At 64.2% G+C, this 57671-nt stretch carries 49 protein-coding genes (1 of these 49 running past the window's edge); 23 read left to right on the top strand and 26 right to left on the bottom strand.

The genetic code is table 11. The features are described from left to right. From FXV83_RS19905 to FXV83_RS19870, 8 genes are all read left to right on the top strand, one after another. Positions 1 to 368, top strand: partial view of an ABC transporter permease gene (locus FXV83_RS19905; RefSeq protein ID WP_148741094.1) — the 3' portion only. The gene continues 2095 nt to the left of window position 1, outside the view; the window shows 368 of its 2463 coding nt (coding positions 2096–2463); its start codon lies off the left edge, out of view; the stop codon is at positions 366 to 368. Continuing rightward, positions 358 to 1440, top strand: a complete 1083-nt coding sequence (locus tag FXV83_RS19900) for a lipocalin-like domain-containing protein (protein WP_148741093.1) — start codon at positions 358 to 360, stop codon at positions 1438 to 1440. Before FXV83_RS19905 ends, FXV83_RS19900 begins: the two co-directional genes overlap by 11 nt. A 29-nt stretch (positions 1441 to 1469) precedes the next feature. Continuing rightward, positions 1470 to 1856 carry an MAPEG family protein gene (locus FXV83_RS19895; protein ID WP_148741092.1) on the top strand — a complete coding sequence of 129 codons (387 nt, stop codon included), beginning with the start codon at positions 1470 to 1472 and terminating at the stop codon, positions 1854 to 1856. Positions 1857 to 2036: 180 nt separating this feature from the next. Continuing rightward, positions 2037 to 3635, top strand: a complete 1599-nt coding sequence (locus FXV83_RS19890) for an ABC transporter substrate-binding protein (RefSeq protein ID WP_148741091.1) — start codon at positions 2037 to 2039, stop codon at positions 3633 to 3635. A 42-nt stretch (positions 3636 to 3677) separates the two neighbouring features. Further along, positions 3678 to 4625 carry an ABC transporter permease gene (locus tag FXV83_RS19885; protein ID WP_148741090.1) on the top strand — a complete coding sequence of 316 codons (948 nt, stop codon included), beginning with the start codon at positions 3678 to 3680 and terminating at the stop codon, positions 4623 to 4625. 9 nt (positions 4626 to 4634) lie between these two features. Beyond that, positions 4635 to 5528 carry an ABC transporter permease gene (locus tag FXV83_RS19880; protein WP_148741089.1) on the top strand — a complete coding sequence of 298 codons (894 nt, stop codon included), beginning with the start codon at positions 4635 to 4637 and terminating at the stop codon, positions 5526 to 5528. Next, entirely contained in the window at positions 5528 to 6535 is a 1008-nt protein-coding gene (locus FXV83_RS19875; RefSeq protein WP_148741088.1) for an ABC transporter ATP-binding protein, read from the top strand. The genes FXV83_RS19880 and FXV83_RS19875 overlap by 1 nt, the downstream gene beginning before the upstream one ends. After that, positions 6532 to 7527, top strand: coding sequence for an ABC transporter ATP-binding protein (locus tag FXV83_RS19870; protein ID WP_148741087.1), 996 nt, complete (start codon positions 6532 to 6534; stop codon positions 7525 to 7527). The genes FXV83_RS19875 and FXV83_RS19870 overlap by 4 nt, the downstream gene beginning before the upstream one ends. A 242-nt stretch (positions 7528 to 7769) precedes the next feature. On the opposite strand, the gene FXV83_RS19860 is transcribed toward FXV83_RS19870, so the two are convergent. The 7 genes from FXV83_RS19860 to FXV83_RS19830 form a co-directional block, all read right to left on the bottom strand. Beyond that, positions 7770 to 9746, bottom strand: coding sequence for an acetyl/propionyl/methylcrotonyl-CoA carboxylase subunit alpha (locus FXV83_RS19860; RefSeq protein ID WP_148741085.1), 1977 nt, complete (start codon positions 9744 to 9746; stop codon positions 7770 to 7772). Next, positions 9743 to 11359 (bottom strand): acyl-CoA carboxylase subunit beta, encoded by a 1617-nt coding sequence (locus FXV83_RS19855; protein WP_148741084.1) that lies wholly within the window; start codon positions 11357 to 11359, stop codon positions 9743 to 9745. Before FXV83_RS19855 ends, FXV83_RS19860 begins: the two co-directional genes overlap by 4 nt. Before the next feature lie 145 nt (positions 11360 to 11504). After that, on the bottom strand, positions 11505 to 12371 hold the full coding sequence (locus FXV83_RS19850; protein ID WP_148741083.1) for a beta-keto acid cleavage family enzyme: 867 nt from the start codon (positions 12369 to 12371) through the stop codon (positions 11505 to 11507). Positions 12372 to 12597: 226 nt separating this feature from the next. Continuing rightward, entirely contained in the window at positions 12598 to 13398 is an 801-nt protein-coding gene (locus FXV83_RS19845) for a helix-turn-helix domain-containing protein (protein ID WP_148741082.1), read from the bottom strand. Positions 13399 to 13702: 304 nt separating this feature from the next. Further along, the gene (locus FXV83_RS19840) at positions 13703 to 14359 is read right to left on the bottom strand and encodes a glutathione S-transferase family protein (RefSeq protein WP_148741081.1); all 657 of its coding nucleotides are present in this window, start codon (positions 14357 to 14359) and stop codon (positions 13703 to 13705) included. After that, positions 14359 to 15522, bottom strand: coding sequence for an acyl-CoA dehydrogenase family protein (locus FXV83_RS19835; protein ID WP_148741080.1), 1164 nt, complete (start codon positions 15520 to 15522; stop codon positions 14359 to 14361). Before FXV83_RS19835 ends, FXV83_RS19840 begins: the two co-directional genes overlap by 1 nt. Before the next feature lie 150 nt (positions 15523 to 15672). Continuing rightward, positions 15673 to 16809 carry an acyl-CoA dehydrogenase family protein gene (locus FXV83_RS19830; protein WP_148741079.1) on the bottom strand — a complete coding sequence of 379 codons (1137 nt, stop codon included), beginning with the start codon at positions 16807 to 16809 and terminating at the stop codon, positions 15673 to 15675. A 278-nt stretch (positions 16810 to 17087) separates the two neighbouring features. Here FXV83_RS19830 and FXV83_RS19825 point away from each other — a divergent pair, with 278 nt between their 5' ends. Further along, a complete protein-coding gene (locus FXV83_RS19825) occupies positions 17088 to 18641 on the top strand; it encodes an acyl-CoA synthetase (RefSeq protein WP_148741078.1) in 1554 nt (517 codons plus the stop codon). A gap of 74 nt (positions 18642 to 18715) precedes the next feature. Here the strand turns inward: FXV83_RS19825 and FXV83_RS19820 are convergent, their stop codons facing one another. Beyond that, positions 18716 to 19486 (bottom strand): helix-turn-helix domain-containing protein, encoded by a 771-nt coding sequence (locus FXV83_RS19820; RefSeq protein WP_148741077.1) that lies wholly within the window; start codon positions 19484 to 19486, stop codon positions 18716 to 18718. 186 nt (positions 19487 to 19672) lie between these two features. Between FXV83_RS19820 and FXV83_RS19815 the strand changes: the two genes are divergently transcribed. The 4 genes from FXV83_RS19815 (at position 19673) to FXV83_RS19800 (ending at position 26091) form a co-directional block, all read left to right on the top strand. Then, the gene (locus FXV83_RS19815; protein WP_148741076.1) at positions 19673 to 21934 is read left to right on the top strand and encodes a marine proteobacterial sortase target protein; all 2262 of its coding nucleotides are present in this window, start codon (positions 19673 to 19675) and stop codon (positions 21932 to 21934) included. A 171-nt stretch (positions 21935 to 22105) separates the two neighbouring features. After that, complete coding sequence (locus FXV83_RS19810) at positions 22106 to 22675, top strand: class GN sortase (RefSeq protein WP_148741075.1); 570 nt, start codon at positions 22106 to 22108, stop codon at positions 22673 to 22675. 174 nt (positions 22676 to 22849) lie between these two features. Then, positions 22850 to 25069, top strand: coding sequence for an acetate--CoA ligase family protein (locus FXV83_RS19805; protein ID WP_148741074.1), 2220 nt, complete (start codon positions 22850 to 22852; stop codon positions 25067 to 25069). Positions 25070 to 25260: 191 nt separating this feature from the next. Then, positions 25261 to 26091 (top strand): MlaD family protein, encoded by an 831-nt coding sequence (locus FXV83_RS19800; protein WP_148741073.1) that lies wholly within the window; start codon positions 25261 to 25263, stop codon positions 26089 to 26091. 35 nt (positions 26092 to 26126) lie between these two features. Here FXV83_RS19800 and FXV83_RS19795 read toward each other — a convergent pair whose 3' ends face one another. From FXV83_RS19795 to urtA, 8 genes are all read right to left on the bottom strand, one after another. After that, positions 26127 to 27167, bottom strand: coding sequence for an aliphatic amidase (locus tag FXV83_RS19795; protein WP_148741072.1), 1041 nt, complete (start codon positions 27165 to 27167; stop codon positions 26127 to 26129). 59 nt (positions 27168 to 27226) lie between these two features. Continuing rightward, a complete protein-coding gene (locus FXV83_RS19790; RefSeq protein WP_148741071.1) occupies positions 27227 to 27601 on the bottom strand; it encodes an FmdB family zinc ribbon protein in 375 nt (124 codons plus the stop codon). Positions 27602 to 27694: 93 nt separating this feature from the next. After that, the gene (gene fmdA / locus FXV83_RS19785; RefSeq protein ID WP_148741070.1) at positions 27695 to 28924 is read right to left on the bottom strand and encodes a formamidase; all 1230 of its coding nucleotides are present in this window, start codon (positions 28922 to 28924) and stop codon (positions 27695 to 27697) included. 27 nt (positions 28925 to 28951) lie between these two features. After that, the gene (urtE, locus tag FXV83_RS19780; RefSeq protein WP_148741069.1) at positions 28952 to 29641 is read right to left on the bottom strand and encodes an urea ABC transporter ATP-binding subunit UrtE; all 690 of its coding nucleotides are present in this window, start codon (positions 29639 to 29641) and stop codon (positions 28952 to 28954) included. 251 nt (positions 29642 to 29892) lie between these two features. After that, on the bottom strand, positions 29893 to 30648 hold the full coding sequence (urtD, locus tag FXV83_RS19775) for an urea ABC transporter ATP-binding protein UrtD (protein WP_148741068.1): 756 nt from the start codon (positions 30646 to 30648) through the stop codon (positions 29893 to 29895). Between the two features lie 10 nt (positions 30649 to 30658). After that, positions 30659 to 31804 (bottom strand): urea ABC transporter permease subunit UrtC, encoded by a 1146-nt coding sequence (gene urtC, locus FXV83_RS19770; protein ID WP_148741115.1) that lies wholly within the window; start codon positions 31802 to 31804, stop codon positions 30659 to 30661. Positions 31805 to 31821: 17 nt separating this feature from the next. Further along, a complete protein-coding gene (gene urtB, locus FXV83_RS19765) occupies positions 31822 to 32748 on the bottom strand; it encodes an urea ABC transporter permease subunit UrtB (RefSeq protein ID WP_148741067.1) in 927 nt (308 codons plus the stop codon). A gap of 138 nt (positions 32749 to 32886) precedes the next feature. Further along, positions 32887 to 34146, bottom strand: coding sequence for an urea ABC transporter substrate-binding protein (urtA, locus tag FXV83_RS19760; RefSeq protein WP_148741066.1), 1260 nt, complete (start codon positions 34144 to 34146; stop codon positions 32887 to 32889). Between the two features lie 167 nt (positions 34147 to 34313). Between urtA and FXV83_RS19755 the strand changes: the two genes are divergently transcribed. Next, the gene (locus tag FXV83_RS19755) at positions 34314 to 37685 is read left to right on the top strand and encodes a hybrid sensor histidine kinase/response regulator (protein ID WP_148741065.1); all 3372 of its coding nucleotides are present in this window, start codon (positions 34314 to 34316) and stop codon (positions 37683 to 37685) included. Continuing rightward, positions 37669 to 38592: a response regulator transcription factor gene (locus FXV83_RS19750; protein WP_187436019.1), complete on the top strand. Its 924-nt coding sequence runs from the start codon at positions 37669 to 37671 to the stop codon at positions 38590 to 38592. The genes FXV83_RS19755 and FXV83_RS19750 overlap by 17 nt, the downstream gene beginning before the upstream one ends. Positions 38593 to 38811: 219 nt before the next feature. Here the strand turns inward: FXV83_RS19750 and FXV83_RS19745 are convergent, their stop codons facing one another. Together FXV83_RS19745 and FXV83_RS19740 are read right to left on the bottom strand one after the other, a co-directional pair. Continuing rightward, positions 38812 to 40314, bottom strand: coding sequence for a flavin-containing monooxygenase (locus FXV83_RS19745; RefSeq protein WP_187436018.1), 1503 nt, complete (start codon positions 40312 to 40314; stop codon positions 38812 to 38814). 125 nt (positions 40315 to 40439) lie between these two features. Further along, a complete protein-coding gene (locus FXV83_RS19740) occupies positions 40440 to 41198 on the bottom strand; it encodes a S1 family peptidase (protein ID WP_187436017.1) in 759 nt (252 codons plus the stop codon). Positions 41199 to 41296: 98 nt separating this feature from the next. Here FXV83_RS19740 and FXV83_RS19735 point away from each other — a divergent pair, with 98 nt between their 5' ends. Beyond that, entirely contained in the window at positions 41297 to 41932 is a 636-nt protein-coding gene (locus FXV83_RS19735) for an HAD-IA family hydrolase (protein ID WP_187436016.1), read from the top strand. Between the two features lie 254 nt (positions 41933 to 42186). Here the strand turns inward: FXV83_RS19735 and mtnA are convergent, their stop codons facing one another. The 3 genes from mtnA to FXV83_RS19720 form a co-directional block, all read right to left on the bottom strand. After that, a complete protein-coding gene (gene mtnA, locus FXV83_RS19730; RefSeq protein WP_148741062.1) occupies positions 42187 to 43293 on the bottom strand; it encodes an S-methyl-5-thioribose-1-phosphate isomerase in 1107 nt (368 codons plus the stop codon). Positions 43294 to 43310: 17 nt separating this feature from the next. Continuing rightward, positions 43311 to 44186, bottom strand: coding sequence for an S-methyl-5'-thioadenosine phosphorylase (locus FXV83_RS19725; RefSeq protein ID WP_148741061.1), 876 nt, complete (start codon positions 44184 to 44186; stop codon positions 43311 to 43313). A gap of 277 nt (positions 44187 to 44463) precedes the next feature. Further along, on the bottom strand, positions 44464 to 44736 hold the full coding sequence (locus FXV83_RS19720; RefSeq protein WP_148741060.1) for a phosphopantetheine-binding protein: 273 nt from the start codon (positions 44734 to 44736) through the stop codon (positions 44464 to 44466). Positions 44737 to 45094: 358 nt separating this feature from the next. On the opposite strand from FXV83_RS19720, the gene FXV83_RS19715 reads away from it, so the two are divergent. The 4 genes from FXV83_RS19715 to FXV83_RS19700 all read left to right on the top strand — a co-directional run bounded on the left by FXV83_RS19715 (position 45095) and on the right by FXV83_RS19700 (position 51359). After that, complete coding sequence (locus tag FXV83_RS19715) at positions 45095 to 46312, top strand: acyl-CoA dehydrogenase family protein (protein ID WP_148741059.1); 1218 nt, start codon at positions 45095 to 45097, stop codon at positions 46310 to 46312. A 66-nt stretch (positions 46313 to 46378) separates the two neighbouring features. Next, positions 46379 to 47359 carry an amino acid--[acyl-carrier-protein] ligase gene (locus FXV83_RS19710; protein ID WP_148741058.1) on the top strand — a complete coding sequence of 327 codons (981 nt, stop codon included), beginning with the start codon at positions 46379 to 46381 and terminating at the stop codon, positions 47357 to 47359. 37 nt (positions 47360 to 47396) lie between these two features. Continuing rightward, complete coding sequence (locus tag FXV83_RS19705) at positions 47397 to 48272, top strand: acyl-CoA acyltransferase (RefSeq protein ID WP_148741057.1); 876 nt, start codon at positions 47397 to 47399, stop codon at positions 48270 to 48272. Positions 48273 to 48491: 219 nt separating this feature from the next. After that, a complete protein-coding gene (locus FXV83_RS19700) occupies positions 48492 to 51359 on the top strand; it encodes a PAS-domain containing protein (protein ID WP_148741056.1) in 2868 nt (955 codons plus the stop codon). Between the two features lie 268 nt (positions 51360 to 51627). Here FXV83_RS19700 and FXV83_RS19695 read toward each other — a convergent pair whose 3' ends face one another. Then, a complete protein-coding gene (locus FXV83_RS19695; RefSeq protein ID WP_148741055.1) occupies positions 51628 to 52092 on the bottom strand; it encodes a MarR family winged helix-turn-helix transcriptional regulator in 465 nt (154 codons plus the stop codon). 97 nt (positions 52093 to 52189) lie between these two features. On the opposite strand from FXV83_RS19695, the gene FXV83_RS19690 reads away from it, so the two are divergent. Further along, positions 52190 to 52558, top strand: a complete 369-nt coding sequence (locus tag FXV83_RS19690; protein ID WP_148741054.1) for an antibiotic biosynthesis monooxygenase family protein — start codon at positions 52190 to 52192, stop codon at positions 52556 to 52558. A gap of 18 nt (positions 52559 to 52576) precedes the next feature. Here FXV83_RS19690 and FXV83_RS19685 read toward each other — a convergent pair whose 3' ends face one another. Further along, positions 52577 to 54274: a putative bifunctional diguanylate cyclase/phosphodiesterase gene (locus FXV83_RS19685; RefSeq protein ID WP_187436015.1), complete on the bottom strand. Its 1698-nt coding sequence runs from the start codon at positions 54272 to 54274 to the stop codon at positions 52577 to 52579. 220 nt (positions 54275 to 54494) lie between these two features. Between FXV83_RS19685 and FXV83_RS19680 the strand changes: the two genes are divergently transcribed. Next, a complete protein-coding gene (locus tag FXV83_RS19680) occupies positions 54495 to 54755 on the top strand; it encodes a hypothetical protein (RefSeq protein ID WP_187436023.1) in 261 nt (86 codons plus the stop codon). A 6-nt stretch (positions 54756 to 54761) separates the two neighbouring features. Here FXV83_RS19680 and FXV83_RS19675 read toward each other — a convergent pair whose 3' ends face one another. The 3 genes from FXV83_RS19675 to mtgA all read right to left on the bottom strand — a co-directional run bounded on the left by FXV83_RS19675 (position 54762) and on the right by mtgA (position 56572). Continuing rightward, positions 54762 to 55403 carry a hypothetical protein gene (locus FXV83_RS19675; protein WP_187436014.1) on the bottom strand — a complete coding sequence of 214 codons (642 nt, stop codon included), beginning with the start codon at positions 55401 to 55403 and terminating at the stop codon, positions 54762 to 54764. A gap of 142 nt (positions 55404 to 55545) precedes the next feature. Then, on the bottom strand, positions 55546 to 55728 hold the full coding sequence (gene rpmF / locus FXV83_RS19670; protein ID WP_007598106.1) for a 50S ribosomal protein L32: 183 nt from the start codon (positions 55726 to 55728) through the stop codon (positions 55546 to 55548). A 169-nt stretch (positions 55729 to 55897) separates the two neighbouring features. Continuing rightward, the gene (gene mtgA / locus FXV83_RS19665; RefSeq protein WP_148741051.1) at positions 55898 to 56572 is read right to left on the bottom strand and encodes a monofunctional biosynthetic peptidoglycan transglycosylase; all 675 of its coding nucleotides are present in this window, start codon (positions 56570 to 56572) and stop codon (positions 55898 to 55900) included. 161 nt (positions 56573 to 56733) lie between these two features. On the opposite strand from mtgA, the gene FXV83_RS19660 reads away from it, so the two are divergent. Continuing rightward, a complete protein-coding gene (locus tag FXV83_RS19660) occupies positions 56734 to 57657 on the top strand; it encodes a polyprenyl synthetase family protein (protein ID WP_148741050.1) in 924 nt (307 codons plus the stop codon). The last annotated feature ends 14 nt before the right edge of the window (positions 57658 to 57671 follow it).

The raw sequence follows: 57671 nt of genomic DNA, 5'->3' as shown, positions 1-57671 counted from the left end.
GCATTGCGCTCCTGACCAGCCTGCTGACGCTGGCGAATTCCCGCCTGCCGCAGCTCGCGCCGCTGTGGGCGATCGGGATCACGCGGCCACGCCTCGCCGCGATCGAACTGACCAAGACGCTGTCGGTCGCGCTGTTCACGGCGCTGCTCGCCGTACCGCTCGGGCTGTTGGTGGCGTGGTGCCTGATTGCGATCGTCAACGTGAAGGCGTTCGGCTGGCGGCTGCCATTCCACGTGTTTCCGCTGCAACTGGTCGAACTGGTCGCCGTCGCGCTGTTCGCCTCGCTGCTTGCCGCAGCACTGCCGGTCTTGCGGCTGGCGCGGATGCAGCCGGCAAACCTCGTCAAGGTGTTTGCCAATGAGCGCTGACAGAATCTCGCGGCGCGTCTTTGCCGGCGGCATCGCCGCGCTCGCGCTCGCGCGCCGTGCTGCTGCGCAGGGCTATGCCGGGCTCGGCGAGACAGCCGACGGCTTTGCGCGGGTCGCGCCGGGAAAGCTGTTTACTTTTCCGGCCGATCACGGGCCGCATCCGGAGTTCCGCATCGAATGGTGGTATCTGACGGCGAACCTCGTCGATCGCAGCGGCGCGGCATGCGGGCTGCAATGGACGCTGTTCCGACAGGCGACGCAGCCGGGGCCGCAAGGCGAGGGCTGGGCCAATCAGCAGCTCTGGATGGGGCATGCCGCGGTGACGCGCGCCGATACCCATCGCTTCGGCGAGCTGTTTTCGCGCGGCGGCGTCGGACAGGCCGGCGTCACGGCTAGGCCGTTCGCGGCCTGGATCGACGATTGGGAAATCAAGGGATCCGAGCAGACCGACGATCGCACCTTGTCACCACTGACGCTGAAGGCTTCAGGCACCGACTTTAGCTACGCGCTCACGCTGGAAGCCGATCGGCCGGTGGTGCTGCAGGGCGATGGCGGCTTCAGCCGCAAGTCCGAGCGCGGGCAAGCGTCCTACTATTACAGCCAGCCGTTCTTTCGCGCGCGCGGCACCTTTACGATTGACGACAAGCCGGTCGATGTCACGGGCCAGGCCTGGATGGACCGCGAATGGAGCAGCCAGCCGCTCGACGCCGACCAGACCGGCTGGGACTGGCTATCGCTGCATCTCGCCTCCGGCGACAAGCTGATGCTGTACCGGCTGCGCCAGAAGGACGGCAGACATTATCCATTCGGCAACTGGATCAACGCAGACGGCCGCACGCAAATGATCGCGGGAAACGATATCCAGATGACCCCGAAGGCGACGGCAGAGGTCGCAGGACGCAAGCTCCCGTTGGAATGGCAGATCGCGATCCCGTCGCGATCGTTCTCGATTGTCTGCAAACCTCTCAATGCAAAAGCATGGATGGGGACCGGCTTCTCCTACTGGGAAGGACCGATCAGCTTTGTCGGTACGCATGATGGCGTTGGCTATCTCGAGCTGACCGGGTATTGAACCGCGACCTCCTTATCAAGGAACTAGCGATGTATCACCTTACCGCCCTCGTCACGCTGCTGGCGATCGTGTTTTATTTCTTCACCAGCATCAACGTGTCGCGGTCGCGCACCAGGACCGGCGTCAAGGTCCCGGCGATGTCGGGACACCCGGATTTCGAGCGCGCCTTCCGCATCCAGATGAATACGCTGGAATGGATGCCGATCTTCCTGCCGTCGCTCTGGCTGTTCGCGATCTATATCAGCGATGCGGCCGCAGCCGGAATCGGCGCGGTCTGGATTATCGGCCGCATCGTCTACTTCATCGGCTATTCGAAGGCTGCCGCCAAGCGCGGCCCAGGCTTTGCGATCCAGGGCATCGCCAGCATCGTGCTGTGGGCCGGCGCGCTGGGAGCGGTGGTGTTGCGACTGGTGTAATTCCGTAAGCTCTTCGCATCTGCACCCTGACATGATGAGAGCGTAGCCTTCGTCCTTGCGTCATCCGAATTGTCGAGGAGGCAGCCGGCCTTGCCGGTTGCCTCGCTGCGCCTGCGTCGCTATCGTTCGCCCTAACAGGCCGCAAAGGCCCAAAAAGGCAGAAGTCCAGGGAGGACGAGGATGCGGAGCGTGTGGGCGCTCGCCGCGACGGCGGCGCTATCTTTGCTGGCGTTTTCGACCATCACGTTGGCCGGCGAGCCCAAGCAGGGCGGGATTTTGCGGATGTACCACCGCGACAGCCCCGGCAATGCCTCGATCCACGAAGGCGCGACCTACTCGATCAACGTTCCCTTCATGCCTGTGTTCAACAACCTCGTCATCTACAAGCAGGAGGTGGCGCAGAACAGCATGGACACCATCGTGCCGGAACTCGCAGAGAGTTGGGCCTGGGCGGGCGACAACAAGACCTTGACCTTCAAGCTGCGCCAGGGGGTCAAATGGCATGACGGCAAGCCGTTCACATCTGCCGACGTCAAATGCACCTTCGACATGCTGATGGGCAAGTCGCAGCAAAAGTTCCGGCAGAACCCGCGCAAGACCTGGTACGAACAGGTCAACGACGTCACGACCAGCGGCGATTTCGAGGTCTCCTTCAACCTGAAGCGGCCGCAGCCTTCGCTGCTGGCGCTGCTCGCCTCGGGCTACACGCCGGTCTATCCCTGCCACGTCTCGCCCGGCGAGATGCGCACCCATCCGATCGGCACCGGCCCGTTCAGGTTCGTCGAGTTCAAGGCCAATGAATCGATCAAGCTGGTCCGCAATCCCGACTACTGGCGCAAGGGCCGGCCTTATCTTGATGGCATCGAGTTCACCATCATCCCGAACCGCTCGACCGCTATCCTCGCCTTCGTCGCCGGCAAGTTCGACATGACGTTCCCGACGCATATCACGATCCCGCTGCTGAAGGACGTGAAATCCCAGTCACCGAATGCAGTCTGCAGGGTCGAGCCCACCAACGTCTCGACCAACATCATCGTCAATTCGTCCGCGCCACCGTTCGATAACATCGATATCCGCCGCGCCATGGCGATGGCGCTCGACCGCAAGGCCTTCGTTTCCATCTTGTTCGAAGGGCAGGCCGATATCGGCGGCACCATGCTGCCGCCACCGCAGGGTCTCTGGGGCATGCCAAAGGACCCGCTGGAGAGCATTCCCGGTTACGGACCGGATGTGAACGCCAGCCGCGAGGAGGCGCGCAAACTGATGCAGAAGGCGGGCTACGGCCCGGACAAGCACCTTGCGGTCAAGGTCGCCACCCGCAACCTCGCGGAATATCGCGATCCGGCGGTGATCCTGATCGACCAGCTCAAGAGCATCTATATCGACGGCGAGCTCGACGTCGTCGAGACCGCGAACTGGTTTCCGAAAGTCGCCCGCAAGGACTACATGCTCGGCCTCAATCTGACCGGCAACGCCGTCGACGATCCCGACCAGTCGTTCTACGAGAACTATTCCTGCGGTTCGGAGCGCAACTACACCAATTACTGCAACAAGGAGATCGAAAAGCTGTTCGACGTGCAGTCGCAGGAGACCGACCTCAACAAGCGCAAAAAGCTGGTGTGGGATATCGACAAGAAGTTGCAGGAGGACGTCGCGCGCCCGATCATCTTCCATGCGCGCGCCGGCACTTGCTGGCACCCCTATGTCAAGGGTGTGACCGTGATGTCGAACAGCTCCTACAACGGCTATCGCTACGAGGACGTCTGGATGGACAAATAACGCAGGCGACGGGCAGCTTACGAGATCGGCAGGAGAGGAAAGATGTTTGCCTATCTGGTACGGCGGCTGTTCCTGATGCTGGTGACCCTGTTCGGGATCTCGGTCGTCATCTTCTTCCTGCTGCGCATCGTACCCGGCAACATCGTCGATATCCTGTTTGCCGCGGCCGGGTATGTCGATCCCGCCGACAAGGCCACTCTCGAAAAGGAGCTCGGCATCGACCAACCGCTGGTGGTGCAATATCTGCACTGGATCGGCGGCTTTCTGCGCGGCGATTTCGGCTACTCCTACGTTTCGGAGAAGCCGGCGCTTCAGGAGATCCTGCCGCGGATCCCGATCACGGCGCGGCTGGCCGGGCTGGCGCTGCTGTTTTCCGCGTCGATCGGCATTCCGCTCGGCGTCATCAGCGCGGTCAAGCAGGGAACGCGGCTCGACTATGCCTTGCGCGTGATCAGCCTCAGCGGCCTGTCGCTGCCCTCGTTCTGGCTCGGCCTTTTGATACTCACAGCGTCGGTGGCGATGTTCGGCCAGATGCCGATCTTCAATCCCAATCCGCAGACATATCTCGAAGCCTTCGCGACCTATGCCGTGCCCGCCGCCGCCGTCGGGTTCCGCAGCGCCGCGCTGACCATGCGCATCACCCGCTCCTCGATGCTGGAGGTGTTGCGCCAGGACTACATCCGCACCGCGCGGGCGAAAGGTGCGTCCGACGCGGCCGTGAACTATCAGCACGCGCTGAAGAACGCGATTTTGCCCGTGATCACCGTGATCGGCATCGAGGCTGCGTTCCTGATCGGCGGCCTGATCGTCACCGAAACCGTGTTCAATATTCCCGGCGTCGCACGCTTCCTGGTCGAGGCGATCCGCTGGCGCGATTATCCGATCGTGCAGAACCTCGTGATGCTGATCGCGGTCGTGGTGGTGAGCGCGAATTTCATCGTCGACATGCTGTACGCGGTGTTCGACCCGCGGATCAGGTACACGGATTAGGAGCTCTGCTTGGTCTCTATCGACTATGATCTCGAACTGAGGCGGGCCGGTGCATACGCGACTGGCGGCTGGCGGCGCGTGCTGTTCCTGGCGCAGCGCCATGTGCTGGGTGCGGCAGGACTCGTCATCATGACCCTGTTCGTGTTCACGGCGATCTTCGCCGACTTCATCGCACGCTACGATCCGCTGACGATCGATTCCGCCCGCGCGCTGGCGCGCCCCAGCCTGGTGCACTGGATGGGCACGGATTCCTTCGGCCGCGACGTGTTCAGCCGCATCATCCACGGCGCGCGGGTCTCGCTGGCGGTGGGGATCGGCTCGACCGCGCTCGGCGGCACGATTGGCGTCATCGTCGGGCTCACCTCCGGCTATCTCGGCGGTTGGGTCGATCTGGTGTTCCAGCGCGTCTCCGACGTCCTCCAAGCACTGCCGCTATTGGTGCTGGCGCTGGTGATGACGGCAGCCCTCGGCCCGTCGCTGCCGAACGTGATCATCGCGATCGCCATTCCGCTGATCCCGACGGTAGCGCGCGTGATCCGCGCCAACACGCTGGCACTGCGCGAATTGCCCTTCGTCGAAGCGGCCAAGTCGATCGGCATGAGCGAGGTGCGGATCGCGCTCCGCCACGTGCTGCCGAACACGCTGGCGCCGCTGATCGTGCTCGCGACCGCGCAGCTCGGCTCGACCATCCTCACCGAGGCCTCGCTCTCCTTTCTCGGGCTCGGCATTCCCGAGCCCTATCCATCCTGGGGCCGGATGCTGTCGGAATCCGCAGCCGAATATGTTCGCACCGCGCCGTGGCTGGTCATCTTCCCGGGCATCGCCATCAGCCTCGCTGTGTTCGGCGCCAATCTGTTCGGCGACGCCCTGCGCGACATCCTCGATCCCCGGCAGCGCGGCTGATGAAAGAAGCAACCGATCTCGTGCTGGAGGTGAAGAACCTGAAGACGGTGTTCTTCACGAACTCCGGTCTGTTCAAGGCGGTCGACGACGTCTCATTCACCGTCAGGCGCGGCGAGACGCTGGCGATCGTCGGCGAATCCGGCTGCGGCAAGAGCGTGACCGCGCTGTCGCTGATGCGGCTCGTCCCCGATCCGCCCGGGCGCATCGTCGGCGGCTCCGTCACGCTCGAAGGCACCGAATTATTGGCGCTGGACGAGACAAGGATGCGCGCGATCCGCGGCAATCGCATCTCCATGATCTTCCAGGAGCCGATGACCTCGCTCAATCCCGTCATGCGGATCGGCGACCAGATCGCTGAGGCCGTGCGGCTGCACCGGGCTATGCCGAACCGGGAGGCCCAGGACATCGCAGTCGAGATGCTGCGGCTGGTGCGCATTCCCGAGCCGGCGCGGCGCGCGAGGGAATATCCGCATCAGCTCTCCGGCGGCATGCGCCAGCGCGCGATGATCGCGATGGCATTGGCTTGCCGGCCGGCGCTGCTGATCGCGGACGAGCCGACCACCGCGCTTGATGTCACCATCCAGGCGCAGATTCTGGCACTCATCCTCGACCTTCAGAAAGAACTCGGCACCGGCCTCGTGCTGATCACGCACGATCTCGGTGTCGTCGCCCAGACGGCGCAGCGCGTCATCGTGATGTATGCCGGGAAGAAGGTCGAGGAAGCCAGCGTCGAGGCGCTGTTTGCCGCGCCAAAGCATCCCTATACGCGCGGGCTGATGGCCTCGATCCCGGCGGTGCCGGCGTCCGGTCTTGCCGCGCAGGCGCGACTGAACGAAATTCCCGGGACGGTACCGTCACTGGTCCGGCTACCGCCCGGCTGCCCCTTTGCGCCGCGCTGCAAGCTCGCGATCAAGCATTGCGAGGCCGAGTATCCACCGCTCGCCGATTGGGGCGGCGGCCATCTCGCCGCCTGCTGGCGCGCGGCCGAAATCGCGGAGGTGGCATGACCGAGGCGCTGCTGGAGGTCACCGATCTGACAAAGCACTATCCGGTGCGCGCCGGCGTGTTGCGCCGGCAGGTCGGCACCGTGCACGCAGTCGACGGCGTCTCGTTCTCGGTGGGTGTTGGGGAGACACTGGGGCTGGTCGGAGAATCCGGCTGCGGCAAATCGACGGTGGCGCGCAGCGTGCTGCGGCTGGTCGAGCCGACATCTGGGCATATCCGCCTCGGTGGCGAGGACATCACCCACCTCTCGAAGACTGCGCTTCGGCCGCATCGCCGTTCGATGCAGATCGTGTTCCAGGACCCATTCGCCTCGCTCAATCCGCGCATGACTGCGGGCGACATCGTCGGCGAGCCACTGGCCGTGCATGGTCTCGCCAGCGGCAAAGCACTGGAGGCACGTACCGCAAAGCTGTTCGAGCAGGTGGGCTTAAGGCCCGACCAGATGCGCAGCTTCCCGCATCAGTTTTCCGGCGGACAGCGCCAGCGTATCTGCATTGCCCGCGCGCTTGCGCTCGGGCCGCGCCTGATCGTGTGCGACGAGCCGGTCTCGGCGCTCGACGTCTCGATCCAGGCGCAGGTGATCAACCTGCTGATCGATTTGCAACGGCAGCACGGCTTCTCCTACCTTTTCATCGCGCATGACCTCGCGGTGGTCGCCCATATCAGCCACCGCGTCGCCGTGATGTATCTCGGCCGCATCGTCGAGATCGCCGACAAGGACGAGCTGTTCCGCAATCCGCGCCATCCCTATACGCAAGCTCTGCTCGCCTCGGTACCGATCGCCAACCCGCTTGCCAAAAAGCTCACACCGCTGGTCGACGGCGACGTGCCGAGCCCGGTCAATCCGCCCTCGGGCTGCGCGTTTCACACCCGGTGTCGGTTTGCGATGGAACGATGCAAGATCGAGCGGCCGGGGCTGATGGAGGCCGGCGACGGGCACCACGTGGCGTGCTTGCTGAATGAGGGGACGGGGCGGCCAAACTCGATCCCGTAGGGTGGGCAAAGCGAAGCGTGCCCACCATCACAACCGCAATTGCCGCACGATGGTGGGCACGGCGCTAAGCGCCTTTGCCCACCCTACAATCTCGGGCGCAGCAACAGACGCCGGGACGACGATCGGGGTTGGCGAATGGCTCCATCCCCATCGTCATTGCGGGCGCAGCGAAGCAATCCAGAATCCTTCCGCAGCGGCAGTCTGGATTGCTTCGCTGCGCTCGCAATGACGGAGTATGAAGCCTACCCCGCCCCAATCTCGACCACGATCCGGCCCGTCGTAACCTGCTCGCCCTCGTTGACCTCGATGGCCGCGATTACGCCGTCGATGCCGGCCTTGTGGACGTGCTCCATCTTCATGGCTTCCAGTATCAGCACCGGCTGGCTGGCGCTGACACGCTCGCCCGGCTTGACCAGGACGGCGACCACGCGGCCGTTCATGGCGGCGCGGACCTTGCCGTCGCCGCCGTTGGTTGCGGCGGATTTTGGCGCGGTGAGGGTGAGATCGATGACCGCAAGCGGGACGCCGCGGTGCTGAATGTAGAGCCGGTCGCCGTCGCGCAAAAAATTTGCGCTGTCCATGACGCCGTCATGGCGGAAGCGAACCGTGTCGGCATCGAGCTGATCGATCTCGAACCTGTCCTGGCGACCGCCGACCGCAACCGTGAAGCCGCCGTCGCGTTCGCGGGTGACCTCGACCTCACCCGTGTGGCCGGTGATCTCGATCTTCGCGGGCAGCGGAAACGTTGCCGCCAGACTCCGTCCGCCGCGCCATGGCGGCGCGAGGGGGCTCGTGACGTAAAGCAAGAGACCCGCCAGGGCTGTCTCGAACGCGCTATCCTGCCGTGGCGCCAGCAGCTCATCGCGATGCGCGCCGATGAAAGCCGTGGTCGCCTCGCCCCTGGCAAAACCGGGATGGCGCAGGCACGACATCAGGAAGGCCTGATTGGTGGTCACGCCGAAGGCGGTGAGCTGCTCCAGGCCGACGATCAGGCGCCCTCGCGCCTCCTCGCGCGTCATGCCATGGCTGATCACCTTGGCGATCATGGAATCGTAGAACGGCGGAATCTCCGAACCCGATTGCAACGCGTGTTCGACGCGCAATCCATCCGGCACCTGCCAGCGCGCCATGCGACCGGACTGCGGCATGAAATCGTGCGCGGCATCTTCCGAGCACAGCCGGACCTCGATGGCATGGCCCGAGAACCTGATGTCCTGCTGCTTCACCGGCAGCGGCTCGCCACGCGCGATGCGCAGTTGCAATTCGACGAGATCGAGACCGGTGATCGCTTCCGTCACGGGATGCTCGACCTGGAGGCGCGCGTTCATCTCCATGAAGTAGAATTCGCCGCTTGGGTCGAGCAGGAATTCCAGCGTGCCGGCGCCCTCATAGCGCAGGGCCCTGACCGCGGCGACGGCGACCTCGCCCATTTTCGCGCGGAGCTCTGGCGTCACTGCCGGCGACGGCGCCTCCTCGATCAGCTTCTGATGGCGCCGCTGTACCGAGCAGTCGCGCTCGCCGAGATGGATGGCGCTGCCGTGGCTGTCTCCGAAGACCTGAATCTCGATATGGCGAGGATTCTGGATGGCGCGTTCGAGGATCACCGTTGGATCGCCAAAGGCCGTCTTGGCTTCGGAGCGCGCGCTGCGCAGCGCATCGGGAAACGAAGCCGCGTCGGCCACGAGCCGCATGCCGCGGCCGCCGCCGCCGGCGACCGCCTTGATCATCACGGGGAAGCCGATCTTTCTGGCCTCGGCGAGCATGACCTCGTCGGCCTGATCGGCGCCCTGGTAACCGGGCACGCAAGGCACGCCGGCCTTCTTCATGATCGCCTTGGCGCCCGCCTTGTTGCCCATCGCCTCGATCGCCTGCGGCGACGGGCCGATGAAGACGAGGCCCGCATCCTTGCAGGCCTGCGCGAACGCCTCGTTCTCGGCGAGGAAGCCATAGCCGGGATGCACGGCGTCCGCGCTGCTGGCCTTCGCCGCGGCAATGATGGCGGCGATGTTGAGATAGGATTGCGCCGGCAGCGCTTCGCCGATGCGCACGGCCTGGTCGGCTTGCCGCACATTCAGCGCATCGCGATCGGCATCCGAATAGACCGCGACGACACCAAGTCCGAGCCGCCGCGCGCTGCGCATCACGCGCAGCGCGATCTCGCCGCGGTTGGCGATCAACACCTTGAAGAACGGCCGATGCTGCACTGATCCGTTCCTCATGGGCGGGCCACCGAGAACTGCATGCGCTGGGGCGAGCGCGCGTCGCCCTCGCGGCAGATCGCGAGCACTTCGGATAGCACCGCGCGGGTGTCGCGCGGATCGATCACGCCATCGTCGAGCACGCGGGCGCTGGTCGAGAACACGTCCATCTGGCCGTCGAAGACGCCGACGATCTGCGCCTTCATGGCCTCGAGCTTTTCCTTCTCGATCGGCTTGCCGCGCCGTGCTGCGGCAGCCTCAGTCACAATTGCCATGGTTTCGGCGGCCTGCTCGCCGCCCATCACGGCGGTCTTGGCGTTGGGCCAGGCGAAGCAGAAGCGTGGATGGAAGCCGCGGCCGCACATGCCGTAATTGCCGGCGCCGAATGAGGCGCCGCAATAGATGGTGATCTGCGGCACCGTCGCCGAGGTCACGGCCTGGATCATCTTCGATCCGTGCTTGATCATGCCGGCTTCTTCGTAAGCTTTGCCCACCATGTAGCCGGTGGTGTTGTTCAGATACAGCAGCGGCGTGCGGGTCTGGCAGCAGGCATGGATGAAATGCGTCGCCTTGTTGGCGCCGGCCGGATCAAGCGGACCGTTGTTGGTGATGATGCCGATCGCCTGCCCCTCGATGCGGGCATGGCCGCAGACGGTGGCGGGGCCGTAATTCGACGCCATCTCGGTAAAGTCGGAATCATCGACGATACGCGCGATCACCTGCTTCATGTCCACGGAGCGCTTGTGGTCCATCGGCATGATGCCGAGCAGCTCGTCCTGGTCGTAGCGCGGCAGTTTGAATTGAGGAGCTGCCCTGCCCGGCCGCTCCCACTCCAGCGCCGCCATGATCTCGCGTGCGATGCGCAGTGCGTCACGGTCGTCCTCGGCGAGATAGTCGCCGAGGCCGGAGATTTGCGTGTGCATCTCGGCGCCGCCGAGCTCTTCTTCGCTGGCGACCTCGCCGGTTGCGGCCTTCAGCAGCGGCGGCCCGGCGAGGAACGCGCGGGTGCGGCCGCGCACCATGACGATGTAGTCGGACAGGCCGGTCTGGTAGGCACCGCCTGCGGTGGAGGATCCATGGGTGACGGTGACGACCGGCAGGCCTGCCGCCGAGAGCCGCGCAAGGTTGCGAAAGATGTTGCCGCCACGAACAAAGTCCTCGACGCGGTAGCGCAACAGATTGGCGCCGGCGCTTTCGACCAGCTGGACGTAGGGCAACTTGTTCTCCAGTGCGAGCTCCTGCACCCGCAGTGTCTTGTCGAGGCCATAGGGCTGGAGCGCGCCGGCATCGATGCCGGCATCGTTGGCGCTGACCATGCAGCGGATGCCCGAGACGAAGCCGATGCCGGCAATGACGCCGCCACCGGGGACGCTCTTGCTCGCATCGGGCACATCGAACATGTAGCCGGCGAGCGTCGACAGCTCGATGAAAGGCGCGCCGGGGTCGAGCACCAGCGCGACGCGCTCGCGCGGCAGCAGCTGGCCACGCTTGTGAAAGCGATCCTTGGCTGCGGCGGACGCCGCGCGCGTGCGTTCCTCCAGCGCGCGCATGCGGTCGATCAAGGCGAGCATGCCGTCGCGATTGGCGTGGTAGGCCGCGCTGCCGGAGGAGATGGTATTTTCGATGGTGGACATGACATTTCCTGCTCGTCATTGCGAGGAGCGCAGCGACGAAGCAATCCAGACTGCTTCCACGGAGACCTTCTGGATTGCTTCGCTTCCGCCTTCGCTCTTCGAGCTTCGGCGGACAAGCCGCTCGCAATGACGGTTGAGGCGATACTTACCGATTCGTCCCAAAGATCTTCCGCGCCTCGGCCGGGCTCGCGATCTCGCGGCCGGCGCGGCGCGCGCAGGCGGCAGCGGCCTCGATCAGCTGGCCGTTCGAGGTCACCTTCTTGCCGTCGGCGAGATAGAAGGTGTCCTCCAGACCGGTGCGCAGATGACCGCCGAGCTCGGCACAGCGCTGGTGCAGCGGCCAGATCTCTTCACGTCCGATCGCCGTGACCTGCCAATGCGCCTCGGGGCGCTTCAGCTTGAGCAGGATCGGCAGCAGATCGGGATCCGACGGCATGCCGGACGCCACGCCCATCACGAAATTGTACTCCAGCGGGCCGCTGTACATGCCGACCTGGTTGTACATGCCGACGCAGCAGACGATGCCGACGTCAAAGCATTCGAACTCCGGGATGGTGCCGACCGCGTTCATGACGTCGAGATAGTCCTTCACCTTTTCGACCGAGTTGTCGAACATCATCGGCGGCCATGCCCATGTGTTGTCGGCCTTGACCTTCAGGTAATTCAACGAGCCGGCGTTGCAGGCGGCGATCTCCGGCCTGGTTTCGCGGATGCAATCGAGCGCGCCGCTGTAGTTCGGCCCGGAGACGCCGGAGGTGTGGTTGATGATCACGCCGGGACAGGCCTCGCGGATCGCCTGCTGAATTTCCTTGCTGACGCTGACCTCCCAGGACGGCAGGTGCCCCTTGTCCGGCGCCTGCTGGCGCAGATGGATGTGCATGATGCTGGCGCCGGCATCGAACGCAGCCTTGGCCTCGCGCGCCATCTGCTCCGGCGTGACCGGCACGTTGTGCTGCTTCGGGTCGGTGAGCACGCCGTTCAGCGCGCAGGTGATGACGACCTTGTCGCTCATGCGTCTTCGCCCATGACCTGGATATCTCGCACGTTGAGAATTCAACGCCTGCGATCATGTGACACGCGGCATGCGGCTTCTTGCGCGGAGAAGCTGAAAAGACACGAGAAATCGTAGGGTGGGCAAAGGCGCTCTTGCGCCGTGCCCACCATCTCTCCACGATCGCGGCGGAGGTGGTGGGCACGCTTCGCTTTGCCCACCCTACGAAGAATCGCGAAAGGCGATGCTAGCTCGCCTCCGCGAGCCTCACCGTCTCGCTGCTGCGATAGATCGCGAGGTCGCGCGAGCCGACGAAGATCGCGCGCGGCTTCAACCCGTAGAAGCGACGGATCGAATGGCTGAAATGGGTACTGTCGGGATAGCCGATGTCCTGCGCGAGATGAGCGAGGTTGAGGTCCTGGTTGGCGAAGTGCAGCAGGTGCCGCGCACGCTTCCAGGCGCGGAAGGAGCGGAACGAGATCCCGGTCTCTTCCTTGAACAGATGCAGGAAGCGCGAGGCGGAAAGTCCGGCATCCGCCGCACATGTATCCGCCGTCACGGGTTCTCCCGTGAAGCGACCGAGGCGCGCGACCGCGCGCATCACACGGGGGTCGAGCACGCGGCGCGGCAGCGCCTCACCAAAACACATCTCGTCGAATTCGGCGGTGGTGATGTCGCCATAGCGGCGCTGCCGCAGCAGCGCGTAGGCAGCCAGGATCTTGCGGGCATAGACAGCCTTGTCTGGCCCGGTGAGCCGCGCAACCAATGCTTCCGACGCTCCATCCGGCATGCTTTCCGGTTCGAGCGTCACGCTGATCGCCGTGCGGTAGTCGCTGGCGATGGAGTGCCGCTGGTTCGGCAGGGTCACGATCAATTCGCCTGACGTGTGGACGTCGTCGATCGAGAGATGCAGGTTGCCTTTGACCGCCACATAGACGTGGCAGCAGCCGGGTGTCCGCTTGCGCGGGCGGCCGAGCAGGCCGGCATAATACACCCTCTCCGGCGTAATCAGCATCAAATGGTCGGATTCGCGACCGGGATCTTCCATTGGGGTCCTCCTCGCGCGGCTCTCGGGCCGCTGCGGACGGAGGTCACCTTAGCGGAAATTTGGGCGCTGTCACGGCGCGATAGCGCTGTCATAAGGCGCAAAAGGTCGGCGTTCCGGGGACGGATGACGGAACAACTCGGAACCTTACAACAACGTCGTCCTGGACAAGCGCAGCGAAGCGGAGCGCCGATCCAGGACCCATTACCCCAAGGTGGAGTAATGGCGTCGGCTGGCAGCCACGAGTCTTCGCCAAACTACTCCCTGGGGTAATGGGTCCTGGCTTTCGCCAGGACGACCACTTGGCTTAAGCCCTTACCCTTGGCGCCACGTTCTGCTCGATGCCGGCCTTCTGCTCCGCGGCGACCGCGCGCTTGAAGCCGTCGCGCTGCTGCAGGCGCGCCCAATAGGCCGCGACATTTGGCCCAAAGTCCTTGGCGAGTCCGATGTTGTCGGCAAGGCGGAGCGCATAGCCGATCACGATATCGGCGGCGGTGAAGCGGCCGGCGCACAAGGTCTCGCTCTTCCCGGTCGCGGCCTCGACGGCGCGCAGCCGGCCCAAAAACCATTTTGCATAGTCGCCGGCGACCTGCGGATTGCGGCGCTCCTCCGGCTCGAGCTGGGTGTACCGGAGCACCAGCGTCTGCGGGAAGGTCAACGTGGCATCGCTGAAATACATCCAGTTCAGGAACGCGCCGTAGGCGGGATCGCCGGGGTCCACCATCAGCGGCGTCGGCCCGTGCTTGATGCCGAGATAGTGGCAGATGCCGGAGGATTCGGTCATCCGCGCCTCGCCGTCGATCATGAACGGGATGGTCCCGAGCGGATTGAGCGCAAGATAATCCCTGGCGAACACCCGCGGCGGGAACGGCAGCATCTTCAACTCGTATGGCAGCCCCATCTCCTCGAGCATCCAGAGCGGACGGAACGAGCGCGCGGCATCGCAGTGGTAGAGCGTGATCATCAGGAACTTCCTTTGCTGCCGGGCAGCGTACCCATCATCTTGCACAGGACCATCAGCATGACCTCGTCGGCACCGCCGCCGATCGAGGTCAGGCGGCTGTCGCGATAGGCGCGGCTGACCGGCGTCTCGTTGGTAAAGCCCATTCCGCCCCAATATTGCAAGCAGGCGTCGGTGAGCTCGCGGCCGAGCCGCCCTGCCTTCAGCTTGGCCATGGTCGCAAGCTTGGTGACGTCCTCGCCGGCCACCAGCGCCTCAGCGGCGCGATAGATCAGCGCGCGTAACAGCTCGACCTCGGTCTGCATCTCCGCAAGCTTGAAGTGCACCACCTGGTTGTCGAGGATCGACTTCCCGAAGGCCTTGCGGTTGCGGGTGTATTCGATGGTCTCGTTGATGATGTATTCGTGCGCCTTGAGGCAGGCCGCCGCGCCCCACAGACGCTCCTCCTGGAATTGGATCATCTGGTAGGTAAAGCCCTTACCCTCCTCGCCGATCCGGTTGCGCTTGGGCACGCGCACATTGTCGAAGAATATCTGCGCGGTGTCGGAGGAACGCATGCCCAGCTTGTCGAGCTTTCGCGCAACGTTCACGCCCTTGGCCTTCATGGGCACGCAGATCAGCGACTTGTTGCGGTGAACCGGCCCGTCGCCGGTGTTGGCGAGCAGGCAGATCCAGTCGGCCTGGGTGCCGTTGGTGATCCACATCTTGCCGCCGTTGATGACGTAGTCGTCGCCATCGGAGCGCGCCTGGGTCCTGATCGAGGCGACGTCCGAGCCTGCGCCGGGCTCGGAGACGCCGATGCAGGCGACGTAGTCGCCCGCGATCGAGGGACTGAGAAACTCCCGCCGCACCTCGTCGGAACCGAACCTCGCCAACGCCGGCGTCGCCATGTCGGTCTGCACCCCGATCGCCATCGGCACGCCGCCGCAATTGATAGCCCCCAGCTCCTCCGCCATCATCAGCGCATAGGAATAATCGAGGCCCGAGCCGCCGAACTCCACCGGCTTGTTCAAGCCGAGAAAGCCGAGGCTGCCCATCTTCTTGAACAGCTCATGCGCCGGGAAGATGTCGGCCTTCTCCCATTCATCGACATGAGGATTGATCTCGCCCGCGATGAATTTTTGCAAGGAGCGGCGGATGTCGTCGTGGTCGGCGGTGAACAGCATTGTCTCTTTCGAGCTCCATCCTCTTGTCATTCCGGGGCATCGCGCAGCGATGAGCCCGGAATCCATTTCTCCACGGCATCTGCGGCACGATGGATTCCGGGCTCGCTCCGCTTCACTTCGCGCCCCGGAATGACGCCAGGAGACAGAAGCTCACAGCCCCATCTGCCTGCTCGCCAGATCCTTCATGATCTCCTCGGTGCCGCCGCCGATGGCGTTGACCTTGACTTCGCGGTAGATGCGCTCGGCCTTGATGCCGCGCATGAAGCCGGCGCCGCCGAAGATCTGCACGGCTTCCGAGGCGCAGAACGCCATGGTCTGTGTCGCCTGGTTCTTCATCATGCAGATTTCGGCGACCGGACTCTCGCCCTGCTCGAGCCGCCAGGCCAGCAGCTCCAGCATCGCCTGGCTGGCCGCGACCTTCTGCGCCATGTCGACGATCTTGTGACGGATCACCTGGTGCTGCGCTAGCGGCTTGCCGAAGGTCTTGCGTTCCCTGGCGTAGGCAATCGCCTCATCAAGGCAGACCCGCGCGAAGGCGGTACAGCCCGCCGCCATGCCCATGCGCTCGCTGTTGAAGTTCTGCATGATGATCTTGAAGCCCTGCCCCTCCTCGCCGATCAGATTTTCGACCGGCACGCGGCATTCGTCGAAATGCAGCGTCGCGGTGTCGGAGGCCCACCAGCCCATCTTCTTGAGCTTGGTGCGCGACAGGCCGGGCGTATCGCCCTCGATCAGGAGCAGGCTGACACCGCCGGCGCCCTCGCCGCCGGTGCGCACCGCAACGGTCAGATAGTCGGCGCGCATGCCTGAGGTGATGAAGGTCTTCTCGCCGCTCACGACGTAGTGATCGTCGTCGCGTCGCGCCTTGGTGCGCAGATTAGCGACGTCCGAGCCGCCGCCCGGCTCGGTGATCGCGAGCGCGGAGATCTTCTCGCCGGACAGCACCTGCGGCAGCACACGTGCCCTAACCTCTGGGCGCGCCGCGCGTGCGATCGGCGGCGAACCGATGGTGTGGCTCATCAGGCTGGCGCTGATGCCGCCGGCGCCCGCACGCGCCAGCTCCTGGCTCGCCACGATCTTCATGAACTGGTCGGCGGCGATACCGCCATATTCCTCGGGAAATCCCAGCCCCAGCAGCCCGATCCCGGCGGCCTTGCGATAGAGCGCGCGCGGGAATTCGCCAGCCTCGTCCCATTCGTGGGCGAACGGCTCGATCTCCTTTTCGACGAAGCGGCGCATCACGTCGCGGAAGGCATTATGCTCGGCGGTATAGAACGGGCTTGTCATTGCGATTTCGCCTCGCTGATGGCGATTCTTCTCATCCACCATGGCCGGAACATCGGCGCCTCACTTGCGCGGAGTGGCTGGCTTGAGCGAGCCGCCACGATCAGGCCGCGAGCTAGCAACTCAACGCAAGACGATTTTCGTCCCTCGCAGGCCAACTCCGGGTCAAAAAAGACGTCATGCACAAGACTCCGGCTGGCCTCCCAAGGCCATGCCGGCCATGTTGCACGGCAAGCGCGCGCCTCAATGCAGGCGGCATAAGATCGTCGAGGGAGGGACTAGTGGCCGTTCGTTACTACGACTGGATCGCCCATCATGCCCGCCGCACGCCCGGCAAGGTCGCAGTCATCGATCTCGCCAGCGAGCGCCGCATCACCTATTCGCAATTCGACGCGCGCATCTCGCGCCTCGCCTCGTTTCTGCGGGACGCGCTAAAAGTCTCGCGCGGCGACCGCGTCGCGGTGCTGGCGCTGAACACGACCGATACGCTGGAGGTGCAGTTCGCCTGCGGACGGCTCGGCGCCGTGTTCGTGCCGCTCAACACCCGCCTCACCGTTCCCGAGCTTCAGTTCATCACCGGCGATTGCGCGCCGAAGGTAATGATCCATGACGCCGACCTCGCCGAGGCCGCGCTGAGCGTGGCGAAGCTTTGCGGCGTTGCCTCGAGCCTGTTGCTCGGCCCCGGCTGCTCCTACGAGGCCGGCATCGCCGCCGCAAAGCCGCTCGAGGCAATCGAGGAGGTCACGCTCGATGACGTCTCGACGATCATGTACACCTCGGGCACCACCGGCCATCCGAAGGGCGCCACCATCACCCACGGCATGACCTTTTGGAATTGCGTCAATCTCGGCGGCCCCGCCTGCATCGGACCGTCCTCCGTGCTGCTCACCGTGCTGCCGCTGTTTCATACCGGCGGGCTGAATTGCTACACCAATCCGGTGCTGCACGCCGGCGGCACCGTGATGATCATGCGCGCCTTCGACCCCGGCACAGCGCTCGGCCTGATCAACGATCCTGCGCAGGGCATCAATGTGTTCTTCGGCGTGCCCGCGATCTACCAGTTCATGGCGCAGCACCCGGCTTTTGCTGCGACCGATCTCAGCGGGCTGATCGTCGGCGGCGTCGGCGGCGCACCGATGCCGGTGCCGCTGCTGAAAGTCTGGGAAGCCCGCGGAGTCGCGCTCCAGCAGGGCTACGGCATGACCGAGACGTCGCCGGCCGTGCTGGTGCTCGATCGCGAAGATGCGGCGCGGAAGGCCGGCTCGGCCGGCAAACCGGTGCTGCACACGGAGGTGCGCATCGTACGGCCGGACGGCCGCGACGCCGATATCGGCGAACTCGGCGAGCTCTGGGTCAAGGGGCCGAACATCACGCCGGGCTACTGGAACAGGCCCGAGGCAAACAAATCATCCTTCACCGACGGCTGGCTGCACACCGGCGATGCGACGCGCGTCGACGAGGAAGGTTTCTACTACGTCGTCGACCGGTGGAAGGACATGTACATCTCCGGCGGCGAGAACGTCTATCCGGCCGAGGTCGAGAACGTCCTGCACCAGCTCACGGGAATCGCCGAAGCCGCCGTGATCGGCATTCCCGATCCGCAATGGGGCGAGGTGGGCCTCGCCATCGTCGCGGTCAAGCCGGGCGAAAGGCTAAACGAGGCCGACGTCTTCGCGCATTGCGCGGCCAATCTGGCGCGCTTCAAATGTCCGCGCCAGGTTCGTTTCGTCACCGCGCTGCCGCGCAACGCCACCGGCAAGATCCACAAACCGACCTTGCGCAAGGAGTTTTCGGCGGCCTCCGAAGTCGACGAGGCCAAAGTCGCCAACGCCTGACCAAAGCGCCTCCGGCAAGGGAATGGCGGCCAAAGGTCCGCCATTCCCTAGAGCGCAGTGAAGCCCGCGCGGGTCTAGCTGGGCAGAAACAACGCAAAAGATTCGTCGACCGTACGCTGCAGGTGATCCCGGTACAGCTTGTAGTTTGCGTGGTCGGATGCGATCCGGCCCACGGCTGGATCGATAATATTTCGTGCGGGCACGTAGGCGATCGGCGCCGCAATCGGCGTCAGTTGCGAGCCTGGGCCGGCGCGGAGCGTCGAGATGATTCCGTACATCTCGCCGGCGACGGTCGGCCGCGACACCGTGATCACGCGATGCTGGCCGTGCTTGATGATGACGAGATAGATGAAGCCGGACTGGTGAGGCACGGCGACTTCGCCGCTGTGCTCATAGGCGGCATCGGTCCGCTCGCCCTCGCGGAAGACAAGCGAAGGGACCTTCGGCTCCCAGGCGATTTCGGTGCGATAGGCAAAGATCGCGTCCTTGTCGCCGAAGGACGGTCGCAGCGTGATGTAGAGATCCTCGAGCCAGGTCACCGCGCGGTGCGAATAGGATCCGAGACTGTCTGGCGCGACATCGTTTGCGGCCGGAGGCGTCACAACGGCGGGGCTCCTGCGCAGCGACACGCCCAGCGCCTGCTCGAGCCGGACCGTGGTTGCCAGCGTGAACGGCCGGCGTCCGCCAAGCACCTTCTCCAGCGTCGACAGGCTGAGCTTGGCCTGTTCGGCCAGAGCCTGCCGCGAGATGCGGCGTCTGGCGAGCTCCTCGCGGATCGCGCCTGCGACCTCGCGGCTTTGCTCGTCCGAAAGCTGCTTGTCGGAGAGTTTATCCTGCGTCTGCATTGTTACCCTGCTCCAGGGCGATTACTCTAGCAGGACGGACAAGCCAGCACAAAACCGCACATCGCCGCCTTGGCGGCCGCCTGGCCGGGCGAGCCGCGGCGGAACATTGCCGATCATTCTGCTCGCGAAATCTGCCCCTCCCGGCGGATGCTGAGAACCAGCAAACATCTTTCGGGAGCAGGTCAAATGGACACCTACGACGCGGTCGACAACGATGAACACCCTATGCTGGGCCGGCTGATCAAGTTCGGACTGTTCCTTCTCGTGCAGGGCGTTGCCGTGATGCTGGTCGCCTTCGTGGCCCTGCTCGTGAGCTTCGAGCCGGGCTGGTCGGCGACGACGGAGCAGGCGAGCCTGCTGCAGCCCGGCGATGCCCGTTCCGGCACCCTCCTCCTGAAGGAGGACGGCGCCTATACCGAAGCCATCCGCCTCGGCATCGATGTCGACGTCACGGTGTCCGGCCCGACGCTGCGGGCCCGCATCACCCAGGTCTTCCGCAATCCCAGCAACGACTGGGTCGAGGCGACCTATGTCTATCCGCTGGCGACCGACGGCGCGGTCGATACGCTGAAGATGGTCGTCGGCGACCGCGTCATCGTCGGCGACATCAAGGAGCGGCAGCAGGCGCGCGTGATCTACGAGCAGGCGCGCCGCGCCGGACAGAAGGCCGCGCTCACCGAGCAGGAACGGCCCAACATCTTCACCAACTCGGTCGCCAATATCGGTCCTGGCGAGACGGTGCTGGTGCAGATCGAATACCAGGAGCCGGTGCATCAATCCGGCAGCGAATACTCACTGCGGCTGCCGCTGGTGGTCGGACCGCGCTACAATCCCGCCCCGATCGCACAGAGCGTCGACTTCCGGCCCGACGGCTCCGGCTGGGGCACGACCACGACGGACCCGGTGCCGGACCGCGACCGTATCTCGCCGCCCGTGCTCGATCCCGCCAAAAATCCGCCGGTCAATCCGACCAGCATCAGCGTGCGCCTGAAGGCTGGCTTTGCCCTCGGCGAAGTGAAGAGCCATCACCATAACGTCAAGATCGCGAGCCCGGACAGCACGACGCGCGTCGTCACGCTCGCCGACGGGACCGTGCCCGCCGACCGCGATTTCGAGCTGACGTGGAAGCCGGCGGCAGAGAAGGCGCCGTCGGTCGGACTGTTCCGTGAGCATGTCGGCGATGCCGATTACTTGCTCGCCTTCGTCACGCCGCCCACCGAGCAGGCGACGCAGAAGCCGCTGCCCCGCGAGGTGGTGTTCGTGATCGACAATTCCGGCTCGATGGGCGGCACGTCGATCGTTCAGGCCAAGGCGAGCCTGCTTTACGCACTCTCTCGTCTCCAGCCGGCCGACCGCTTCAACGTCATCCGTTTCGACGACACCATGGACGTGCTGTTCCCCGCGTCAGTGCCCGCAGACGCGGCGCATATCGGCGAAGCGACTGCATTCGTAAGCGCCTTGCAGGCGCGCGGCGGTACCGAGATGGTGCCGGCGATGCGAGCGGCGCTGACCGACAAGCTTGGCGAGACCAGCATGGTTCGGCAGGTCGTGTTCCTGACCGACGGCGCGATCGGCAACGAGCAGCAATTGTTCGAAACGATCACCGCGATGCGCGGCCGCTCGCGCGTTTTCATGATCGGCATCGGGTCCGCGCCCAACACCTATCTGATGACGCGCGCGGCCGAACTCGGCCGCGGCGCCTTCACCCATATCGGCTCGGCCGAGCAGGTCGAGGAGCGCATGCGCGGCCTGTTCGCCAAGCTGGAAAATCCGGCCGTGACCGGCCTCACCGCAAAATTCTCGGAGGCCAAGGCCGACGTCACTCCGGCGATCATTCCCGACGTCTATCGCGACGAGCCGCTGGTGCTGGCAGCGAAGCTCGACAAGCTCGCGGGCTCGCTCGAGATCAAGGGGCGCGTCGGCGACCGCCCCTGGTCGGTGACGCTGCCGCTGCAAAATGCCGCCGAGGGCAAGGGCCTGTCAAAGCTCTGGGCGAAGCGCAAAATTGCTGACGCGGAAGTGGCGCGCAGCATGCGCGAGGCGACGCCGGAAGAGACCGACAAGACGATCCTGGCGCTGGCGCTCGAGCATCAGATCGTCACACGACTGACCAGCCTCGTCGCGGTCGACAAGACGCCGAGCCGACCCGAAGGCAAGCCGCTCAAGCTCAGCGAGCTGCCGATCAACCTGCCGGCCGGCTGGGATTTCGAGAAGGTGTTTGGCGAACGGCCGCAACAGGCACCGACGCAACTGCGCGAGCGCCGCGCCGATGCGGGCAGTCAGCCCGCGACCAGGCGGCCGATGCCCGCCGCGCCCGATGCGATCCGTTTGCCCAAGACCGCAACCTCGGCCGAGCTGAAGATGATCGCAGGCCTGATCCTGATCATGCTCTCCCTGGTCCTGTTCGCGTTCAACCGGCGTCAGCCCTTGCTCACTGACGCCGCTTGAGAGGGGAGCCCCCGAACTCCTCTGCTCTGCGCGCGCGGCTGCCCGTCCCACCCCAAATGGCCGCGCGCGCCTTTATGTGTTGTCATTGCGAGCGCAGCGAAGCAATCCGAACTGCTCCCCGGAATGACTCTGGATTGCTTCGCTTCGCTCGCAATGACGAGTGTGGAAACAATGCCCCGCCTCATCTCACCCCTCGTCCTCGTGCTGGTCGGCGTCATCCTGTTCGGCGACGGCGCCTACATCCACGCCAAAGCCTGGCTCGCGCAGGTGCTGCTGGAGCGCGCATTCGACCGGAGCGTTGCGACGGCCCAACCGGCAAAGCCGTGGTCCTGGGCCGACACCTGGCCGGTTGCGCGGATCGAGGTGAAGCGGATCGGCGCCAGCGCGATCGTGCTCGCAGGCACAAGCGGCCAGGCGCTTGCCTTCGGACCCGGCCATATCCATCAAACGGCTGATGCCGGCGAGCGCGGTGTTGCCGTATATGCGGCCCATCGCGACACACATTTCCGTTTCTTGCGGGATGTTGCCATTGGTGACGTAATCGATGTCACACGCAGTGACGGCAAGCACTTTCGCTATCGGGCGGATTCCTCCGCCGTGGTTCGCTTCGATGCCTCGGGCATCGATCCTGCTGCTCAGGATGTCGAACTAGCGCTCACCACTTGCTGGCCGTTCGATGCGGTTACGTCCGGCCCTGAGCGCTATATCCTGCATGCCACCTTGATCGAAAGCGACCGATAGCAGTGCGACCGGCCTCTCGTCGCCGACAACGCGAGCGGTGATCCGAGCGCGTCGATCACCCTGCTTGACGCGTGTTCATTCCATCGCACGGCATACCGACCCGTTGCCACTCCGAAGAACTCGCCCTAGAACGGAATGACGCGCACCAACAAGAACAATATATGAGGTCACGCTATGGAAGCTCGCGTATCTGCTGCGTCCGGTTCTTCGCACCCATGGTCTCCGCCGCGCGACGCCAGCGACATCGTCAAGGCCATCCACGCGATGCTGCACCCGCGCAATATCGTGGTGGTGGGCGCGACCGACAAGCCCGGAAACTATGCCGAGCGTATCTGGAATAATCTGGTCAAATACGGCTTCGAGGGCGGGCTCTATCCGGTCAATGCCAAACGCGAAGCCATCTGGGGCGTCCCCTGCTACAAGGATTTTGGCAGCCTCCCCGAAAAGCCAGATCACGTGCTGGTGCTGGTGCCCGCACGTTTTGCCGTGCAGGTGATCCGCGACGCCGCCGCGGCCGGCGCGCGTTCGGCCACCATCGTCACCTCCGGCTTCAGCGAGCTGCAGGATGAAGAGAGCCAGAAGCTTGCCGCCGAACTGCAACAGGCGGTGCGTGAGACGGGCCTCGCGGTCACCGGCCCGAACTGCCTCGGCAATCTGAGCGCCGGCGAAAAGCTCTTCACCAATATCGACGACCGAATCGTCACCATGGAACAGGGCGCTGTGGCGATCGCGGGGCAGTCCGGCGCCATCGTCATGGCGATCCGCCAGGCGCTCGAGGACCGCGGCGTCGGTGTCGGCTACATGGTGACGACCGGCAACGAAGCCGGACTCGAGACGCCGGACCTGATGCGCTATTTCGCCGAAGACCCGAGCATCAAGGTGATCGTGGTCTATCTCGAAGGCGTGCGCAACACCAAGGCGTTCCGCGACGCCTGCAAGGCTGCGCGCGCGGCCAGCAAGCCGGTGATCGCGCTCAAGCTCGGCTCGTCCGAGGGCGGCCGCGCGGCGGCGATGGCACACACCGGTGCGCTCGCGGGCTCGATCGAGACGTTCGACGCCGTCGCAACCCGCGAGGGCGTGATCCGCGTACGCGGGCTCGACGAGCTGATCGAGACCACCGAATGTTTCGTGCATGCCGCGATGCCCCAGGGCGATCGGCTTGCCGCCGTCACGCTGTCCGGCGGCAAGCGCGGCATGCTGATCGACGCCTTCTACGCAGCTGGCCTGAACTTCGCGCCGCTGAGCCCGCATGTCAGCGGCGAGCTGGCAAAAATGCTCGGGCCAGGCTCGATCGTCGGCAATCCACTCGATGCCGGCTTTGCCGCGGTGGTCGATCCCTCCGTCTACATGAAATCGATCGAGCTGATGATCGATGATCCCGACATCGACATCGTCATCGTCGATTCCGAGCTGCCAAAGGCGCCGCACGAGCTGCGCGAGCGCAATTTGCGCATCGTCAATGAGATGGCGAGCCGGGCCTCGAAACCGGTGATCTATATCAGCGCGATGTCGATCGGCTTCAGCGAATTCACCAAGAGCTTGCGCAAATCGGTGCCGCATCTGGCGGTGATGCAGGGTATGGACCGCGCGGTCACCGCAATCAAATCACTGCTCGACTATGCCAAGCTGCGCAAGGAGGTGCCCGACATCGTCTCAAGTTCGAAGCCTGCCGCGCGCGCCGTGCTGGAGAAGACGCTGAAATCGGCTACCGGCGCCGCACTCGACGAGGTCGCCTCGAAGAAGCTCCTGAAGGCCTATGGCATCCCGGTCTCGAAGGAGGCAATCGTGCAGACGTCGGCGGGCGCCGTGAAGATCGCCAGGCAAATCGGCTTTCCGGTCGTGGCAAAAGTCGTCAGCGCCGAGATCCTGCACAAATCCGATATCGGCGGCGTAGTGTTGAATCTAAGCAGCGCGACGGAGGTCAAGAAAGCGTTTGCCGACATCACTGCGCGGGTGAAGAAACTCGAGGGCAGGCCGAAGCTCGACGGGATCCTGATCGCGCAGCAGGTCAAGGCCGATCTCGAACTCGTGGCCGGCGCGTCCCTCGATGCCGAGATGGGGCCTGTCGTATTGTTTGGCACCGGCGGAATCGACATCGAGCTGATGAAGGACGTAGCGCTCGCCGGCGCGCCGCTGGACGAGGCCGAGGCGCGGCTTTTGATCGGCCGGACCAAGGCCGGCATCAAGATGCGCGGCTATCGCGGCAAGCCGGCGTTGCACGAGACTTCCGCCGTGAAGGCGCTGGTCGGCCTGTCCAACCTGATCGCGGATGCCGGCGACCGGATCGCCTCGATCGACGTCAATCCGTTCCTGATCAACGCCAGGACCGGCGTCGCCGTCGATGCCCTCATCGTCCTGAACAACGCTGCGGCAAAACGTGCCGCCGGGCACTGAGGCACCGCAGGGCGGATTAGCGTAGCGTAATCCGCCAACTTGGCCCCATGCACGCGCCAGGCAGTGGCGGGTTACGTTTCCGCCTTCGCTCTTCGAGCTACGGCGGACAAGTCGTTAACCCGCCCCCGCTAACATTGCGGCCGTTCGGGCACCTTCCAACTTCCCCGCTTTGGCCGTAGAATCGCAGCTGCATGGCACGCGCGAGCAATCTGGTGATCGGGACGGCGACGCTGGCGGCGATCGCCGTGGCGTTCGGTGGCGTGCTTGGCGTGCAGAAATGGCGCACCATCCAGAGCCGGAGCCAGTTGCGCGTCGTGTTCGAAGGCGGCTCCGCCAGCGGCCTGCGCCGCGGCGGGCCGGTCAATTTCGATGGCGTGCCCGCCGGCCAGATCCTGTCGATCAAGCTGGACAATCCGCGCAAGGTCGTGGCGCTGGTGATGCTCGACAACGCAGCGCCAATCCGCAAGGACACCGTCGCCGGTATCGAGTTCCAGGGCCTCACTGGTGTCGCGGCGGTCTCGCTGATCGGCGGCGCGCCCTCCGCGCCGCCAGTGCCACTGGACGCCGACGGCATCCCCGTGCTGACCGCCGATCTCAGCGACGCCGAGTCCATCGTCGACACCCTGCATAGTGTCGACCGCACGATCGTCAGCAACGCGCCCGCGATCAAGGACGGCCTGCATACGTTCGAGGGCTACACCGCCGATCTGAGGAGCAAGGGCGCCGAGATCGACTCCGTCATGGCCAAGGTCGACAGCGCCTTCGCGGGCTTCGACAAGGCGGTGACGAAGATCGAAGGCGTGGTGCCCGGCTTTGTCGACGGCAAGGCCGACGAGCTGTTCGAAAAAATCAGGGAAATGCACGAGCTCGCCGACACCATGAAGAAGAAATCGGCGAATTTCCTCGAGGACGGCCGCAAGACCCTGCTCGACATCAGCGAAGCCGCCAACAAGATGAGCGGGACGCCCTCGCCCGCCGCCATCCCGCGCTCACCGCGCAAGCCCGCGCAGCAGAAACGCTGAGGCCTGCGCGCGTCCAGCTCCTGCGTTGCAAACACTCAGTAGTTGGATGCCGCCGCCTCATTCGGGATGCCGTCGATCGGGCACTCATCGGTGCCCGGGGTCGAGCGGGTCATCGCCTCGACCATGTCCCGCGTGCCCTCGGGATCGGCGATCCAGTTCTTGTAGAAATCATACGGGCAGGCTGCAACGCCGCGCGGACTTTCGCCGGAATTGATCATGCCGGTGTAGCCGCGGTGAACCAGCTTGTAGAGATGGTTCTGCGACTGGCCGTTGCGGCGCGCGTCGCGGATCAGATTTTTCGACAGCTGCGCATACTGGATGCCGTACTCCTCCTCGCCGGTTTCGCCGAGGGTGCGGCCGTCGAAGCCGATGATCGCGGAGTGACCGAAGTAGGAATAGACGCCGTCGAAGCCGGCGGCATTGGCGACGGCGACATAGACGTTGTTGGCCCACGCCATGGCCTTGGAAATCAGAATCTGCTGCTCCTTGGCCGGATACATGTAGCCCTGGCAACGCACGATCAGTTCCGCGCCCTTCATGGCGCAGTCGCGCCAGATCTCCGGAAAATTGCCGTCGTCGCAGATGATCAGGCTGACCTTCATCCCCTTCGGACCGTCGGAGACATAGGTGCAGTTGCCGGGATACCAGCCCTCGATCGGCACCCACGGCATGATCTTGCGGTACTTCTGGACGATCTCGCCCTTGTCGTTCATCAGGATCAGGGTGTTGTAGGGCGCCTTGTGCGGATGCTCCTCGTGGCGCTCGCCGGTCAGCGAGAACACGCCCCACACTTTCGCTCTGCGGCAGGCCTCGGCAAAGATCGCGGTCTCTTCGCCGGGCACCGCCGAGGCCGTCTCGTACATCTCCTTGGAGTCGTACATGATGCCATGGGTGGAGTACTCCGGGAAAATCACAAGGTCCATGCCGGGCAGCCCGAGCTTCATGCCGACGATCATGTCGGCAATCTTGCGGGCGTTGTCGAGCACCTCGGCCTTGGTGTGCAGGCGGGGCATCTTGTAATTCACCACTGCGACGCCGACGGTGTCGTTGCTGCTGGAAATGTCGCCGTGAAGCATCTTGACCGCTCCTGTACTTTATTCGTTTGAGGTTGCCGGCGGGAAGCCGGCCGCATGCGTCAATGGCTGATCATCCAGGGCCGCGCGGTGGGAAAGCCCTTGGCGCCGCTCTTGGACTTGGTCATTAGCCGCGCGGGCTTTTTGTTGTCCGACGTGCCCTTGGACGAATTCTTGCCCGATGAGCAGCAGCCGCAGCCGGGGCCGTGCGACGCCTTGTACTGCGCGAGCGTCTGCGGCGCGTGCGAGCTGCGCTCGTTGACGGCATGCGCCTTGCGCGTCTCGGACGGCATGCAGAAGAAGTTCGGGGCGGTCAGGATGACGCGCGGCGCCATCGTCTCGCAGTGCGGGCAGGCCTGCGGATCGTCGCACTCGGCCATCGGGCGCAGATCCCTAAACGGCCCGCAATCGTCACAGAGATATTCATAGACCGGCATCGCATCATCCCTACGCTGGCGCCTGTTTGAGAGATCCCGCGGCGGATGCGGGGCGGCAGAGACGCGCCGTCCCGTATCCTTGTCGCACAGGGATTACTTGTCCGGCGAGATCGGCATCTGGATATCGCCGGTGATGTGCTTGATCGGTCCAGCCGACGACGGCATCACGTCGAAGTCGAAGATCTCCGTCGGCAGCCACAGCGTGGCGCAGGCATTGGGCACGTCGACTACGCCCGAGATGTGGCCCTGGCACGGCGCGGTGCCGAGGATCGAATAGGCCTGGGCGCCGGAGTAACCGAACTTCTTCAGATACTCGATCGCGTTGAGGCAGGCCTGGCGGTAGGCGATGTGAACGTCGAGATAATGCTGCTTGCCTTGCTCGTCGACCGAGATGCCCTCGAAGATCAGATAGTCCTTGTAGTTCGGCGTGATCGGCGACGGCTTGAAGATCGGATTCTTGATGCCGTATTTCGCCATCCCGTCCTTGATGACCTCGACCTTCAGGTGCAGCCAGCCGGCCATTTCGATCGCGCCGCAGAAGGTGATCTCACCGTCGCCCTGGCTGAAGTGCAAGTCGCCCATCGAAAGGCCCGCGCCGGGCACATAGACCGGGAAGTAGATCTTTGAGCCGCGCGACAGGTCCTTGATGTCGCAATTGCCGCCATGCTCGCGCGGCGGCACGGTGCGCGCGCCTTCCGCGCCGATCTTGTCTTTGACGTCGCCTTTGGCGCGACCGCCATGGGCGGTCGGCGCGAACGGCGGGTTGGCGAGACCGGGCACGCGGGTCGGGTTGGTCGAGATCAGCTCGGCCTCACGCTTGTTCCACATGTCCAGCATCTTCGGATCGGGCAGACAGCCGATCAGGCCGGGATGGATCAGGCCGGCGAAGTTGACGCCCGGGATGTGGCGCGACGAGGTGTAGAGCCCCTTGATGTCCCAGATCGACTTCTGCGCCAGCGGGAAATGCTCGGTGAGAAAGCCGCCGCCGTTCTGCTTGGAAAAGAAGCCGTTGAAGCCCCACAGGCTCTCCTTGAGCGGGCCGACGTCGAGCAGGTCGACCACCAGCAGGTCGCCCGGCTCGGCACCCTTGATGCCGATCGGGCCTGAGAGGAAGTGCACGATCGACAGATCGATGTCGCGGACGTCATCGGCGGAATCGTTGTTCTTGATGAAGCCGCCGGTCCAGTCATAGGTCTCGATGATGAAATCGTCGCCGGGATTGACCCAGGCCACGATCGGAATATCGGGGTGCCAGCGGTTGTGCACCATGTCATTATCGTAAGCCGACTTGGTGAGATCGACCTTGATCAGTGTCTCTGGCATCGAGATGCTCCCCTTTTACACGGTTGGTTAGACGGACAGATATTTCGACACTTGCGCGGCATCGACGTTGTTGCGCGGATCGTCGCGCACGATCTCGCCGTTCTCGATCACCAGCACGCGGTCGGCGATCTCGAGCGCGAAGCTCAGGACCTGCTCGGATACGACGATCGACAACTCACGCTCGTCGCGAATGCGCTTCAAGGTGCGCGCCATGTCCTTGATGATGGAGGGCTGGATGCCCTCGGTCGGCTCGTCCAGCAGCAACACTTTCGGCTTGGTCGCGAGCGCGCGGGCGATCGCGAGCTGCTGCTGCTGGCCGCCGGAAAGATTGCCACCGCGGCGCCCCTTCATCTCCAGCAGCACCGGGAATAATTCGTAGATGTCGCCGGGCACCTCGGTCCCGCCGGAGACGACGAGGCCGGTCTCGATGTTCTCCTTCACCGTCATAGTCGAGAAGATCATGCGGCCCTGCGGCACATAGGCGAGGCCCTTGGCGACCCGCTCGTAGCTGGGCAGGCTGCCGAGCTCGGCACCGTCCATGGTCACCGAGCCGCTTCTAGCCGGCAGGATGCCCATCAGCGATTTCATCAGTGTGGTCTTGCCCATGCCGTTGCGGCCCATGATCGCAACGATCTCGTTGGGCGCGACCTTGACGTTGAGCCCGTGCAGCACCTCGCTCTGGCCGTAGGCGACGTGGAGATCGGAGATTGCCAGCATGATCGGTTCCCGGGTCAGTGTGAGTTCTGGTGAGTTCGTCTTGCGGTGAGCGAGTTCCTTCTCCCCTTGTGGGAGAAGGTGGCGCGGACGAAGTCCGCGACGGATGAGGGGTGTGCATCTGCGGATGCGAAAGGCAGTTGGGCGCGCGGAGAGATACCCCTCACCCGGATCGCTCGCGCGATCCGACCCCTCCCACAAGGGGAGAGGTGCACCGTCAGTGCCGCTGCGGACTCGCCCAACTTCGTCATCCCTCAGTGCCCCAGATAGACTTCGATGACCTTGGGATCGTTCTTTACCTTCTCCATGGTCCCTTCGGAGAGGATCTGGCCCTGGTGCAGCACGGTGACCTTGTGGGCGATGTCCTCGACGAATTTCATGTCGTGCTCGATCACCAGCACCGAGCGGTTCTTGATGATGCGGTTGAGCAGCTCGGCGGTCTTGGCGCGCTCGGACACGCTCATGCCGGCGACGGGTTCATCCAGCATCAGCAGGTCCGGGTCCTGGATCAGCAGCATGCCGATCTCGAGCCACTGCTTCTGGCCGTGGCTGAGCTCGGAGGCGTAGGTATCGAGCTTGTCCTTGAGGAAGATCATCTCGGCGACCTCCTCGACGCGCTGCTTCACAGGCTGGTCGCGCTGGAAGGTCAGCGAGCCGAACACGGTACGGCCGCGCGGGAACGAAATTTCGAGGTTCTCGAACACCGTGAGATCCTCGAACACCGACGGCGTCTGGAACTTGCGCCCGACCCCGGTCTGCACGATCTCGTTCTCCTTCATTTTCGTGAGCTCCTTGCCACGAAACTGGATCGAGCCCGAGGTCGCCTTGGTCTTGCCGCAGATCAGGTCGAGCACTGTGGTCTTGCCGGCCCCGTTGGGGCCGATGATGACGCGGATCTCGTTCTCTTCGACATAGAAGGAGAGATCGTTGACGGCTTTGAAGCCGTCGAACGAAACCGTGAGACCGGACACGGCGAGCAAAAAATCCTTGGGCTGATGACCGACAAGCATGATGATCTCCTCACTCGGCCGGCGCGCCGTCGGCGACGGAATCGTCGGTCCACGCGGCTGGCTTCGGTTTGCGCGCGGCGAACAGACGGTCGATACGGGGCTGGACATAGTCGGCCCAGATGCCGGACAGTCCATTCGGGAAGGCGAGCACGACGGCGATGAACAGCGCGCCGAGGCCGAACAGCCAGAGTTGCGGGAAAGATTCCGACAGGCTGGTCTTTGCGAAATTCACCAGAATGGAGCCCCACACCGCGCCGAAGATCGACATCCGGCCGCCGACCGCGGTGTAGATCACCATCTCGATCGACGGCACGATGCCGACAAAGGACGGCGACATGAACCCGACATTCAGCGCGAACATGGCGCCGCCGATCGCGGCGAAGATCGCGGCCATGCAGAACGCGAAGATCTTGAAGTTGGCGACGCTGTAGCCGGAGAAACGGACGCGGTCCTCCTGCTCGCGCATCGCCACCAGGATGCGGCCGAGCTTGGTCAGGCGAATGAACTGGGCGATGCCGATGCAGGCGAACAGCAGCACCACCTCTACGAAGTACAGGATGACCTTGGCGTGGTCGGGCCGGATGTCCCAACCTTTGAGGGTGCGCAGGTCGGTCATGCCGTTGATGCCGCCGGTATAGCCCTGCTGTCCGACGATAAGGATGGTGAGGATGGCAGCGACGGCCTGGGTAATGATTGCGAAATAGGTGCCGCCGACGCGGCGCTTGAACATCGCGGTGCCGATGATCAGGGCGAACAGACCGGGCACCAGGATGATTGCGAGGATGGTGAAGCTGAGACTGTGAAACGGCTGCCAGAACAACGGCAGCGACGTGATCTGATTCCAGTCCATGAAATCCGGAATGCCGGGCGTCGACTGGATCTTTGTGTTCTCGACGCTGGAGGCTTCCAGCTTGAGAAACATTGCCATGCAGTAGCCGCCAAGGCCGAAGAACACACCCTGCCCCAGGCTCAGAATGCCGCCATACCCCCAGCACAGCACGAGCCCGATCGCGACAAAGGCGTAGGTCAGGTATTTCGCCACCAGATTGAGGCGGAACACATCCAGCGACAGCGGCAGGATCACGAACAACACCGCGGCCAGTACAATGAAGCCAATGAGCTCGGACCGATTGAAGAAGCGTGAGTTGATGACCATCATTTGCCTGCTTCTTGTTATTTGCGGACTTTGAGGGCGAACAGACCCTGCGGCCGCAGCATCAGAATGCCGACGACGGCGAGCAGCGTCAGCACCTTGGCCATCGAACCCGACAGGAAGAATTCGAGCGTCGATTGCGTCTGCGAGATCGAGAACGCGGAGGCGATGGTGCCGAGCAGGCTTGCGGCCCCGCCGAACACGACGACGAGGAAGGTGTCGACAATGTAGAGCTGGCCTGACGTCGGCCCGGTCGAGCCGATCATGGTGAAGGCGCTTCCGGCAACGCCGGCGATGCCGCAACCGAGCCCGAAGGTGTAGCGATCGACCTTCTCGGTGTTGATGCCGACGGCGCCGGCCATGATGCGGTTCTGCACCACCGCGCGCACCTGGCGGCCCCAGCGCGACTTGTACATCACGTAGGCGACACAGACGGTGATCAGGACGGTGAGGCACATCACAAAGACGCCGTTGATCGGCACTTCGATGCTGTCGGTCACGTGCAGCGAGCCGAGCATCCATTGCGGCAGTTCGACGCCGACCTCGCGCGCACCGAACACGGAACGATAGGCCTGCTGCAGAATCAGGCTGAGGCCCCAGGTGGCGAGCAGCGTGTCGAGCGGGCGCTTGTAGAGATGCCGTATCAGCACCCATTCCACCAGCATTCCCAGCGCGCCGGATGCCACGAAGGCCAGTATCATCGCGAGGAAGAAGTAGCCGCTGAACAGGCTCGGCAAATAGGTCTGGAATAAATTCGAGGTCATCCAGGTGACGTAGGCCCCGAGGATCATGAACTCGCCATGGGCCATGTTGATGACACCCATCTGGCCGAAGATGATCGCAAGCCCGAGCGCCATCAGGACGTAGACCGAGAACAGGATCAGTCCTGCAAAACCCTGCATGACGAAGATGGAGCCAAGGTCACCAAGCGAGTAGTCGCCGAACATCGATGTCCTCCGTCGGGGGATAGGGTCCCCGCGTCGCGAGCAGGTTCGCGGCGCGGGGGTCTTGGGCGTGGACTTGCAATCCACGCCAGGGAGCGGCTTTGCCTTGCGGGAAACGGCGCCTGTTACTGGTAACCCTTGTTACTGGTAGCCTTTGGGGAACGGGTCCGGCTCGACCAGATCGGCGGTCTCGTAGATCAGCTCGAACTGCCCATCGAGCTTGGCGCGCCCCACCCGGGTCTTCGACCAGAGGTGATGATTTTCGTGGATGCGCACGTAGCCTTCCGGCGCACCCTTGAACTCGACGCCCGGTGACGCCGTCGCGATCTTGTCGACGTCGAAGGAGCCCGCCTTCTCCACCGTCAACTTCCACAGCCACGGGCCGAGATAGGCAGCCTGGGTGACGTCTCCGATCACGGTCTTCTCGCCCCACAGCTTCTTGAACGCCGGCACGAAGGTCTTGTTGTTCGGATTGTCGAGCGACTGGAAGTACTTCATGCAGGCATAGGCGCCCGCGATATTCTCGCCGCCGATGCCGTCGATTTCGTCTTCGGTGACCGAGATCGTCAGCAGCGCCTGCTTGGAGAGGTCGATGCCGGCGGCCTTGAGCTGCTTGTAGAACGCGACGTTGGAGCCGCCGACGACGTCGGTGAAGATCACATCGGGCTTTGTCAGCTTGATCTTGTTGATGACCGAATTGAACTGGGTGCTGCCGAGCGCGTAGTACTCCTCGCCGACGACCTTGCCCTTGAGCACGTTTTCGACGTGCTTGCGCGCGATCTTGTTCGAGGTGCGCGGCCAGATGTAGTCCGAGCCGATGAAGAAGAACGACTTCGCGCCCTTTTCCTTGGCGATCCAGTTCAGGCCGGCGAGAATCTGCTGGGTCGCCTCCTGGCCGGTGTAGATCACGTTCTTGGACTGCTCGAGGCCTTCGTAGAAGGTCGGGTAGTAGAGCATGCCGTTGTACTGCTCCATGACCGGCAGCACCGCCTTGCGCGAGGCCGAGGTCCAGCAGCCCATGATGGCCGCGACCTTATCGTTGACCAGCAGCTTCTTGGCCTTCTCCGCGAAGGTCGGCCAATCGCTGGCGCCGTCTTCCTGGATAAACTTGATCTTGCGTCCAAGCACGCCGCCCGTGGCGTTGATCTGCTCGATGGCGAGCTTTTCGGCTTCGATCGAGCCGGTTTCGGAGATGGCCATGGTGCCGGTCGCCGAATGCAGGATGCCGACGGTCACCTCGGTGTCGGTGACCGCGAGGCCCGTGGTGTTGACGGCCGAGGTCGCCGGGGCCTGCGCAAAAGAGGCCCGTGGCAGCATCGTGATGGCCGGTACAGCCGCCATTCCCATCAGCAGCTTGCGCCGGAGCGGCGACAATAGGCCCTTGTTTGCTTCGTCTGACATGAGCACCCCACTTTTTGTTCGAGGACACGCGATTGGTGCCGTGAGGATGGCTCGAATTTGTGCACCGCAAGCATACGCAAGATCGCGTATACTGCACCGCAAAATGACGACGTAGGCTTTTGGTACGGGTTTTGCGAGGGATCGGCGAGTTCGGGAGTGGGGATTAAGTGGCAGGGCGGCAGCGAATAGACCGCGTCAGGCGCCAGTACAACCAATGGGTCGCCAACCAGACGCTGGAAGACTACGCGCTACGCTTCACCGCCAAAAGCGCACGACGGTGGTCCGCCGCCCGCGTCGCCAACACCGCCATCGGCGCGATTTCATTCTTGGCCCTGGAGGCCATCGGCGGCACCATCACCCTCAACTACGGCGTCACCAACGCCACCGCCGCGATCCTCGTCGTCTCCACCATCATCTTCTGTTGCGGCGTCCCGATTGCCTATTATGCCGCCAAATGCGGCATCGACATTGACCTGCTCACCCGCGGCGCCGGCTTCGGCTATATCGGCTCGACCGTCACCTCGCTGATCTACGCCTCCTTCACCTTCATCTTCTTCGCGATCGAAGCAGTGATCCTGGCGACCGCGCTGGAGATGTGCTTCGGCATTCCGCGCCCGATCGGCTACCTCATCAGCGCGGTCGCGATCATCCCGTTGGTGACCTACGGCATCACGCTGATCAGCCGCTTCCAGCTCTGGACGCAGCCGCTCTGGATCATCCTGCACATCCTGCCCTTTGCCGCCATCGCCTGGGCCAGCCCCCATTCCTTCGCGGAGTGGCGCAAGTTCTCGGGCGAGCACGGCGACATGAACGGCAATTTCGATCTGCTGCTGTTCGGCGTGGCGTCCTCCGTGGTGTTCTCGCTGGTGGCGCAGATCGGCGAACAGGTCGATTTCCTGCGCTTCCTGCCCCGTGACCGCCGCGCCTCCAAGGCGTCGTGGTGGAGCGCGCTGATGAGCGCGGGGCCAGGCTGGATCGTGCTCGGCGCACCGAAGATGCTGGCCGGCTCGTTCCTCGCCTACTTCGCGCTCAGCCACGGCGTGCCGCCCGAGGAAGCCGCCGAGCCCGCGCATATGTATCTCGAGGCATTCCGCTATGTGCTCTCGCAGCCGGATCTAGCGCTCGCCCTGACCGGCACCTTCGTGATCCTGTCGCAGCTCAAGATCAACGTCACCAACGCCTATGCCGGTTCGATCGCCTGGTCGAACTTCTTCTCGCGTTTGACCCACAACCATCCCGGCCGCGTCGTCTGGCTGGTGTTCAACGTGATGGTGGCGCTGCTGCTGATGGAGATCGGCGTCTACAAGGCGCTGGAGCAGACTCTCGCGCTCTATTCCAACGTCGCGATCGCCTGGGTCGGCGCGCTGGTCTCCGATCTCGTGGTCAACAAGCCGCTCGGCCTGCGCCCGCCGCAGATGGAATTCAAGCGCGCCCATCTCTACGACATCAATCCGGTCGGCGTCGGCGCCATGACGATCGCGACCATCGTCTCCATCGCCGCCTTCTACGGCCTGTTCGGACCGACCATGAAGGCGCTCGCCGCCTTCGTCGCGCTCGCCGTCGCCTTCGTCACCGCGCCGGTCATCGCCTGGCTTACCGACGGCAAGTACTACATCGCGCGCAAACCGAAGCGGAGCTGGGCGAATATCGAAGCGATTCAGTGCTGCATCTGCGAGCATACGTTCGAACCCGAGGACATGACGTCCTGCCCCGCCTACGCCGGCCCGATCTGCTCGCTGTGCTGTTCGCTCGATGCGCGCTGTCACGATCTCTGTAAGCCGCATGCGCGTGCGCAGGTGCAGTTCTCCGAGGCGCTCGGCAGGATCTTGCCGCAACCGATCTATCAGCGGATCAATTCGCAGCTCGGCCATTACATCGGCGTCTTCGTGATCTCTGCCGGCCTCGTCGCGCTCGTGCTTGGGCTGATCTATCTCCAGACCTCGGCGAGCGTGCATGGCGAGAACGTGCTGGTCTCCAACGTGCTCTGGAAGGTGTTCTTTTCACTCAGCATCATCATCGGCGTGGTGGCCTGGCTGTTCGTGCTGGCGCAGCAGAGCCGCCGCGCCGCCGAGGCCGAGACGCTGCGGCAGACCACGCTGCTGATCCAGGAGATCGACGCGCACAAACGAACAGACGCAGAGCTCCAGCGCGCCAAGGAGGTCGCCGAATCCGCCAACCTCGCCAAGAGCCGCTATGTGGTGGGCTTGAGCCATGAGCTGCGCTCGCCGCTGAACGCGATCAGCGGCTATGCTCAGCTGCTCGAGCAGGATACGACGCTGCCCACCAAGCCTCGCGATCAGGTCCGCGTCGTCCGCCGCAGTGCCGACCATCTCTCCGGCCTGATCGACGGCATTCTCGACATTTCCAAGATCGAGGCGGGACGGCTCTATCTGTCGCGCGACGAGGTGCGCTTGAGCGAATTCCTCGACCAGCTCGTCGGCATGTTTCGCCTTCAGGCTGGCGCCAAGGGCATCGACTTCGTGTTCAGACGGCCGGCGACGCTGCCGACCGTGGTCTATGCCGACGAGAAGCGGCTGCGTCAGGTGCTGATCAATCTGCTCTCCAACGCCATCAAGTTCACCCAGAGCGGCAGCGTGCAATTCGTAGTGCATTACCGCAGCCCGGTCGCCGAGTTCGAGGTGATCGACACCGGCCCCGGTATCCAGGGCGACGATCTCGAACGCATCTTCGCGCCGTTCGAGCGCGGCGCGCTCGGGGTCTCGCAGCCGCAGAGCGGCACGGGACTGGGTCTCACGATCAGCCGGCTACTTGCCGGCGTGATGGGCGGCGACATCAAGGTCACCAGCATGGTTGGCCGCGGCAGCACGTTCAAGGTGAAGATGCTGCTGTCCGAGGTCACCAATCCCAGGCGCACCGCGCCGGTGGAGGCGCCGGTCTCCGGTTATCACGGCGCGCGCAAGACCATCCTCATTACCGACGACGACCCGGTGCATCGCGATCTCTTGCGCGAGGTGCTGACGCCGCTCGGTTTTATCCTGCTCAGCGCCGCCGACGGGCCGGGCTGCCTCGCGCTGGCGCAGCATTGCCGGCCCGACCTTTTCCTCCTCGACATCTCGATGCCGGGCATGGACGGCTGGACCGTGGCGGAGTCGCTGCGCGCAAGTGGTCATCACCAGGCCCGCATCCTGATGGTGTCGGCGAGCGCGCTGGAGGCCCATGGCGCCCCGCTGGCGCAGCCCTTCCACGACGGCTATCTGATGAAGCCAATCGATATCCCGCGGCTGCTGGAAACCATTCGCCAGCTGCTCAAGATCGAATGGCAGTACGGCTCGCACGAGATCGCGATACCGCTGTGGCGACCGGAAAGCGGCTCGCAGCCGCCGGTGCGGCACATCGTGGCGCTGATCGGGCTCGGCCAGATCGGCTACGTCAAGGGCATTCAATTGAAGCTCGACGAGATCGGCAGCGAGCATCCGGAGCACGCCGATTTTGTCGCGCAGATGCGATCGCTGGTCGACCGCTTCGACCTCGACCAGTACATGGCCACATTGAAGACATTGCATGCGTATGAGCAATGAGCCGAAAAAGCGCGACGTTGCGCTGGTCGTCGACGACTCCCCGGAGACGCTGCGGCTGCTCACCGACGCACTCGACGGCGCGGGGATGACGGTGATGGTGGCGCTCGACGGCGCCGCAGCAATGCGCATCGTCGACCAGATCACGCCCGACATCGTGCTGCTCGACGCCGTGATGCCAGGCATTGACGGCTTCGAAACCTGCCGGCGCCTGAAGCGCGATGCGGGGCTTGCCAACGTTCCCGTGATCTTCATGACGGGCCTTGCGGAGACCGAGCATATCGTGCGCGGGCTCGAAGCCGGCGGCGTCGACTATGTGACAAAGCCGATCGCGATCGAGGAAATGCTGGCGCGCATCCGCGTCCATCTCGGCAATGCGCGGTTGACCCAGAGCGCGCGCGCTGCCCTCGACGTCTCCGGCCGCTTCCTGTTTGCGGTCAACCGCCAGGGCGGCATTCTCTGGTCGACGCCGCAGGCGCAGAAGCTGTTATCCGATCACCCGGGCACCCATCTCGGCGACGATTTCAGACTGCCGCCGTCTCTGCTGCAATGGCTGGAGCAGGCACGAGGCAAACCGAAATCGCAGGCCGCCTCGCTGCCCGACAATCCGCAGCTCCGGCTCTACTTCATGGGCCAGCTCGGGGCGAACGAGTTCCTGCTTCGGCTGTCCAAGGAATCCGGCACCACGCTGCCGCTGGAATTCACCAGCGAGCTCGGCCTGACCACGCGCGAAGGCGAGGTGCTGGCCTGGCTCAGCAAGGGCGAGACCAACCGCGACATCGCACAGATTCTGGGATTGAGCCCGCGCACGGTCGACAAGCATCTCGAGCAAATCTACGCCAAGCTGGGGGTGGAGAACAGGACTGCGGCTGCGGCGATCGCGACGAATGCGACAAGGCGGAATTCGTAATCCTTCTGTGAACGAGTTGAGACGCAGCCCGTCCAACAAGCGGTGTCGTCCCGGCGAAGGCCGCGACCCATAGCAGCAGGGAGCAGTTTGGCGAAGACCCGTGGGACTATCATCATCCGCAACCGATAGATTCCGCGGTATGGGGTCCCGGCCTTCGCCGGGACGACAGCGGATTGCGTGGCGACCGTCGCCGCCTCTCGCATGCAGAAGAACCGCCCCCTACCCGTACACGAATGCCCTATCGTCCAGATCCGTCTTCGGGATCTCGTCCTTTTCGGTCCAGTAATCCTGGCTGTGCTGCCATTCCGGCTTGTCGCCGCGCTTGGGCAACAGGTTCATGTTGCGCATCATGTAGCCGGGGTTGAAGTTTTCCGGATCGATCCACGGCAGGATCGGCATGTTGTGATCCTCGGGACGCAAGCTGACCTCGACCTTCCTGGCGCCCTTGCCCCTCATATGGCCGAGCAGCCGGCAGACGAAATCGGCGACGAGGTCGACGCGCAGCGTCCAGCTGGCGCGGAAATAGCCGAACACCCAGACCATGTTTGGGACGCCCGTGAACATCATGCCGCGATAGGTGACGGTATCTCCGAAGGCGAGCGGCTTGCCGTCGATCTCGAAGGCGATGTCGCCGAGCGCGGCGAGATTGAAGCCGGTCGCGGTGACGATGATGTCGGCCTCCAGTAGCTTGCCGGATTTGAGCTGAATGCCGTTCTCGACGAAGCATTCGATCTCGTCGGTGACGACGGAGGCCTTGCCGCTGGCAATCCCCTTGAACAGATCGGCATCCGGCACGAAGGCGATGCGCTGCCGCCACGGCCGGTAGCTTGGCGTGAAGTGCGTCTCGACGTCGTAGTCCGGCCCGAGGACGGCGCTGATCTGCCCGATCAATTCCTTCTTTACTTGCTCGGGCTTGCTCACGCAGAGCTTAGTGAAGGCATCTTGCTCGAACAGGATCTTGCGGCGGACGATCTCGTGAATCCACGCCTCGTCGACCTGAAGCCTGCGCAGCTCCTCGGCGATCTCGATGGCGTTGCGGCCAAGCCGGAAATAGGTCGGCGAACGCTGGAGCATGGTGACATGCGCGCATTGGTCCGCGATGTTCGGCACCAGGGTCGCCGCCGTCGCGCCCGAGCCGATCACGACGACCTTCTTGCCCGCGAGATCGATGTCGTCCGGCCACGTCTGCGGATGGACGATGCGGCCCTTGAAGCGGTCCATGCCTTTCCATTCGGGCGTGTAACCCTCCGAATGACGATAGTAGCCCTGGCACATCCAGAGAAAGTTGGCGGTGAACGTCTTCGCTTCACCGGTATCGGTCGTCATCGCCTCGATGGTCCAGAGATTTTGCTCGCTCGACCAACTGGCGGAATTGATCTTGTGCTTGTAGCGGATGTGCCGCTCGAGATCGTTTTCGGCGATCACCTCGTTCATGTAGGCGAGGATCTCCTCGGCCGTCGCGATCGGCGGACCGACCCAGGGCTTGAAGCTATAGCCGAAGGTGTGGAGGTCGCTGTCCGACCGGATGCCGGGATAGCGATGCGTGATCCAGGTGCCGCCGAACGTCGCCTGCGTCTCCAGGATGACGAAGCTCGTGCCGGGCAGCTGCTTTGTCAGGTGATAGGCGCTGCCTATGCCGGAAATGCCGGCACCGACGATCAGCACGTCGAAATGCTCCGAGGCCTGGTTGGTCGTGGCGTGACTGCGAACAGCGACATTCATTGTTGCTTCTATGCCTTGCTTGTTTTTATGGCCGTCCTTGACCGGACGGCGCGTTTCCTCCGCGACGGGCACGGTCGCCCATCGCGCTTCAACTTCAAGATGGCATAGATCGAGCCGCGGTCAAATCACAGCGCTGCACCCCAGCTCCGTGCGGTCTGCAGTATCCAATCGCGATAGAGCGTGAGCGGCGTGACCCCGGTCAGCCCGCCGCAGCCGGCGGCGCCACTCGGCCCCGTCGACCAGCTGATGACGCCGACCAGCACGGGACCGTTCGGCCTGTCCTCGAACACCGGGCCGCCGGAATCGCCGGTGCAGGCGCCGATTCCGTCGCGAACACCGTTGGTTACGGGATCCACCAACCGGATCTGAAGCGTGCCGGGCTGACCCGTGGCAACGAGCGCCGCAACGCGCGTCGCGCCGCCGCTCTTGCCCTCGCCGCGCATCGTCACGCCGATACCGGCGATGGTGAAGCGGCTGCCGACCTGGATCGGAACATTCGGCGCACCAACCGGCACCGTCGATTTTCCTTTGAGTGGAATTTCGAGCTGCAGCAGCGCGACGTCGGCGGTGGCGCGATGCGACTGCATCGCCTGCATGTTGAAGCTCGGATGAATCGCAACAGTCCGCACGTTCTGAAGTTGCGGCTTCCCGTCGGCGCCATAATCGACAATCTTGTAGTCGGCGCCGGGCTGCACGCAGTGGGCGACAGTAAGCACAAGTTTCGGTGCGATCAGACTGCCGGAGCAAAAATTGCCGCGTGAGCCGACGATGGTGACGACGGCGCGCGCGACACCGTCGGCCTGCGGCGTGCCCCCGCCGACGATAGCGTGGGCAGGTGTGGCGAGCAGCAGCGTGGCCGCGACGAGCGTTGCGAGCTTCTTCATGGGAACATGTCTCAAGACGATGAGCGCCTGCGCTCGGACTGGTCCTTGTCCATACCGCATGCTAGCCGTTTTGGGAGAGAATTCACGAGGGCTGGACATTGGCAATCGAGGCAGTGATCTTTGATTTTGGCGGCGTGTTGACCAGCTCGCCATTCGAGGCGTTCGCGCGATTCGAGACCGAGCGCGGCCTGCCGATCGACATCATCCGGCGCACCAACGCCGCCAACCACCTCGAAAACGCCTGGGCGAAGTTCGAGCGCGCCGAGGTCGACATCGACGCGTTCGACCAGCTGTTCGCCGCCGAATCGCTCGCGCTCGGCGCGGAAGTGCGCGGGCGTGACGTGCTGCCGCTGCTGCAGGGCGACCTACGTCCCGAGATGGTGGAGGCACTGAAGCGCATCAAGGCACAGTTCAAAACCGGCTGCATCACCAACAATTTGCCGGCCAATGCGATCGGCAGCATGACCGGGCGCATGCTCTATGTCGCCGAGGTGATGGCGCTGTTCGACCACGTCATCGAATCCGCCAAGATCGGCCTGCGCAAGCCCGATCCGCGCATCTACCGGATGATGGTCGAGACGCTGACGGTCGATCCGAAGAATTGCATCTATCTCGACGACCTCGGCGTCAATCTGAAGCCCGCACGCGAGATGGGCATGACCACGATCAAGGTGGCAAGCGGAGCCCAGGCGATTGCCGAGCTCGAGGCGGCGACGGGATTGAGGCTGGGCTAGCTGCACTGTCAGTCCCTCATCCTGAGGAGCGCGTCTTTGCGCGCGTCTCGAAGGATAAAGGCCCCGCTCGTGGCCCTCGCCCTTCGAGACGCCGCGCAAGCGCGGCTCCTCAGGGTGAGGGATAGAGAGGGCGCATCAACGAACTCGTCATTGCGAGCACAGCGAAGCAATCCAGAATCCCGCCGTGGAAAGACTCTGGGTTGCTTCGCTGAGCTCGCAATGACGAGATCGGGGCGACGTCCTTCGTCAAACACCTACTCCGCCGCAGCGGCGATCCGCTCGGGGAAGGCGGCGGCGAGCGAGGCGCGATCGGGCTTCAGCACGCCGCGCTCGGTGATGAGACCGGTGACGAGTCGCGCCGGCGTGACGTCGAAAGCGTAGTTTGCGACCGGCGAGCCCTCCGGCACGATGCGCACGGTCTCCAGCCGGCCGCCGGCGGTGAGGCCGGTCATGTCGGTGACTTCCGTGCCGCTGCGTTGCTCGATGGGGATATCGCGGATGCCGTCACTGACGGCGAAATCGATCGTCGGCGACGGCAGCGCGACGTAGAACGGCACGTTATTGTCGTGCGCGGCGAGCGCCTTCAGGTACGTACCGATCTTGTTGCAGACGTCCCCATTGGCGGCAACGCGGTCGGTGCCGACGATGGCGAGATCGACCATGCCGTGCTGCATCAGATGCCCACCCGTGTTGTCCGGAATCACAGTGTGCGGCACGCCGTGATGACCGAGTTCCCACGCCGTGAGCGAAGCGCCCTGGTTGCGCGGGCGGGTCTCGTCGACCCAGACGTGGATCTTGATGCCGCGCTCATGCGCCAGATAGATCGGCGCCGTCGCCGTGCCCCAGTCGACGGTGGCGAGCCAACCGGCGTTGCAATGAGTCAGCAAATTGACCGTCTCGCCCGGCTTCTTCGCCGCAATCGCCTCGATCAGCGCAAGGCCATTGCTGGCGATGCCGCGGTTGATCTCGACATCCTGCTCGGCGATCTCGTCGGCGCGCGCGTAGGCGGCTTCCGCCCGCTCCAGCGGCTCGACCGGCGCGAGCGCCGCGCGCATCTCGTTCAGCGCCCATTTCAGATTGATCGCGGTCGGCCGCGCCACGATCAGGGTTTCGTAGGCGCGCTTCAGGCCGGCATCGGAAGCGTCCTCGCGCATGGCGAGCGCCATGCCGTAAGCGGCGGTCGCGCCGATCAGCGGCGCGCCGCGCACCAGCATGTCGCGGATCGCGACGGCGGCGTCTTCGCACGAGGTCAGTCGGGCGACGACGAACTCATGCGGTAGCCTACGCTGGTCGATCGCGCCGACCGACCAGCCGTCGCGCTCGCGCCAGACGCTGCGAAAATGCTTGCCGTCGACCTTCATCGCCTTTGCCTTTCGCCTCAGGCACGCAGGATGCGGCCTGCCACTGCATCAAGCTTTTTCATAAGCTTCGGATCGCGCGCCTCGGGCGCGGTGATCAGCGCGGTGTCGAGGGCGCGGTCCGAGCCGATCGGACACGGCTCATGCTCACGCGGGAAATCCTTTGCCAGCCGCGCCACCAGCGCCTTGGCCTTGTCGGCATTCGAGCTCAGCACGCGGACGATGTCCTGAACGGTCACGGCATCATGGTCGGGATGCCAGCAGTCGAAATCCGTCACCATCGCGACGGTGGCGTAGCAGATCTCCGCCTCGCGGGCGAGCTTGGCCTCGGGCATGTTGGTCATGCCGATCACGGAATAGCCGAGGGTCTTGTAAGTCATGCTTTCCGCATAGGTCGAGAATTGCGGCCCCTCCATGCAGACATAGGTACCGCTGCGCGCGATCGCGATCCCTTCCGCTTCCGCGGCGGCGGCGAGGTGAATACGCAGCCGCGGCGACACCGGATGCGCCATCGAGACATGGGCGACGCAGCCCCTGCCGAAGAACGAGCTCTCCCGCTTGTGGGTCCGATCGACGAACTGGTCGACCAGGACGAACGTGCCGGGCGGCATCTCCTCCTTGAAGGAACCGCAGGCCGAGAGCGAGATCAGGTCGGTGACGCCGGCGCGCTTCAAGACGTCGATATTGGCGCGGTAGTTGATATCGGAGGGCGACAGCCGGTGGCCTTTGTCATGCCGCGGCAGGAACACGACCGGTAACCCCGCGATGGCACCGCGTCGCAGCGGTGCCGACGGTTCGCCCCAGGGGCTCTCGATCACCTCTTCGTGCGCACCCTCGAGGCCCGGCAGGTCGTAGATGCCGGAACCGCCGATGATGCCCAATACCGCCTGCGTCATGCCTGCTCCACCCGTTCGCGCCGCGCGATCCCGTGGAGCAGCTATGCCAGTTTTGCGGTGGTTTTGGAACGGGGGTGGAGGCTGGATAGCGGTGCTGTGGGGGGCGCAAAGCGCTCGCCGCACATTCAATGTCGTCCCGGCGAAGGCCGGGACCTATAACCACAGGATGTATTTTGGCGAAGACTCGTGGTTGCCAGCTCGCGCCGCAACTTCTCCCTGGGGTAATGGGTCCCGGCCTTCGCCGGGACGACGTTGGGGGAGACAGCTATGTGCTTGATTAAGCCGCCGTGGCCGGCTGCAGCTGGGCCGTCACCATCCGCTCCAGTGTCTCGACGGACTGGAAGTTCTCCGGTGTGATCTCTGACTGGGGAATGGTGAAGTCGAACTCGGCTTCGACGCCGAGCATCAAATTGACCATGTCCATCGAGGTCAGGCCGACGTCGACGAGCTTGGCTGCCGCCGTGACGTCAGTGGAGAGCGAATTCTGTTCGAGGATGCCCTTCACCAGCTTGATGATGCGATTGCGCACGTCGGTGTCGAAGGCCTGCATCGGCAAATTCCCATCTGTCTATCAAGGTCGGACCGGATTGCCCGTTACGATGGGCACGGCCGCCCGATCCCGCAATGGGCGCAAGCATTACTTCGCGTTTCTTAGTAAACGATGACTCAGATTTGTCTGAAATTCATGCCTCTACCAAATCGCTAACGCGATACCGGGAGTTTCGGCGACGCCGACAACCGCGCCTTAACTGTTCGTTCGGAATTTCGGTTTGTTTACCCTCTATTTCATCGACGAATTTGAATTAAATCCCTAGCCTCACCTCACAAGCAAAGATGGTCGGAGGATCGCCAGACTGCATCGCGAATGATGCTGGCGATCTCGAACGGCAAACCGGAGGCGGACGAGCATGAACGTGCGTGAAGCGGTCCTTACTGTCGATGACGCGCCGACGAGCTTTCTCGAGCAGGACCCGTCCCTGGTGGAACGTGCGGCGCGTACCGCCACCGTGGCGGCTGCCGACGCCGACGGCGTCGATCGCGACGCCCGCTTTCCCCACAAGGCATTCGAAGCCGCGCGTGAGCAGAAGCTGCTTGGCGTCATGATCCCGGTCGAGTTCGGCGGCTTTGGCGCTTCGATCCACGACGTCGCCGACATCTGCTACACGCTCGGACGCGCCTGCGCCTCCACCGCGATGATCTACGCGATGCACCAGACCAAGGTCGCCTGCGTCGTCAGGCACGGCCATGGCATCCCGTGGATGGAAACCATGATGCGCCGGGTCGCCCGCGACCAGTGGCTGCTCGCCTCCTCCACCACCGAAGGCCAGAACGGCGGCAACATCCGCGCCAGCGCGGCCGCGGTCGACCACGCCGGCGACACGGTTTCGTTGGTGCGTGACGCCACCGTGATCTCCTATGGCGCCGAGGCCGACGGCCTCGTCACCGTCGCGCGCCGCGCCACGGACGCCTCTGCGTCCGACCAGGTGCTGCTGGCGCTCGCCAAGGATGACTATTCACTGAAGCGCACGCTGGGCTGGGAAACGCTCGGCATGCGCGGCACCTGCTCGACCGGTTTCGAGCTGAAGGTGGACTGCCCCTCGGATCGGGTCTTCCCGGAATCCTACGACAAGATCCACGCCCAGACCATGACGCCGTTTGCGCATCTGTGCTGGTCGTCGGCCTGGGCCGGCATCGCGGCTGCGGCCGTGACCCGCGCGCAAGCCTTCGTCCGCAAGGCGGCCCGCAGCTCCGGCGGACAGATGCCGCCTGCAGCCGCGCATTTCACCGCAGCGAAGATGTCGCTGGCAAAACTCCGTGCCTTGATCGCCGCCAATCTCGACGCCTTCGCCAGCAACGAGCATGACGAACGCGCGCTGAGCTCGCTCGACTTCCAGTCTTCGATCACGCTTCTGAAGGTCCAGGCCTCCGAGCTCGCGGTCGAAGCCGTGATGCATGCGATGCGCACGGCCGGCCTCTCCGGCTATCGCAACGACGGCGAGTTCACCATGGGCCGCCACCTGCGCGACGTGCTGTCGTCACCGATCATGATCAACAACGACCGCATTCTGGCCAATGCCGCGACATCGACGCTGATGAGCGGCGTGCCGGCAGGTCTTCGTGACTAGCAAACCTTCGAGATCGATCAGCCCTAGAGACCAACAAAAATAATTTCAGATAGCAGGACGTCGAACATGAACATTGCTGTTCTCCCCAATTCGCCCGACACCGCGCCGCAGGCCGTCGATTCGCTCGACCATCTCGCCGACACGCTGTTTCATCCCATGGGCTCGGATGGCGTCTATGCCCGTACCGCACTCTATGAGGGAATCGTCGAGCGGCTGGCCGCACTGATCTCCAGGCATCGCGAGGCGGGCACCGAAGTGATGCGCTTCCCGCCGGTGATGAGCCGTGCCCAGCTTGAAAAGTCCGGCTACCTCAAGAGCTTTCCGAACCTGCTCGGCTGCGTCTGCGGCCTGCACGGCACCGAGCGCGAGATCAACGCCGCGGTGAGCCGCTTCGATGCCGGCGGCGACTGGACCACCTCGCTCTCGCCAGCCGATCTCGTGCTGTCGCCCGCCGCCTGCTATCCCGTCTATCCGATCGCGGCGAGCCGTGGCCAGCTGCCCAGGGGTGGCCTGCGCTTCGACGTCGCCGCCGATTGCTTCCGCCGCGAGCCGTCAAGGCATCTCGACCGGCTGCAATCGTTCCGGATGCGCGAATATGTCTGCATCGGCAGCCCCGACGACGTCGCCGATTTCCGCGAGCGCTGGATGGTGCGCGCGCAGGCGCTCGCAACAGATCTCGGCCTGACCTTCCGCGTCGACTATGCCAGCGATCCCTTCTTCGGCCGCGTCGGCCAGATGAAGGCGGTGAGCCAGAAGCAGCAGCAGCTCAAGTTCGAGCTCCTGATTCCGCTGCGCTCGGAAGAGCAGCCGACCGCCTGCATGAGCTTCAACTATCACCGCGAGCATTTCGGCACGACCTGGGGCATCCAGGACGCCGATGGCGAACCGGCCCACACCGGCTGCGTCGCCTTCGGCATGGACCGGCTCGCGGTCGCCATGTTCCACACGCACGGCACCGATCTCTCCGTGTGGCCTGCCAAGGTGCGGGACATCCTGGGCATGCAGCCGCAGGTCGCCGCCGACGCCCATGGCGAAGGCTGGCGCTAACCGAACGAGGCCTCTCATTTCCACGGGCAAGACGAGCGTGATCCACACCAAGGTCCGATGCCGCGAGATTATCGAGTCCGATGTCGAAGCCATCGCGGATCTGCTGACGCGCGGCTTCGTCGGCCGCTCGCGCAACTACTGGATCCAGGGCCTGCGTCGGCAGGCCTTCCGGCCCGTGCCGGAGGGCTATCCGCGCTTCGGCTACATGCTCGACAATGACGGCACTCCGGTCGGAGTCCTGCTGCTGATCTACACGACGCGGATGGAGGGCGAGAAGACCACCATCCAGTGCAATCTGTCGAGCTGGTATGTCGAACCGGCCTACCGCAATTACGCGCCGCTGCTGACCAAGATCGCGCAGCGACACAAGGAAGTGACCTATCTCAACATCAGCCCGGCGCCGTGGACGTGGCCGATCATCGAAACGCAGGGCTTTCGCACCTATAGCCGCGGCATGTTCTTCTCGGTGCCGGCGCTGTCGCGCGCGCCGCGCTGGAGCAAGATTGAGGTGATCTCGCAACACGCCAAGCAGGTCGAAGGGCTCTCCGAGGCCGAGACGGAACTGCTGACGCGGCATGCGCGCTACAATTGCCTCACTCTGGTCTGCCGTACGCAGCAGGGTACCTTCCCCTTCATCTTGCAACCGGTGCGTATCCGCCGCGGCATCATTGCCCCGCCGGCGATGCAGCTGATCTATTGCCGTAGCGCCGCCGAATATGCCACCTGCGCCGGCCGCATCGGCCGCCTGCTGCTCCGGCTCGGCAAGGTCGCCGTGGTCGTTGCTGGCAACGGTCCGGTCCCCGGCGTCGCCGGCCTCTACACCGAGCGGCGCGGCCGCAAATATTTCAAGGGCCCGCATCCCCCGGGGCTGGCCGATCTGACCGATACCGAGCTGGTGCTGTACGGGCCATAGCCCGAGGCGCGCGCCCGCACACTCGCCCTCGTCCCGAAGACCGGGACGACGCCGAGATTGTTGCACGCTCTCAACCAAGCGCAACATGCACGCTTCTCCGCATCGCCGGTCACCCTCCGTAAACTACTGCGCTTAAGGGAATTTTCCCGCATCTTCGCTACCCTCGGCATCTGAATGACGTTGCGCTAAGTCTATTGCCCGCCGAGACCCACCGATCCCATGACGTCGACCCGCGACAACGAGCTTGGTGCACAGTGCGAGCGGGGCCCGGAGGCCCTGGTCTCGCTGAGCCAGCTTGCGCTCGACCACATGGAGCAGGGCGTCTGCGTCTACGACGCCGACAACCGGATCGTGCTGGTGAACCAGCGCTATTTGAGCCTGTTCAACATGTCGGCCGAGATCGTGCGGATCGGCACGAGCTACCGCGACGTGCTCACCCACAGCGCGTCGCTCGGCAACTTCCCGGTGGACGAGATCGAGGCGCTCTACTCCAGACGCATGAAGCAGATCGCGGCCGGCAAGCCGTTCCGGACCGAGCAGCGGCTTGCAAGCGGCCTCGTCATGGCGCTCGAACTCAAGCCGCTCCCCGGCGGCGGCTGGATGACGATCTGCGACGACGTCAGCCGCCTCGCCCGGCTCGAGGCGGAATTGCGCCTCCAGACCGAGCGCAGCCAGCACGCGCTCGCCAACATGTCGCACGGCCTCATCATGTATGATTCCGGCAGCCGCCTCGTCGTCTGCAACGAACGCTTCCTGAATCTCTACAACCTTGACCCCGAAATCGTGAAGCCCGGCGTCGCGCACAGCGCCGCCATCGATCACTGGCTCTCGCGGGGTAACATGCCGGGCATGTCGGGTGACGAATTCCACGAGACGAGGCTGGAAGACGTGCGCGCGAGGAAGGCGAAAACCATGCTCGTGATGCGCTATGACGGGCGGATGGTGCAGGCGGTGTCCCGTTTTCTCCCCGACGGCGGCTGGGTGACGGTGCACGAGGATGTCACCGAGCGGCTGCTATACGAAGAGACCCTGAGGCAGCAGAACTTCATCCTCGATGCAGCGCTGGAGAACATGGCGCACGGGCTCGCATTTTTCGACAGCGACATGCGCCTTCGCGTCTGTAACACCACTTATCGCAAGATCTATCGGCTGTCGCCGGAGGAGACCAGGGCCGGCACGCATCTCGCCGAGCTGATCGAGCGGTCGATGGCGAACGGGGCGTTCTCTTCGGAATACAGTCCGCAACAACTCCTGGAAATGGCCAGTGCACGAATTGCGAACCGGGACTCGTCGCCGATGCGGCGGAGCATGTCGAACGATACCGTGATTTCGGTGCGCTACTGTGCGCTGCCCGATGGCGGCTTCGTCGCCACCTACGAGGATATCAGCGAGCGTGAGCGCGCAATCGACGAGTTGAGCGAGCAATATCGCCGCTTCGACGCGGCGCTGAACAATATGAGCCAGGGCCTGTGCATGCTCGATTCGAGCCTGCACGTCATCGTCTGCAACCGCCGTTACATCGAGATGTATGGTCTCTCGCCCGACATCGTGAAGCCCGGCGTCTCGATGCGGGAGATCATGGAACATAGCTGCGAGATTGGCATCGATCCGGACATGACGGGTGCCAGGCTCTATGCCGATTATGTCGAGCGGCTGCGCGAGGGCGAGCACACGCTGCACCGCCATTTGAGCGACGGTCGCATCATCAAGCTCAATCACAAGCGGATGGAGCATGGCGGCTGGGTCGTCACCTATGAGGACGTCACCGAGCGCCACAAGGCCCAAGCCCGCGTCGCGCACATGGCGCAGCACGATTCGCTCACCGACCTGCCCAATCGGACGCTGTTCCGCGAGAAAATGGGCGAGGGACTGAATCAGGTCGCGATCGCTGGCGGAGCCATGGCCGTGCTGTGCTTCGACCTCGACAATTTCAAGACCGTCAACGACCGCCTCGGACACGCCGCCGGCGACCGGCTGCTGCGCTGGGTCGCGGCGCGGTTGAGGGAGAATGTCGGCGAGCACGACACGGTCGCGCGCCTCGGCGGCGACGAGTTCGCCGTCCTCCAGCGCGGTCCGCAGCCGCAATCGGCCGAGCGGCTCGCGCGCCGGCTGATCGAGATCATCGGTCGACCGCCGCCGCTGGAGAGCCAGTCGATCCATATCGGCGTCTCCGTCGGCATCGCGGTCGCGCCCGACCACGGGCTCGACGCCGACGAGCTGATGAAATGCGCCGATCTCGCGCTGTACCAGGCCAAGGCCAAGGGCCGCGGCGCGTTTCAGCTGTTCGAGCCCGAAATGGAGGAAGAGGCGCGCAGCCGGCACGCGCTGGAACACGATCTGCGCGGCGCGCTGGAGGCCAGCGAATTTCATCTTGTGTTCCAGCCGCAGGTGCGGCTCAACACGTCCGAGCTCACCGGCTTCGAGGCGCTGCTGCGCTGGAAACATCCCTCGCGCGGCCTGGTCTCGCCGGCCGAGTTCATTCCGATCGCCGAGGAGACCGGCCTGATCGTTCCGATCGGCGAATGGGTACTGCGCACCGCCTGCGCGACCGCGGCGTCATGGCCCGACGTCACCATCGCGGTTAACCTGTCTCCGGTGCAATTTCGCTCGCGTGGGCTGGTGGCGATGGTCACGAGCGCACTCGCCGAGGCCGGCCTGCCGCCGCAGCGGCTCGAACTCGAGGTCACCGAGACGGCGCTGCTCGACGACAGCGAGGCGACGATCGCGATCCTGCACCAGCTCCGTTCGCTCGGAGTGCGCGTCAGCCTCGACGATTTCGGCGTCGGCTATTCCTCGCTCAGCTATTTGCGCAAATTCCCGTTCGACCGCATCAAGATCGACCGCTCCTTCGTCGGCACGCTCGGCGAAAGCCCGGAAAGCATCGCCATCGTCCGCACCATCGCGAGCCTCGGCTCGGTGCTCGGCGTCGAGACCACGGCGGAAGGCGTGGAGACGATCGAGCAGCTCGACTTCGTGCGTGAATGCGGCTGTACCGCGGTGCAGGGATATTATTTCGGCAGGCCGTGCCCCGCGAGCGAAGTCAACCACACGATCGAGCGGCTCAACGCGGTCCGTCAGGTGGCGTAAGAACTTTACCCGCCCTGCGCTGCGCTCCGCGCCAGATTCCGCCATGTGAGTGCAGACATTGAAGCTGCCCTACGACGGAAGCTGCCCTACAAGGCCCCTGTTGCCGGCGCTCCGCAAAAAGCGCGAGCTGGTGAGGCGGTCAAAGGCGTATTGACGCCGTGCGCACCCACTTCTTCAGCGGAGGCCAAGCCGTGACTCGGCCACGCGGGTTGCCCGGTCATCCAGCGACTCAACGTAGTAAGCCGCGCGGCGTGAGAGCGGAGCGTGATCAATCCTCGCCGGTTCCTTTGAGCCGATCGCGCAGAGCGTTAAGCACACGGTGCGCGATTTCGATCTCATTGACCGAGAAGCCATGCGACAGGCCGTTGACCCATGGGACCTGCAACCGGCCTGCGGCATCGTAGATCTGCCTGCCCCTGTCGGTGAGCACCACAAGCTGCGCCCGGCGATGATGCGGGTTGGCCTCGAACACGACGAGACCATCGCGCTCCAGGTCGTTGACGATACGCTGCACGTTCTGGCGATTGGCGCCCAGATTGCGCGCCAACCAGGCGACCGGCTCCGGGCGGTCAGAATCGATGATCGCCCCAAGGATCTGCCAGCGCGCACTGGTGAGACCGAGCGACGCCACCAGCCGATCGCCAGCGGTCAGGAGAAGGCCGTTAGCCCGGAACAGGTCGAGGATCAGGTTTGTCAGCGCCTCGCCCGCCGGGGTGCGCTTGCTCTTGCTCATTTGTCACGATCATCCTCTATTGACATGATGATGTCAATAATCTATGTCATGGATTGTCGAATTGACATGATGGTACCAAATCGAACGGAGTGATGCCATGGCCCAGATGTGCCCCCTCGATCCGGCCTTTCCGATTGACCGTCAGATCGCGCTCGATACCGGCCCCGTGGTGCTGGTGAATCTGTTCACGCTCGATGCGGCCGACGAACAGGGCTTCCTGAAGAGCTGGCAGGATGATGCCGCCTTCATGAAGCGGCAACCGGGTTTCATATCAACACAGCTTCACCGCGCCGTCGGGGACAACCCGACCTATCTCAATTACGCAGTGTGGGAATCCAACGCGCATTTCCGCGCGGCCTTCACTCACCCGGAATTCCGCGCCAAGATTGCAGTCTATCCCGCATCCGCCGTCGCGAGCCCGCATCTGTTTCAGAAGGTCGCGGTGCCCGGCATCTGCGTAGCGTAGCTGCAGATTCCAAGGCGGTTACCCCGCCGCCGGCAGCGCGCTGTCCGGCGGCGCGCCGCCCCACGGGCGCTCGGCTGAGGCAAGCCCGATCAGGCGTCCCTGGATGTAATCGCAGCCCCAGTCGCGCAGCATGCTCGCGGCTTCCTCGTCCTGCACCCATTCGGCAACGGTCTTGATATCGAGGCGGCGGGCAAGATCGATCAGGGTCTGCACGAATGCACGGTCGTCGGGAGAGCGGTTGATGTTCTGCACGAACGCGCCGTCGATCTTGACGATGTCCACGCCGAGCTTGCGCAAGTTGCGGAACGAGGTGTAACCGGCGCCGAAATCGTCGATCGCGATGCGGCTGCCGAAATTCTTCAGCCGCGTGACGAAACCACGGACGTCGTCGATGTCCTGGATCGCAACCGTCTCGGTGATCTCGACGATCAGCCGCTCGGCGACGCCGGGATGAGCGCGCATGAGCGATTCGATTCCCGCCCACCAGTCAGGATCCATGGTCGTATCCGGCGAGATGTTGAGGCTGAGCCGGATGTCAGGCGCGGCGGCGAGCTCGGCGACGACGAGCTCGAGCACACGGTGATCGACCAGGCGGATGAGGCCGAGCCGCTCGGCCACCGGCACGATGTCGGGCGCAAGCAGCACCTGGCCGTCGCCCTGATCCATCCGCACCAGACATTCGTGGAACGCACCCTCGCGCGAGGCGGCCGACACCACCGGCTCATAGGCGAGCCTGATGCGGCGCTCGTTCAGCGCGGTGACAATCTCGTCGGTGACGCGGATGTTGACGCGGCGTTGCGCGTCGCGCTCGGCGTTCGGCCGCCACGCGGCGAACGAGCCGGAGCGACGACGCTTGGCGGCATCGAGCGTCTCATGGGCGCGATTGACCGCCTCATCGGTGCTGCGGGCATAACGCGGCAAGCTGACCGCGCCGATCGAGGCGGTGACCGACACCGGACCGGATCGGGTGGGCACCACCTCGTCGCGAATGCCGGCGAGAAAGCGCTCGGCCGCTACGTTCATGTCGTCGACCGTGCAGTTCTTCAGGATCAGGCCGAACTTGTTGCCGGAGAAGCGCCCCAGCACGTCGCCACCGCGCAGCCGCGTCCGGATGCGTTTTGCCACATCAAGGATCACGGCGTCCGCGACATCGAAGCCGAAGGCGTCATTGACGCGCGCGAGATGATCGATGCCGACCAGCATGAAGGCTGCAGTCGAGCGGAAGCGAGTCGTCTCCTCGATCGCCTCAGCCAGCGCCGCAATCAGATGGGAACGGTTGAGTTCGCCGGTCAGGGGATCGAGCCTGGCGAGCCTTGTCAATTCCTCCTCACGGGCGTGGCGCTCGTTGTTGATGCGGACGGAGCCGATCGCGCGCACCGGGCGGCCGTCGGGACCGGCGAACCAGCGGCCGGTCTCCTCGATCCAGACCACGGCATCGGACGCGCTCATGCGCACGCCGTATTCGACCCGATAGGAAGTGCCGTCGGCGCCATGCACAGCGGAGGTCTGCGCCAACGCGGCGGTCCGCACCGTGTGCGCAGGCTCGATTAACTTGGCGAACTCGGCACCGGTGGCAAGCCGCTCGGCGGGGATGCCGGGGAAGACGGCGCCGGCCTGCTCGCCCCAGACGATGGCGTCGCTGGTGAGATCCCAGGCGAACACGGCTTGACCGAGGGCGGCCAGAATTTCAGAGGCTTGCGGCAGTGCGGGAGTCAAAATCGCCTCGATTCGGGACAGCAGGAAGTCCTGAGCCGGCACAGGATAGAGCCAGATTCGCCCCCGACCCTAGGCGAAGTTGATAAACAATTTGGAAACCAAGTTTTCGGGCGCGGCGGAACCAAACCTGCCAGTCCGGCATAGGCCTTGCGAGTACATGACACGCACCGGCGCCGGCGTCTCGAAACGCGACAGGTCCGCCGGGTTAATGGTGATTGCGATGTTGAGTACTGATCGATCGGACGGGATGGAAAGCGGCGCGGGCAAGGCCCTGGTGCCGCTGGTGCCGACGCTTGCGTGGGCCCACAAGGCGCCGCTGCCCCGCCCGGATTCGAGCTTCGTCACCCAGCTCATCGCCAATGCCGAGCAACTGCCCCAGGCCAACCAGCTCCGCCGCGCTTCTCCTGAGGATGCGCGGACGGCGTATGGCAGCAAGCGCCCGCTGCAAACCGTCAGCGCCCGCACGCGGCAGGTGGCTTGAGGTCGATCAGCGCGGCGTGTCGGGAGACAACGGCGTGCCGTTGCCCGGCTGCAAATGCGGCGAGGGGATTTCCGGCGAGGGCGGAATGCTCTGCACAGGTTTCGGCGCGGGGTGATCCATCAGCACGGACTCGGCGACCGACTGCGCCGAGGGCGCGGGTGGCGCCGCCGGTGAGTGCGGCACAACGACCGGCTCGAACTTGGACTCGGGAATTGCTTCATCGGCCGGCGGCTCGGCCTGACGTTTGGCCTTGCGAGGCGCCGCCTCGGCAACATAGGTCACGCGGCGACGCGTGCGCTGGGCGATGCCGCCGAGGAAATCGGCCATCGCGAGCAGCACCAGCAGGAAATAAGTGGAGTTGCCGAATTTGGGCCACATCACGAATTCGGCTGCAGCAGCACCGAACACGATCAGCGACAGCAAATGATCCATCAGGAATTTCGAGCCTGGTCGCGCGCCCTTGACCACTTCGAGCAGCAGCAGCACGACGCCGAGCGCCAGCATCACGTCGGCGAGCGTCACCGGCCAGGTCTCGCCTGACATCATCGGCACCTTGAACAGCACATCCGTGAAGGACACGGTGGGCATCAAGAAGGCGATGATGTTGTAGACGGCGAGCGGGATCAGAAGCAGCGGGAAACCGACCATCGGCAAAATGCCTTCTCGATCAAGATGTCCAGGCAGGACAATGCGGCGGCGAAGCGTTGGCTCCGCCGCCGTCACCGTCATATCTCATGGGTTGGCCGAAATCAGGCAGGCTCAATCCTCCTGCCCGAGAAAGAATCCTGCCTCAGGACTCTTTCTTTTTCAGGACCTGCCGGCCCTTGTACATGCCGGTCTTGAGGTCGAGGTGGTGCGGACGACGGAGTTCCCCGGAATCCTTGTCCTCGACATAGGTCGGCTTCTTGATCGCATCAGCCGAACGGCGCATGCCGCGGCGCGACGGCGAGGTTTTTCTTCTCGGAACGGCCATTTCAATATCCTCTAGGGATTGGTGTTGTCCGGGCATCGTCCGCGAGGGGACGGCTCAGCACCCGCAATAGGAGGCGAGCTGAATGCCGATCAAGGCCGGGCTTATAGAGGAAGGCTGACCGCAAAGCTAGGCTTTTGGACCGGAAAATGCGCCCGAAAGGGACCCAAATTCAGCGATTCTCCCGCCAGCAGGTCGACAGCGAAGAGGCCTGCGCCCGCGCCACATAGGTCCCGGCCAGCCGCCGGACGCCCGGGCCGGGGGTTCTGGCACTGCGTTTGACCGGATTGGGTAGGGTCGAGACCAGCAGCGCCGCCTCCCGGGGGGACAGGCTGGCGGCCGATTTGCCGAAGGCATAGGCGCTGCCAGCCTCCACCCCAAACTGGCCCTGGGGGCCGAGTTCGGCGATGTTGAGGTAAATCTCCAGAATCCGTGGCTTGGGCAGGACAAGGTCGATCCACAGCGCCAGCGGGAATTCCAGCGCCTTGCGCACGAAGTCCCGCCCCTGCCAGAGGAACAGGTTCTTGGCCACCTGCTGGGTGATGGTGGAGGCGCCCCGGAACGGCGTGCCGTCCTCCTGGGCATCGTCGATGGCCTCGCGCAGCGCGCCCCAGTCGATCCCGTGATGCTTGCAGAAATGGGCATCCTCAGCCGCCACCACCGCGCGCGGCAAATAGGGCGACATCGCCGCCAGATCGATCCATTCCCGCTGCATCGGCGCGCCCCGGAGCGAGCGCCAGGCCATCAGCGTCGAAACGGGGTGGCCGGTGCGGTAGAACGGCGCGATCACATAGGGCGCGAGAGCTGCGACCGCGAGCATCACCAGCAGGATTTTGACGATGCGCAAATCGACCTTTCCGGCGCAAAATGAAACGCGGCTGTGGGCTGGGCCATTAAGTCTGTGATAATTCGGGCCTTTTCCAGCACTTTTTAGGCCTTCCAAACGATTGACTGAGGCGGGCTCATAAAGGATTGTCCCGCCGAATTTTAGTTCTGGAGCCCTTCTTGATGACCGGCACGTCCCCGTCAGATTTCGCCAAACGTCTGGACAAGACCGCTGATGATACCGAAGCCCTGCTCGGGCGTTTGCTGGCGGACGACATCCTGCCCGATGAGATCGCGCGGCCCAAGCGACTGATGGACGCAATGCGCTATTCGAGCCTCAATGGCGGCAAACGCCTGCGGCCGTTTCTGGTGGTCGAGAGCGCGGCCGTGTTCGGCGTTCCCCGCGAGGCCGCGCTGCTGGCCGGTGCCGCGCTCGAATGCATCCACTGCTATTCGCTGATCCATGACGACTTGCCGGCGATGGACAATTCGGACCTGCGCCGCGGCCGTCCCACACTGCACAAGAAGACCGACGATGCGACCGCGATCCTCGCCGGCGACGGCCTGTTGACGCTCGCCTTCGACATCATCACCCGCGACGAGATCCATCGCGACGCCAATGTGCGCCTGCTGCTGACGCGCGCGCTGGCGCGCTGCGCCGGCATCGGCGGCATGGTCGGCGGCCAGATGCTCGATCTCGCCGGCGAAGGCCGGTTCGGCGACCGCGAGCCTGTCGATGTCGCGCGCCTCCAGCAGATGAAGACCGGCGCGTTGCTGCGTTATGGCTGCATTGCCGGCGCAATCCTCGGACAGGCGACGCCTGCGGAATATCAGGCGCTCGACGATTACGGCCGCGCGCTCGGCGAAGCCTTCCAGATCGCCGACGATCTGCTCGACGTCGAAGGCGACGCGGCCGCGCTCGGCAAGCCCTCGGGTCAGGACGCGGCGATGGGCAAGACCACCTTCGTGACCCAGCTCGGCATCGAAGGCGCCAGGCAGCGCGTGCGTGACCTGCTGGCCCGGGCCGACAGCGCGGTCTCGATTTTCGGCGATCGCGCCGCGGTGCTGCAAGCCGCCGCACGTTTCGTCGCCGAGCGGAAGAACTAGACGATCGATTCCAT

Origin of the sequence: Bradyrhizobium hipponense (assembly GCF_008123965.1) — a bacterium.
Lineage (GTDB): Bacteria > Pseudomonadota > Alphaproteobacteria > Rhizobiales > Xanthobacteraceae > Bradyrhizobium > Bradyrhizobium hipponense.
This window is presented reverse-complemented; position numbering and strand designations above follow the sequence as displayed.

Excerpts from the sequence above, each read along its gene's own strand:
- FXV83_RS19900 (WP_148741093.1), top strand. The coding sequence starts at position 358 with ATGAGCGCTGACAGAATCTCGCGGCGCGTCTTTGCCGGCGGCATCGCC.
- FXV83_RS19895 (WP_148741092.1), top strand. The coding sequence starts at position 1,470 with ATGTATCACCTTACCGCCCTCGTCACGCTGCTGGCGATCGTGTTTTAT.
- FXV83_RS19890 (WP_148741091.1), top strand. The coding sequence starts at position 2,037 with ATGCGGAGCGTGTGGGCGCTCGCCGCGACGGCGGCGCTATCTTTGCTG.
- FXV83_RS19885 (WP_148741090.1), top strand. The coding sequence starts at position 3,678 with ATGTTTGCCTATCTGGTACGGCGGCTGTTCCTGATGCTGGTGACCCTG.
- FXV83_RS19875 (WP_148741088.1), top strand. The coding sequence starts at position 5,528 with ATGAAAGAAGCAACCGATCTCGTGCTGGAGGTGAAGAACCTGAAGACG.
- FXV83_RS19870 (WP_148741087.1), top strand. The coding sequence starts at position 6,532 with ATGACCGAGGCGCTGCTGGAGGTCACCGATCTGACAAAGCACTATCCG.
- FXV83_RS19860 (WP_148741085.1), bottom strand. The coding sequence starts at position 9,746 with ATGAGGAACGGATCAGTGCAGCATCGGCCGTTCTTCAAGGTGTTGATC.
- FXV83_RS19855 (WP_148741084.1), bottom strand. The coding sequence starts at position 11,359 with ATGTCCACCATCGAAAATACCATCTCCTCCGGCAGCGCGGCCTACCAC.
- FXV83_RS19850 (WP_148741083.1), bottom strand. The coding sequence starts at position 12,371 with ATGAGCGACAAGGTCGTCATCACCTGCGCGCTGAACGGCGTGCTCACC.
- FXV83_RS19845 (WP_148741082.1), bottom strand. The coding sequence starts at position 13,398 with ATGGAAGATCCCGGTCGCGAATCCGACCATTTGATGCTGATTACGCCG.
- FXV83_RS19840 (WP_148741081.1), bottom strand. The coding sequence starts at position 14,359 with ATGATCACGCTCTACCACTGCGATGCCGCGCGCTCGTTCCGTCCGCTC.
- FXV83_RS19835 (WP_148741080.1), bottom strand. The coding sequence starts at position 15,522 with ATGCTGTTCACCGCCGACCACGACGACATCCGCCGCTCCTTGCAAAAA.
- FXV83_RS19830 (WP_148741079.1), bottom strand. The coding sequence starts at position 16,809 with ATGACAAGCCCGTTCTATACCGCCGAGCATAATGCCTTCCGCGACGTG.
- FXV83_RS19820 (WP_148741077.1), bottom strand. The coding sequence starts at position 19,486 with ATGCAGACGCAGGATAAACTCTCCGACAAGCAGCTTTCGGACGAGCAA.
- FXV83_RS19815 (WP_148741076.1), top strand. The coding sequence starts at position 19,673 with ATGGACACCTACGACGCGGTCGACAACGATGAACACCCTATGCTGGGC.
- FXV83_RS19810 (WP_148741075.1), top strand. The coding sequence starts at position 22,106 with ATGCCCCGCCTCATCTCACCCCTCGTCCTCGTGCTGGTCGGCGTCATC.
- FXV83_RS19805 (WP_148741074.1), top strand. The coding sequence starts at position 22,850 with ATGGAAGCTCGCGTATCTGCTGCGTCCGGTTCTTCGCACCCATGGTCT.
- FXV83_RS19800 (WP_148741073.1), top strand. The coding sequence starts at position 25,261 with ATGGCACGCGCGAGCAATCTGGTGATCGGGACGGCGACGCTGGCGGCG.
- FXV83_RS19795 (WP_148741072.1), bottom strand. The coding sequence starts at position 27,167 with ATGCTTCACGGCGACATTTCCAGCAGCAACGACACCGTCGGCGTCGCA.
- FXV83_RS19790 (WP_148741071.1), bottom strand. The coding sequence starts at position 27,601 with ATGCCGGTCTATGAATATCTCTGTGACGATTGCGGGCCGTTTAGGGAT.
- fmdA (WP_148741070.1), bottom strand. The coding sequence starts at position 28,924 with ATGCCAGAGACACTGATCAAGGTCGATCTCACCAAGTCGGCTTACGAT.
- urtE (WP_148741069.1), bottom strand. The coding sequence starts at position 29,641 with ATGCTGGCAATCTCCGATCTCCACGTCGCCTACGGCCAGAGCGAGGTG.
- urtD (WP_148741068.1), bottom strand. The coding sequence starts at position 30,648 with ATGCTTGTCGGTCATCAGCCCAAGGATTTTTTGCTCGCCGTGTCCGGT.
- urtC (WP_148741115.1), bottom strand. The coding sequence starts at position 31,804 with ATGGTCATCAACTCACGCTTCTTCAATCGGTCCGAGCTCATTGGCTTC.
- urtB (WP_148741067.1), bottom strand. The coding sequence starts at position 32,748 with ATGTTCGGCGACTACTCGCTTGGTGACCTTGGCTCCATCTTCGTCATG.
- urtA (WP_148741066.1), bottom strand. The coding sequence starts at position 34,146 with ATGTCAGACGAAGCAAACAAGGGCCTATTGTCGCCGCTCCGGCGCAAG.
- FXV83_RS19750 (WP_187436019.1), top strand. The coding sequence starts at position 37,669 with ATGCGTATGAGCAATGAGCCGAAAAAGCGCGACGTTGCGCTGGTCGTC.
- FXV83_RS19745 (WP_187436018.1), bottom strand. The coding sequence starts at position 40,314 with ATGAATGTCGCTGTTCGCAGTCACGCCACGACCAACCAGGCCTCGGAG.
- FXV83_RS19740 (WP_187436017.1), bottom strand. The coding sequence starts at position 41,198 with ATGAAGAAGCTCGCAACGCTCGTCGCGGCCACGCTGCTGCTCGCCACA.
- mtnA (WP_148741062.1), bottom strand. The coding sequence starts at position 43,293 with ATGAAGGTCGACGGCAAGCATTTTCGCAGCGTCTGGCGCGAGCGCGAC.
- FXV83_RS19725 (WP_148741061.1), bottom strand. The coding sequence starts at position 44,186 with ATGACGCAGGCGGTATTGGGCATCATCGGCGGTTCCGGCATCTACGAC.
- FXV83_RS19720 (WP_148741060.1), bottom strand. The coding sequence starts at position 44,736 with ATGCAGGCCTTCGACACCGACGTGCGCAATCGCATCATCAAGCTGGTG.
- FXV83_RS19715 (WP_148741059.1), top strand. The coding sequence starts at position 45,095 with ATGAACGTGCGTGAAGCGGTCCTTACTGTCGATGACGCGCCGACGAGC.
- FXV83_RS19710 (WP_148741058.1), top strand. The coding sequence starts at position 46,379 with ATGAACATTGCTGTTCTCCCCAATTCGCCCGACACCGCGCCGCAGGCC.
- FXV83_RS19700 (WP_148741056.1), top strand. The coding sequence starts at position 48,492 with ATGACGTCGACCCGCGACAACGAGCTTGGTGCACAGTGCGAGCGGGGC.
- FXV83_RS19695 (WP_148741055.1), bottom strand. The coding sequence starts at position 52,092 with ATGAGCAAGAGCAAGCGCACCCCGGCGGGCGAGGCGCTGACAAACCTG.
- FXV83_RS19690 (WP_148741054.1), top strand. The coding sequence starts at position 52,190 with ATGGCCCAGATGTGCCCCCTCGATCCGGCCTTTCCGATTGACCGTCAG.
- FXV83_RS19680 (WP_187436023.1), top strand. The coding sequence starts at position 54,495 with ATGTTGAGTACTGATCGATCGGACGGGATGGAAAGCGGCGCGGGCAAG.
- FXV83_RS19675 (WP_187436014.1), bottom strand. The coding sequence starts at position 55,403 with ATGGTCGGTTTCCCGCTGCTTCTGATCCCGCTCGCCGTCTACAACATC.
- rpmF (WP_007598106.1), bottom strand. The coding sequence starts at position 55,728 with ATGGCCGTTCCGAGAAGAAAAACCTCGCCGTCGCGCCGCGGCATGCGC.
- FXV83_RS19660 (WP_148741050.1), top strand. The coding sequence starts at position 56,734 with ATGACCGGCACGTCCCCGTCAGATTTCGCCAAACGTCTGGACAAGACC.